Annotated in this window: 29 protein-coding genes and 1 pseudogene (1 of these 30 running past the window's edge); 11 read left to right on the top strand and 19 right to left on the bottom strand. The window is 43.6% G+C overall.

Going from position 1 to position 57,671, the window contains the following annotated elements; genetic code table 11:
* Positions 1–65 carry the 3' portion of a T9SS type A sorting domain-containing protein gene (locus C4S61_RS02315; RefSeq protein ID WP_160111194.1) on the top strand. 1,219 nt of this gene lie to the left of the window's left edge, so 65 of the gene's 1,284 nt are visible here — the last part of the coding sequence; its start codon lies off the left edge, out of view; its stop codon occupies positions 63–65.
* Between the two features lie 503 nt (positions 66–568).
* On the top strand, positions 569–7,105 hold the full coding sequence (locus C4S61_RS02310) for a beta strand repeat-containing protein (RefSeq protein ID WP_103923192.1): 6,537 nt from the start codon (positions 569–571) through the stop codon (positions 7,103–7,105).
* Between the two features lie 731 nt (positions 7,106–7,836).
* On the opposite strand, the gene C4S61_RS02305 is transcribed toward C4S61_RS02310, so the two are convergent.
* Together C4S61_RS02305 and C4S61_RS02295 are read right to left on the bottom strand one after the other, a co-directional pair.
* Positions 7,837–12,117: a hypothetical protein gene (locus C4S61_RS02305; protein ID WP_146064331.1), complete on the bottom strand. Its 4,281-nt coding sequence runs from the start codon at positions 12,115–12,117 to the stop codon at positions 7,837–7,839.
* Between the two features lie 1,132 nt (positions 12,118–13,249).
* Positions 13,250–14,284 carry an RluA family pseudouridine synthase gene (locus C4S61_RS02295; protein WP_103923189.1) on the bottom strand — a complete coding sequence of 345 codons (1,035 nt, stop codon included), beginning with the start codon at positions 14,282–14,284 and terminating at the stop codon, positions 13,250–13,252.
* 47 nt (positions 14,285–14,331) lie between these two features.
* Here C4S61_RS02295 and C4S61_RS02290 point away from each other — a divergent pair, with 47 nt between their 5' ends.
* Positions 14,332–15,249 (top strand): 1-aminocyclopropane-1-carboxylate deaminase/D-cysteine desulfhydrase, encoded by a 918-nt coding sequence (locus C4S61_RS02290; protein WP_103923188.1) that lies wholly within the window; start codon positions 14,332–14,334, stop codon positions 15,247–15,249.
* Here C4S61_RS02290 and C4S61_RS02285 read toward each other — a convergent pair.
* Genes C4S61_RS02285 through C4S61_RS02275 form a run of 3 tightly spaced genes read right to left on the bottom strand, consistent with a single transcriptional unit; the run spans position 15,239 to position 19,142 of the window.
* Entirely contained in the window at positions 15,239–15,874 is a 636-nt protein-coding gene (locus C4S61_RS02285; RefSeq protein WP_103923187.1) for an AlbA family DNA-binding domain-containing protein, read from the bottom strand. The genes C4S61_RS02290 and C4S61_RS02285 overlap by 11 nt on opposite strands.
* A gap of 23 nt (positions 15,875–15,897) precedes the next feature.
* The gene (gene uvrB, locus C4S61_RS02280; RefSeq protein ID WP_103923186.1) at positions 15,898–17,940 is read right to left on the bottom strand and encodes an excinuclease ABC subunit UvrB; all 2,043 of its coding nucleotides are present in this window, start codon (positions 17,938–17,940) and stop codon (positions 15,898–15,900) included.
* A 59-nt stretch (positions 17,941–17,999) separates the two neighbouring features.
* On the bottom strand, positions 18,000–19,142 hold the full coding sequence (locus tag C4S61_RS02275) for a lipoprotein N-acyltransferase Lnb domain-containing protein (RefSeq protein WP_235009768.1): 1,143 nt from the start codon (positions 19,140–19,142) through the stop codon (positions 18,000–18,002).
* Between the two features lie 88 nt (positions 19,143–19,230).
* Here C4S61_RS02275 and C4S61_RS02270 point away from each other — a divergent pair, with 88 nt between their 5' ends.
* From C4S61_RS02270 to C4S61_RS02260, 3 genes are all read left to right on the top strand, one after another.
* On the top strand, positions 19,231–21,549 hold the full coding sequence (locus C4S61_RS02270) for a T9SS type A sorting domain-containing protein (RefSeq protein WP_103923184.1): 2,319 nt from the start codon (positions 19,231–19,233) through the stop codon (positions 21,547–21,549).
* Positions 21,550–21,621: 72 nt separating this feature from the next.
* A complete protein-coding gene (locus C4S61_RS02265) occupies positions 21,622–22,935 on the top strand; it encodes a gluconate:H+ symporter (protein WP_103923183.1) in 1,314 nt (437 codons plus the stop codon).
* Between the two features lie 173 nt (positions 22,936–23,108).
* Positions 23,109–23,582: a RidA family protein gene (locus C4S61_RS02260; RefSeq protein WP_103923182.1), complete on the top strand. Its 474-nt coding sequence runs from the start codon at positions 23,109–23,111 to the stop codon at positions 23,580–23,582.
* Here the strand turns inward: C4S61_RS02260 and C4S61_RS02255 are convergent.
* From C4S61_RS02255 to C4S61_RS02220, 8 genes are all read right to left on the bottom strand, one after another.
* A complete protein-coding gene (locus tag C4S61_RS02255) occupies positions 23,579–24,970 on the bottom strand; it encodes an MltF family protein (RefSeq protein ID WP_103923440.1) in 1,392 nt (463 codons plus the stop codon). The two genes, C4S61_RS02260 and C4S61_RS02255, sit on opposite strands and share 4 nt — an antisense overlap.
* Positions 24,971–25,103: 133 nt before the next feature.
* Complete coding sequence (locus C4S61_RS02250) at positions 25,104–26,450, bottom strand: TolC family protein (RefSeq protein WP_103923181.1); 1,347 nt, start codon at positions 26,448–26,450, stop codon at positions 25,104–25,106.
* Positions 26,450–29,512, bottom strand: a complete 3,063-nt coding sequence (locus C4S61_RS02245) for an efflux RND transporter permease subunit (RefSeq protein WP_103923180.1) — start codon at positions 29,510–29,512, stop codon at positions 26,450–26,452. Before C4S61_RS02245 ends, C4S61_RS02250 begins: the two co-directional genes overlap by 1 nt.
* A gap of 2 nt (positions 29,513–29,514) precedes the next feature.
* On the bottom strand, positions 29,515–30,600 hold the full coding sequence (locus C4S61_RS02240; protein WP_103923179.1) for an efflux RND transporter periplasmic adaptor subunit: 1,086 nt from the start codon (positions 30,598–30,600) through the stop codon (positions 29,515–29,517).
* 19 nt (positions 30,601–30,619) lie between these two features.
* Entirely contained in the window at positions 30,620–31,402 is a 783-nt protein-coding gene (locus C4S61_RS02235) for an alpha/beta fold hydrolase (protein WP_103923178.1), read from the bottom strand.
* A gap of 415 nt (positions 31,403–31,817) precedes the next feature.
* Entirely contained in the window at positions 31,818–33,440 is a 1,623-nt protein-coding gene (locus C4S61_RS02230) for a RagB/SusD family nutrient uptake outer membrane protein (RefSeq protein WP_103923177.1), read from the bottom strand.
* A 117-nt stretch (positions 33,441–33,557) separates the two neighbouring features.
* On the bottom strand, positions 33,558–36,692 hold the full coding sequence (locus C4S61_RS02225) for a SusC/RagA family TonB-linked outer membrane protein (RefSeq protein ID WP_235009766.1): 3,135 nt from the start codon (positions 36,690–36,692) through the stop codon (positions 33,558–33,560).
* 20 nt (positions 36,693–36,712) lie between these two features.
* On the bottom strand, positions 36,713–37,948 hold the full coding sequence (locus C4S61_RS02220; protein ID WP_103923175.1) for a glycoside hydrolase family 88 protein: 1,236 nt from the start codon (positions 37,946–37,948) through the stop codon (positions 36,713–36,715).
* A gap of 446 nt (positions 37,949–38,394) precedes the next feature.
* Between C4S61_RS02220 and C4S61_RS21765 the strand changes: the two genes are divergently transcribed.
* Both C4S61_RS21765 and C4S61_RS02215 read left to right on the top strand, forming a co-directional pair.
* Positions 38,395–38,535, top strand: a complete 141-nt coding sequence (locus tag C4S61_RS21765; RefSeq protein ID WP_160111193.1) for a hypothetical protein — start codon at positions 38,395–38,397, stop codon at positions 38,533–38,535.
* A 32-nt stretch (positions 38,536–38,567) separates the two neighbouring features.
* Complete coding sequence (locus tag C4S61_RS02215; RefSeq protein ID WP_103923174.1) at positions 38,568–42,608, top strand: hybrid sensor histidine kinase/response regulator transcription factor; 4,041 nt, start codon at positions 38,568–38,570, stop codon at positions 42,606–42,608.
* 61 nt (positions 42,609–42,669) lie between these two features.
* On the opposite strand, the gene C4S61_RS02210 is transcribed toward C4S61_RS02215, so the two are convergent.
* Positions 42,670–45,921, bottom strand: a complete 3,252-nt coding sequence (locus C4S61_RS02210; protein ID WP_103923173.1) for a TonB-dependent receptor — start codon at positions 45,919–45,921, stop codon at positions 42,670–42,672.
* Positions 45,922–46,265: 344 nt separating this feature from the next.
* Here C4S61_RS02210 and C4S61_RS02205 point away from each other — a divergent pair, with 344 nt between their 5' ends.
* The gene (locus tag C4S61_RS02205) at positions 46,266–46,955 is read left to right on the top strand and encodes a lysoplasmalogenase (protein ID WP_103923172.1); all 690 of its coding nucleotides are present in this window, start codon (positions 46,266–46,268) and stop codon (positions 46,953–46,955) included.
* 213 nt (positions 46,956–47,168) lie between these two features.
* On the opposite strand, the gene aspS is transcribed toward C4S61_RS02205, so the two are convergent.
* Positions 47,169–48,923 carry an aspartate--tRNA ligase gene (aspS, locus tag C4S61_RS02200; protein ID WP_103923171.1) on the bottom strand — a complete coding sequence of 585 codons (1,755 nt, stop codon included), beginning with the start codon at positions 48,921–48,923 and terminating at the stop codon, positions 47,169–47,171.
* Between the two features lie 292 nt (positions 48,924–49,215).
* Between aspS and C4S61_RS02195 the strand changes: the two genes are divergently transcribed.
* A complete protein-coding gene (locus C4S61_RS02195; RefSeq protein WP_103923170.1) occupies positions 49,216–50,520 on the top strand; it encodes a peptidoglycan DD-metalloendopeptidase family protein in 1,305 nt (434 codons plus the stop codon).
* Between the two features lie 80 nt (positions 50,521–50,600).
* The gene (gene rluF, locus C4S61_RS02190) at positions 50,601–51,332 is read left to right on the top strand and encodes a 23S rRNA pseudouridine(2604) synthase RluF (RefSeq protein ID WP_103923439.1); all 732 of its coding nucleotides are present in this window, start codon (positions 50,601–50,603) and stop codon (positions 51,330–51,332) included.
* A gap of 170 nt (positions 51,333–51,502) precedes the next feature.
* On the opposite strand, the pseudogene C4S61_RS02185 reads toward rluF, so the two are convergent.
* From C4S61_RS02185 to C4S61_RS02170, 4 genes and pseudogenes are all read right to left on the bottom strand, one after another.
* Positions 51,503–51,730, bottom strand: a pseudogene (locus C4S61_RS02185) (glycoside hydrolase family 16 protein); the annotation flags it as partial.
* Between the two features lie 237 nt (positions 51,731–51,967).
* Positions 51,968–54,481, bottom strand: a complete 2,514-nt coding sequence (locus C4S61_RS02180) for an OmpA family protein (RefSeq protein ID WP_235009764.1) — start codon at positions 54,479–54,481, stop codon at positions 51,968–51,970.
* A 41-nt stretch (positions 54,482–54,522) separates the two neighbouring features.
* Positions 54,523–55,497, bottom strand: a complete 975-nt coding sequence (locus tag C4S61_RS02175; protein ID WP_103923437.1) for a PorP/SprF family type IX secretion system membrane protein — start codon at positions 55,495–55,497, stop codon at positions 54,523–54,525.
* A gap of 104 nt (positions 55,498–55,601) precedes the next feature.
* Positions 55,602–57,641, bottom strand: coding sequence for a T9SS type B sorting domain-containing protein (locus tag C4S61_RS02170; protein WP_160111192.1), 2,040 nt, complete (start codon positions 57,639–57,641; stop codon positions 55,602–55,604).
* Positions 57,642–57,671 lie beyond the last annotated feature (30 nt).

Here is a 57,671-nt window from a genome sequence, read left to right as displayed (position 1 = left end):
TCTATACGCTCGAAATCAGCTGGGATGATTCGGTAGAATATCATAAAATAATTCTGAAACGATAGCCAATTTTTAAGCAGAATAAAAGAAAACCCTAATTCCGCCTCAAGTTCTCAAACCTGGTCTAAAAAAGGATCAGGTTATTTTTTGAAAAAACCACACTAAAATTCAAAACCTTTTCTTTTCAGAAAACTCATTAAAGGAATATGACTTTTCGAATCTTTGTAAAATAAAATTTGTTTTTATACGCCGTAATATTAAATTTCAAGCCCATTTTGAGAGACATAAGAAATATTATTTTTTCCATCTACTCAAAATGCATTTGATATACAAAAAACAGCAAAACCTTAAAGGGTAATAATAAAAACAAAAATGAGTCTCAGTTCAGAATTAAAAATCGGATTGTAAAAAGTTCAAATCGCCCTTAAAATCCAAAGAATGCCAAATAACCGTAATTCCTTGAAGTTCAATCAAAAAAGGATAAATAATTTGAATTCTCAAGTTAACCATGTAAGTTTGAAATACATTTTTACTGGTTTGAAAAACAAAAAATCAGGAATGTGAGCCTATGATTAAAAATCTACTCCAAGGTTTATTTTTTGCGACACTGATCTTCTTCAGCGGTGAATCTATTGCCCAAACTCAGACGATTATTGATACTAAAAACGGAGGAGGAGAAACATTTACAGTTCCTCCTGGTGTAACCTCAATAACCGTGGAAGTATGGGGAGCTGGAGGAAGAGGGGGAACACGAAGAAAATCAGATAACAACGGTGAAACTGGAGGAGGAGGGGGAGGAGCTTATTCCCGTAAAGAAATTTCCGTCACTCCCGGTCAAGTAATTGAATATTATGTAGGATTTGGTTCCACCACTATAGACGCTGGAGAAGATACCTGGTTTTTAAGTAAAACTACGGTATTGGCAAAAGGTGGAAATTCCGTTCCAAATGGCGGCACTGACGGTGCGATAGGAGGTTCTGCTGCAGATGGAATTGGCGATTTTAAACGTAGCGGAGGTAATGGAGCAAATGTTACCGGAAGCGGAAATAATGCAGTTCCAGGAGGAGGTGGATCATCCGCGGGAATTAATGCTGATGGAAATAATGCATCCAACGAAGTCGGAGCAACAGCTCCATTGGGTGGTGGAAATGGTGGAAATGGAAAGACAGGTAACCAAGGAGACGGGGAAAATGGCTCGAATCCAGGAGGTGGAGGTGGCGGAGCAAAAAGATCGAGTTCTTCTGAAACAGATATAGCAGGTGGTACTGGAGGGAATGGTCAGATACGTATATCATACATAGCCCTTACCTCGGCTTCTGGAACTGACAATCAAGCTGTCTGTGAAGGTGATCCAATTGTAACAACCACCTATACAGTTCCATCCGGATCTTCAGTTTCGGTGCTAGATCTACCAGCTGGACTAACATCGAATTTTAATAGCACAACTAATACAATTACTATTTCTGGAATACCAACAGCAAGCGGTACTTATACTTTAAATGTAACTCCCGGGTTTTTATCAAGTTTCATCGTTGCTCCATTTATTCTGACTCGAACGGGGTCGGTGACGGTAATTCCAAATAATACAGTCAGTTCTGCTAATCCTGATCAATCGGTTTGTATTAATACCGCACTGTCAAATATTACCCATACCACAACAGGAGCAACCGGAATCGCAAATGACGGTATTTCTGGAGCAAATGGATTACCCCCTGGAGTGAGTGCTTCATGGAATTCAGGAGTGATTACCATTTCAGGATCACCAACATCAGCCGCAGCGAGCCCCTATAATTATTCAATACTTCTAACAGGGGGCTGTGGTGAAATCTATGCCACAGGAATTATAACTGTGAATCCGGATAACACGGTAACTCCTGTCGGGAATTCTGACCAAACTCAATGCATAGATCAAGCCTTAACGGACATTACTTTTAATACAACTGGAGCTACTGGAATACAAAATAATGCTGTGCAGGGAGCAAATGGTTTACCCCCAGGTGTCTCTGCTACTTGGAATGCCGGAGTAATCACAATTTCAGGAACTCCCACATCCTCAGGAACTTTTGCTTATGCGATTCCTTTAACTGGGGGCTGCGGAGCAATTAATGCTACAGGTACCATTACCGTCACCCCAAATAATACAGCAACGGTGGTGGGAAGTGAAGACCAAAGTCAATGCATTAATGAAGCCTTGGTAGATATAATATTTAATACCACAGGAGCTACAGGGATAAGCAATAATGGGATTTCTGGAGCAAATGGTTTACCTCCTGGAGTTTCAGCCTCTTGGGATGCAGGGGTAATTACTATTTCGGGTACCCCTACCTCGACGGCTGGAAGTCCGTACAATTATTCAATTGATCTATTAGGTGGATGCGGAAATATTACCGCCACAGGAACCATAACTGTTCAACCGGATAATACAATTATCCCAACGACTCCCGTCGATCAAACCTTATGTATCGGAACGCAATTATCCGAAATAGCTTTTACCACCACGGGAGCAACTGGAATTGATGGTGACGGAGTGTCTGGGGCCAATGGACTTCCTCCTGGAGTATCGGCTACATGGAATGGAAATATTTTGACAATTTCTGGATCACCATCCGAACACATAAACAGTCCATACAATTATTCTATCCCATTACTCGGAGGATGTAATGATTTGTATGCTGAGGGAACAATCATTGTAAACCCTGCCTCAGCTATCACTGTTGAGAATATGGCCGATCAGCGAATATGCGATGGAGAAACCTTCAGTGAAATTTCAATTACTGCAACAGGAACAGGGACTCTTTCCTATGCATGGTTCAGCAATGATAGTCCAAGCAAATCAGGAGCTACTCCAGTCGGATCAAGTTCACCAAATTATACTCCTCCTGCCAATGCTATCGGAACCACCTATTACTATGTTGAGGTAACCAGCGAATGCAGCCCTATTGCAACATCCAGATTTATGCGGGCTACAGTAGAGCCAATTACCAGTATTACGGATGATATCATCGTCGCAGACGATGTAGAGTGTTTTGGAGATGGATTTGATCCATTGACTGTGGTTGCTGAAGGTGCAGATCTGGCCTATCAGTGGTATGTCAATACCAATCAGCAAAATAGCGGGGGTACTTTAATTCCAAATGCAACTTCAGAAACATTTATCCCTCCTTCAACAGAGATAGGTAGCTTTTTATATTATTATGTAGTTGTTTCAGGATATTGTAGCTCGGACACTTCTGTTATCTCAGGATTATATCGTGTCAACCCTCCTAAAACGGTAATTGACGATAGTCCAGATACTGACAATTACAGTGTCTGCCAAGGTGATCCTTTTCCTGAGCAAACCGTTTTGGCTTCCGGGGAGGGGACAATCACTTATCAATGGTATAGCAATGATGTCCAGCAAAATACCGGAGGAACACTAATCAACGGTGCAACCGACCCAACATTCATCCCCCCAAGTGATGTTGTGGGGACAAAGTATTATTATGCCACTGGCCGAAGCAATTGTGGTACTGTCCCAACAGCAATCTCGGGAGCTTTTACCGTGACTCAACCATCGGTAGTTGTCAGTGAAGATTTAGACGCCCAGGAAATATGTGTGAATGACACGTTTGATCCAATCTCAATAATAGCAGGCGGAACAGGAACTATTGAATACCAATGGTATAGTAATACCAGTCCTGTGGCAGATACATTAGGGGCAGAAGTAATCGAACTTTCAGGTGAAATTTCAGATTCTTTTACTCCACCCACTACGTTGGGTACATTATACTATTTTGTTAAGGTTTCGAGTGAATGTGGCCCTAACGTTCTTTCATCCATTTCCGGAGCTTTTACTGTCAATCCTCTCCCCGTTCCAACCTTAATTTCCGACGTGGAGGCGGATCCGGTAATCTGCATTGGAACTTCAGTAACCTATACAACCGAAGCCGGGCAGTCCAACTATATTTGGAATATTCCAGATCAAGTCGAAGATTCAGATTTTACTATTTCAGCTGGAGGTCTTGGTACCTCAAGCAATACAGTTACTTTGACCTGGTTGACAGATGGAGCCAAAGATGTTACTGTTTTATATACGGACCCTAACGGATGTACGGCAAGTAGTCTTGCAAACAATTCAATTACAGTAGATCCTCTTCCAGTGCCTACGCTTACTTCAGATGTAGATGCAGATCCGATAATTTGTGTGGGTAATACAGTAACTTATACAACAACAGCGGGGCAAGATAATTATATCTGGGATATTCAAGGAGTTCAAGGAACGGATTATACTTTGACATTTTCTGGTTCATCTCTGGATGAGAGTAATAGTATTCAGGTTACTTGGTTAACAGATGGTTCAAAAAATGTATTGGTTTCATACACTGATCCATCTACAGGTTGCACTGCAGCGAGCCCTACCACCAATTCAATCACAGTCGATCCATTACCTGTTCCAACATTTACCATATCCCCTGGAACCGTGGTTTGTGAACAAAGTAGCGTTACCTATACCACCCAATCTGGGCAAACTAACTACGTTTGGAATCTACCTGGAACAGCAGGAACCGATTATACCATTATATCTGGAGGAACATCTAGTGAAAGCATTACCCTGAAATGGTTGACCTTAGGCTCAAAAACAGTTACTGTCAGCTACACTGATGCTAGTACGGGATGTATCGCATCTTCAGAAGCTTCTTCAACCACCGAAGTGGAACCCTTTGCTACGGTAGGGCCTTCCTCAGATCCGACGCCGAGTGTTTGTATTACTGATCCTTCATCTTTGAGTTTTGCACAATCCACCACAGGGGTTTCAAGTATTGGTACCCCAACGGGTCTACCGCCCGGAATCACAGCAACATTTAATCCCTCTACAGGAGTGATATCATTCGCTGGAACTGCAACAACCACGGGATTCTATAGCTACAGTATCCCATTAATCGGGAATTGCATTAATGGCTTAACTGCCACGGGGACCATAGATGTTACCCCAGAATATGAATTAACTTCGGTCAGTTCTATTTCTGCTACTATCACTGGAGGTACTGCAAGTATTACGATTAATGGCGATTTAGACAAACTTCCAAATGGCACATATGAGGTTACCTATATTCTGGATGATGGCATCAACACTCCTGTTGAACACACTTCTTCCTCTTTTAATGTAAATAATGGAAGAGGGACCTTTGCATCCATTCCACTCGATGATTTAGATGTAGATGCTTATCAATTGACAATCAAAGCAATCAGAAAGACTACAGGAGGATGTGTTACTACGCTAGACATAGACGATCCGATTAATACCACTTACTTTAGTGTCTGTGGCGCACCTTTTAAAGAAGATGGAACCTTCTTTGTACCCGCTGGAGTATATGAGGTTACCATTCAGGCAACAGGAGCGGGTCCTACTGGTGAAACCAAAGTAATTACCATATCGGTCAATCCAGGACAAGCCATTGGGATTTATGTAGGAGAAGGAGATGCAACGGGTACCGGACGTGATACTTGGGTGACTCGTGATTCCTCTCTCCCCGATCCAGAAACCTCAAGTTATGTCTATGCCAGCGGAGGTGGAGGAAATGGAGCTGATGGTCAAGTAAATATATCCTACTCATGCCCAGATGCAAGTGAGGTTGATTGCATGGAGGTAATCGACGATGGAGCAGTTAGTGGGACAACAATTATTCGCTTTATCTGTGATGACGTTTGGGAAATCCCTGAGGGATTGGTTGAATTTTCAATTTTCGCTGTTGGCGGCGGCGGCGGCGGCGGAATGGGTGATAGTGGCGGTGGCGGTGGTGGCGGTGGTCTCGACTCCACAACTGTAATTAGCAACAACCAATTTGGAATACCTGCAGGAAATTCTCTGGATATAAAAGTAGGTCAAGGTGGAAATGGATCATCCTCAGTAAATGTAAAAGGTGGTAATGGTGGAAATACTGAAGTTACCTCGACGACTATTCCTGATCAAAATGGAGATTTTAGTTTTACTCTCACTGCTCAGGGAGGAGGAGGAGGTGCTTCCTATAATGATAAAAATGGTGGTAATGGAGCTTCCGGTGGAGGTGGCGCTTTTGGAAGTGACAATATAGCGGGATCAGGAGGTACAGGAATAGCAGGACAAGGGAATAGTGGAGGTAATGGTGGAACAGCTCAAAAGCCAGGTGGAGGTGCTAGCGCTGGAGGTGGCGGAGGAGGTGCAGGTGAATCTGGCACAGTAGGAGATGGTGCTGGTGTGGGTAATTCCGAAGGTGGAGAAGGAGGGGATGGAGCTTCATTTGATTTAGCCGGGACTCCATATGGATACGGCGCCGGTGGTGGGGGAATCGGATATAACGATAACAGTACCACTGGTAACAACAATAAAATTGAAGGTCCTGGAGGAGAAGTAAATGATGTGGTTTTGGGAGGGAACGGAGGACCGAATTCCATTGGTAGTAAGGGTACCGATTATACCGGGTCAGGTGGAGGAGCAGGTAATTTAGGTGGGGGCCGAGGAGGCTCTGGAGTAGTCTACATCATTTATCAAAACGTCCGAATCCTAGGCGTTGAATACGACTATTTCAATGCTAACTATAATCTTCAAAATAGATCAGGCGAGCTAAATTGGGCTACGACAAAAGAATGGGAAAACTCCCACTTCGAGATAGAGCGGGCTGTCAATAATGTGAAATCCTGGACAAAAGTAGGTGAAGTCGAAGGCCAAGGCTATTCTGATACCACAGTCGAATATGAGTTTACCGATCTTGAGCTTCCTGCAGCAGGTGGAAATATCTTCTACAGGCTGAAGCAGGTGAATATGAGTGGGGAATACAACTACAGTGTGACTCGATCCATCCAAGTGGAACCTTTAGATGGGTCTACCAAATGGATTGCTTATCCCAATCCAAGTAACATGGGGTCGGCTGTTAACGTGGCACTTCTTGACGACTCAGGCTATACCGACGGCACCATCGAAATTAGGGTATCTGACGTCCGGGGTGTCTATCAATCGTTTTCAGTCTCTGATCCGGCCGACGTATCCAATGCTGTTAATTTCTACCTGGAAAAGGCAAGACCTGGAATGTATATTCTTCAAATCCTATGGGGGAATAAATCAGAACAACTCAAACTGGTCAGGAAGTAAAACTGACATCTACATCTTGAAAGGCTGTGGTATCATCCATGGCCTTTCATATTTTTTGCTCTTCCCAATTATAGTTCAACTTCAGTCTTGGACTCACAAAGGCGAAGTCTTCAGACTGCTTTTACATTGAAATTTTACCACAGAGAAACACGGAGAGAAAAGGTTTAGAACTTTTGGCCTCATTAGAACCATAATCTTAAATCCTATCTCAAACTTTTTTGAAAGCACAGAGAAAAGCCAAAGTTTTTTGATTTTGCTACTAAGTTCAAAAGACACTGGGTAAATCTGCGGGAATCTGTGACTTTTTCCGCCTTAATCAGCGGGAAAGAAATTTACCACAGAGAAAAATCTTTGAAATTCAGCGTGTTTTTCAGCCTTAATCAGCGGCAAATAATGTAAGATCTTTTGGATATTGGAAGCTGTGTGTTCCTATGTTTCTATGTTGTGAAAAAAAATACCATTGCGGTTACTTTACGCCTGAGGTAAAATTTCTTCTCGTTCCTCTGTAAACTTTGTGGTTAAAAAAGAAACCCTTCGAAATTTTTAAAACCTCAATGCTTAACCATAGAAAAGCTTCAGCATTTGCCCTCCGTAACCTTGAAAAAGACCATTTGAGCCAAAAGGCTTTTAAATTCCCTTTTTTAAGCCAGCTTTCTGAATCTCTTTTTTCTCCGTGCTCTCCGTGGTAAAAAAATCTTTGCCTCTACTGCTCCTCGACTGTGGAAAAAACCCTAATCCTCCTCTTCCCTACCCTTTGGCATTTTGGCCCGTCCAAAACCTAAAGTGCTTCTCAGCCCACTGAAGGTCGCTTTCCACCAGGCACTAAAGACAAACTTCCGCTTATCGCGCTCCTGATAGATCTTTCGGGAAACCACCCTATTTGAGAGGGCTCTGGGATTGTTGTTTTTCGCTAACAGGTTGGCGCCAACCGTGTAAATCCTAAGCTTTCCCTGTCCTTGCTCCAACGTAAGGGAATCCAAAAACTGGATTTTCAAATCTGAATAGGCAAACTTCATTTCACCGATTGCCTCATCATCGGTCAGGGTGAATTGCCAATTTCCATCGGTTACAGTACCATCCACCGCTTTGACAAATAAAGTCTTGGCTAAAAAATCATTCACCTCACCAAAGTAAAAACCTTCCATTCGAACGCTCACATCCATTGGGTACTTTTCCTCAAAATACATCACGGCATCCAAATTCACTTTCGAAGTATCCATGATATATGCCTCCAAACCAATCCTCAATTGATCCAGTGGATATTCCTGACTTTTGGTTCTCAGATAAAATGGGGCCATATCCATATTCAGCCTGTGGAATGAAACCATACCGGGCATCATCCCCTTTTCGGCAAATTCAAAATACCTCACTCTTCCGTCCCGAACTCGCAGCGAAATCAAATCCGCGTTGATCCCGGCATTTTCCAATAAATGCTGTGGCATAGGTCTGATGGCTGCACTGTCAAAAGGATGTCTTTTGTCCCTAAATAAATCAATCTCCGGACCCTCAACGGTCAGATCCATCGCTTTGATCGAATTGGATTCCAGGTAGCTGAGAGGATCAAGCTCCATTAGCCGAACGGCATCAATTCTAGCCGTGACTGCCTCTGTCTGGTAGGGCAACTTTCTCAACAATCCGTAAATTCCATCAACCGGTCTGTAATAAATGTCCTTTAAGACAAGATTTCGATCCATAAAGTCAACACTGCCAATATCCACTTGGTAGAGACTATCAGGAGTCAGGATGGAATACTTTCCAAGATGGAATCGGGAATCCACGGCCGCGAATTTTTTCAGATCCAAAGCTTGATTCTGATCCAGAAGATCAAGATTCAACCCTTCTACATCCAAGGAAATCTCCTGGAAATCCAAACGTGGAATCGGGCCAATCCCTTTTCTGTGGAAGGTCAAGTCACCATTCTCCAAATGAAAATCCCCGAGTAAAATGGACTGCACCAGGGCCGACGATGACTTTACTTTTACCGGCTTAAATTCCCGCTTTATTTTTACCGTATCCAAATACACATCCACTTTGGGATTGACCAGTCGAACTTCCTTCAGGTCAAAAACCCCGGATTCCTGAATCTCGGACAGTTGGTTATTTCTCAGGATCAACTGATCAATTTTGGCATCGATTACCGGATTCCCCGGGGTTCCAAATTGATCTTTGGGTGTCAGGTAAAAGTCAGAAAACGTGATCACCTCCTGAAGCGTGCTGATATTTACCTCAGAAAACCCTAGGGTGTGGACACTATCCGGAAAGGCAAACTTGAAATCATTCAAACTCAGATTGACCTCCTGATACAAATCGCCCACATTTCTGCTGGCTGTAATTGCCGAATCCAGTCGAAATTCCCGGATCATCAACTCAAACTCTGTCTGAATTGAATTCAGAATAGATTCATCTACTTGGTAATTTATCGAAACCGTGGAGTTTTTGCTCTGAATGGTGTCAATCACTATTTCATCCAAGGTCCTCTTTTTTGCATTTTTTGGTAGATTACCGGGCGACTTTACCGCAACTTTTCGATCGATCCCTATTTCTATATTTCCTTGGTCGATCTCAAGTTTGTCCAAATCGAGTTTATTGTCAAAGAAGAACTCCTCGATGTCCACACCCTGAAAACTTACCGATGGAAATTGCATTCCCAACTGAATTCTATCTGAAAATTCACTGTTGGGCGCCAACTCCAGATCTTTGATTACAATTGATTTGGTCCTTGAGTTGTATTGAAGTTTGTCGGTGGATACCTCGTATTTCCCACCTGCCAGACTGAATGAATAATTATTAAATACCAGGTCGATTTCATCCGAAAACATGGTTTTGCTTTCCTGGATGATGGCGTCCTGATCGAGTATGAAATTCTTGAGATTTAAGGAAAAATTATCTTCCTCAAATACCGATCGCTTGTTTTCAATCAAACTCTGATACTTGATCTGAGCCTTATCCAAGCTGAGTGAATCGATTTGAATGGACTTGAAATACCCCAAAAGCAGGTTTTTCACCTCATCAGTGGACTCCGGTGTGTCTTTGGATCTCGCTTTTTCCCTGTAGTTGGAAATCGTAAAAACAGGCCCGGGAAGGAATATTTGACGCACAAAAAGTCGCTCATCGTAGAAGGCAGACTTGATGTCAATCCCTTCTGCCCTGAAAATAGGCACCGAAAAATCAATGGCGGCGGTCTTCCCATAAGTATCCAGAGAAGCTTGAATCTGCGCCTGATTTTCAGGACGGATGGAAAAATTGGTGACTTCCAGCAATTGTCTTCTGGAATCCACGATCAGCTTATCGGCCAAAATAGTGTGCAAATTATCCCGGAGTTTGAGCCGGTACTGATCCAGTGAGAGGTAGATTTCCCCAATGCTCAATTTCTCAACCAATGGCAGTTGTGGAGCTGCGAATAGTTCCATTTCTTCCAGTCGAAAACTGAATTTTTCGAAGCCAATATCATTACTCCGCTCTCCCCGTTCATCTTTGAACTGAATCAGACCCTCCTGAACTTCAAAATTTCCAATCCTGACCTCTCCCAAGAATTCGGCAATGATTTCCTCCACCTGAACCTGTTTTCCCGGTGTTGTTGATTCAAGAAGTTCGGTAAATTCTACTTTGGGCTGGTAAATCAGAATTTGATCAGCGACAAGGATACCCTCATTTTGAAGTTTTTTAAGATCCACCTCTTCTATCGAAAACTCGGTAAGATCCACTCGCAGCAGTTTTTCGGGATTTGGATTGGCCAAAAGATCCGTTCTGGGCTGAATGCTCAGGTTGCGCACGATCAATTCATCCTTGAAAGATGAAACGCTGACTTCCTCACCAACTATAATATGGAGATCATCTCCAAGGTACACCCGACTACCTTTGATGTCCATTGCGGCATCCTTGCCATAAAAAAATTGATTTTCCCGCTTCTCAGCGTCCTCACCAAGATAAAATTGGATCATTTTGAAATCCAATTCATCCAGCTCGATCCGATTTTTCAGCGTATCATCTACTTCTGATTTTACAAATTTCCCCCGATTGATCGACAACTCTTTGATAGACACAGACTCAAGACTTCCCTTGATAAAATCATTCAAATCACCGGATGCAGCACTATCTGATTGTGCTTTGGAATTGCTCGCTACATTGAAGTCAGGATCATCCAAAATCAACTCGTCAATATCCAAAACCGAGGTCATAAATGCCTTGTTGAGATCAACATTCCCCACTCGCAACTCTTCCATTGCCACCTGATAATAGGCCTTACTGTCCTTCGACTTATCCGGAGTCAGAATGAACTTTTGAATATCGATAAATTTGTCAAGAGAGGAGATCAGCACCCGATTTGCGTTAATTATATGCACCCCGTCCGGCAGCGGAAACGTAACCTGGTCCAATTCAAACTCAAATCCCTCTGCGTTGAAGGGGGTTTCCCATTCCTTTTGAGTGGTAAAATCAATATTTCGTACCATCAAAGAGGTGTTTTCTGCACGCAATGCATCTTGACTGAGGAAGTTGAAAAAGAAGAAATTGGCGTGGTCTATTTCTACTTCTTCAATCATCAAGCCCGTAAGATTGATACTTTGAACAGTCTTTTTGATTTCTGCTTCGAGTGCCCTAATCGGAGAAATTTTTCCTGAAACTTCACCGGGATTACCCGCATTCCTTTGCCCGGGGAATTCGGAATTTTCGGGTAGATCCAGAATAATGTTTGGGTTATCGATGTAGATTCTACCTATGGTAAAATTCTTCTGGGAAAAGCTATACCAGAGTCCTGTAAAGGAAATTTGATCCAACTTGATGTCAAAAAGCGCCTGATCTTCCTTTCTGATTTCCGGATTGATAGGCCTCATCACAAACCCATCCATAAAAAAACCTCTTCTCAGTAAGGAAAAACTAAAGCGGTTGAAATCTATCTGGTATATATTCTCTGTGGCCTCATTGATTTTTCGCTGGGCAAATTTGGAAAGGAAAAGATTAGAACCGAAGTAGACGATAAATTCCAAAAAGAGAATGGAAAGTAAGCCTATCATTCCCCAACGAAGAACTTTTTTCCGCAGAGGATGGGCAAAATGTTTCTTCCTTTTCCCAGATTCCATAAAAGTGAAATACGCTAAAACTGTTGAAAAGATAGCACAAATAACGCCAAAAACACCAAAAGCAATGCGACGCACTGCTTTTGGATTAGCTGTAGGAGAAGGATTCGAACCTCCACGAGGCAGTTAGGCAATAGTCCGGTTGAATTATGCTTTGTCCAGTGCCGATCCCGATAGCTATCGGGACGGGATCCTCACCCCCGAGACAGGAGGGCTTGTCTGCCAATTTCAACATCCTACAAGATGTAATGACAATCATTGGATTTGATTCTGTCCGTTAACAGAATTGGACTCATTTCCCATATAATCAAAAAGCTCTTGCGAGCTCTTTGATATTAAGTGTAATAGGTTTGAGTCATTGAATACCCAAAATTAGAAATACCATTGGTTTATTAAAATTTTGGCAAGATTTATTTTAATTTTTTACATTATTTTTAATAAAAATCCATTTTACCAAATAATACGGAATTCAAACAGAATAAAATCACCAATTCATAATCAAATTGTTAATAGAATATGAATGAGAAAAATACTTTAATAAGCTTCGGTTCTGTGTTCTAATACAAAATATTATTTGTCCACTTAAAAAAAGGCAATAAAAAAACCATGAAATAAAATTCCATGGTTTTATTCAATTAACAATAAACCCAAAATAACCTGCTGTAGGAGAAGGATTCGAACCTCCACGGAGTAGTTAGGCAAATTTACGAGCTCGCTAAATGCTTTATCCTCCCGATAGCTATCGGGACTCCACCCCCGAGACAGGAGGGCTTGTCTGCCAATTTCAACATCCTACATTGTGTGAGGGATCTTTTATCCCTTTTGATGAATCAAAGATAGGACGGATTGATTCTATTTTGCAAATTATTCAAGATTTTATCAAAATATTTACAGTTTTTTTAATGAAATCGATTGATATTTGACGATTCATTAAAATGAACTCATTTATTTCTTTGATTTTTAACGATTCATTAACAATTCACTACTCTATTGCTATTATTTTATCAAAATCTATATTTCATTACATTTTCAATAACAATAAATAGTTTTTATTGAATTAATGATAACATTACTCGTATTGGACATAGTTATCCCATTTCTCAAGCACAGACCTGAAGTCTTCGGGTAACGGTGCTTCATAATAAATCCGCTCTTTGGTAACCGGATGTACAAATCCCAGACTCATTGCGTGTAGTGCTTGCCTAGGCATCAGCGAAAAACAGTTGTCAATAAAGGATTTATACTTGGCAAACTGTGTCCCTTTACGAATTTTATCTCCACCGTACATCGCATCATTGAAAAGCGGGTGACCGATGAATTTCATGTGGGCTCTGATCTGATGGGTACGGCCTGTCTCCAGATTGCATTGGATCAAGGTCACATAGCGGAGACGCTTCAAGACTTTCCAATGGGTCACTGCATGCTTGCCCTGACTTCCATCGGGGAAAACATCCATCACCTTGCGATCCTTGGCACTACGGCCTACATGCCCAACGATCGTCCCAGAATCCTCAGCCAGTTCACCCCATACCAATGCGACATAGGTCCGATCAATGGTATGATGAAAAAACTGCGCGGCAAGTGGGGTCATGGCATCTTCCGATTTGGCGATCACCAACAGACCGGAAGTATCCTTATCGATCCGATGTACCAAACCAGGCCTTCCCTCATTCCCTTTCATCTCCGGTAAATGTTGAAAGTGGTAAACTAAAGCATTGGCCAGTGTACCACTCCAGTTGCCGTGTGCGGGATGCACCACCATACCCGGAGGCTTATTCACAAGCAGGAGATGCTTGTCTTCGTAAATAATATCCAGTGGAATATCCTCCGGGATCACCTCCGTATCCCTGCGGGGTTTATCCATAAACACCTGAATATCGTCAAGCGGCTTGATCTTATAGTTGGATTTGACGGGCTTGCCATTCACCAATACCGTCTCATTATCAATTGCCTGTTGTACTTTATTACGGGTGACAAAGGCGATCTTCTCTGTCAAAAACTTATCTATCCGAACTAGAGACTGCCCTTTGTCCACTACGATGCGGTGGCGTTCATACAATTCTAACTCGTCTTCTTCTAACTCTTCGTCCGACTGTTGATTCATTTCGCAAAAATAGGATGATGTGCCTTAACTTTGCCAAAAGACTTCGAATGCTTCAACCCGAACCAGTCTCAATCCAAAAACTTACTCATGCACTTTTGGAAGAAAAAGGCGTTGAACTGGCTGTTTTAAGATTAGACCAAGTTCATCCTTTGGTTTCAGGAAACAAGTTTTTTAAGCTGAAATACAATTTAGAAGAAGCAAAGAGACTGAAAAAAAACACCATCCTGACATTTGGAGGGGCCTTTTCCAATCACATCTATGCCACGGCCTCAGCTGCTCATTTTGCTGGCTTTAGAAGTATCGGAATCATTAGGGGCGAATATGCGGACAGCGAAAACCCCACTTTGGCACATGCCCAAAAACTGGGAATGCAACTCTATTTTGTAGATCGGGAAAGCTACCGACAGCAGTCTTCCGCTGAGTTTTTGGAGGATTTAAAAGCTCAATTCGGAGACTTTTACCTGATTCCTGAGGGAGGGACGAATGATTTGGCCATTCAGGGCACCAAAGAAATACTAGGGGATCAAGCCCTTGATTTCACCCATTTCTGTGTTTCCATAGGAACGGGAGGAACCTTCGCAGGACTGGCTTCTGTCTTAAAAAGTCATCAAAAGCTCCTTGGATTCTCTTCCTTAAAAGGAGAATTTATTCATCAGGAAATCGGAAAACTCCTTGAATCAAATCAGATCGTCCCAAAAGGTTCTTTTGAAATTAAAACAACATATCATTTTGGAGGATATGGAAAATTTAAGTCGGAGTTGATTGATTTTGTATTCTGGTTTTATGGGGAATTTAATATCCCGCTTGACCCAATTTATACCGGGAAAATGGCCTTTGGAGCTTGGGATTTGATTGGAAAAGATCATTTCCCCACCAATTCCAAAATTCTTTTAATCCATACCGGTGGACTTCAGGGGAATGCGGGTTTTAAATCAAAAACAGGCATCATTTTACCTATTCTTTGAGCGTAAAAAAGTCCTCGGATTCTTGAGGATGGATTTTCAGGACATTTGCCGATACGAGTCTGACCAAAGTCTTGGAAGCTAAAAACCTGGGGACCTTTGCCAATCCGGCAAATTCTTTCAGGGTAATTTTACCGTTCTCTCCCAAGGCCTTCATCAAAATCTCCTCCTTCCAGCCGTAAGTGAAAATCGTGTCTTTTGGAATTCGACCTTTCTTCAATACCTCCCAAACTTCCCGACTTGCCTGTACACTGCGGTCCTGCACCCGGATATAGGCCTGCTTTCGGTTCTTTTCCTGTAAAAAATGAGGTCGATCCGTACTTTTGGGAATTCTGAAGACGGCTACGCCTTTCTTTTCGGAGAGTTTTATAGTAAAGATGTTGTAGTCCAATTTTGGCAAAACCAGCTCCCGGATAGCCTTCTCCATCACAAAAATCTCCTCCTCAATAAACCGCTGTCCGCTGACCGTACCGTCATCATCGACTCCGATCAGGAGATACCCTCCTTCTGTATTAGCCAAAGCAATCACTTCCCTGACAATCTTCTCGGGGAAAGCAGCTTTCTTCTTGAATTCGATGGTAAGCCCCTCGCCTCTTGCTGCAAGGGCCTTCACTTCTTGAAGGGTCATAAATTCGGATTATCAGGTGAAAACTAGTTTCCGAGTCCGCGGCTGAGTTCTGCCAGACGGGATTTCTGGGATTGCCACTCGTCTCTAAGTCGTGCCGCTTCCATAAAGTTCAGCTCTTTGGCTGCTTTCTCCATTTGCTTCTGCGTCTGCTGAATCAACTTTTCCAGCTTGTCTTTGCTGAGGTATTGTACTACCGGATCTGCTGCAATCTGGGCCTCACCGGGCATAGGTTCAGCATAGACTTTCGCGTTTTTCTTGGAATCAGCTACTTTGGTTTGTCCCATGATCTTGTCTCTTGATTTGATCACGGTGGTAGGCGTGATACCGTGCTCTTTATTGTATTCAATTTGGATTACACGTCGCCGCTTAGTTTCATCGATGGCCGACTGCATGGAGTCGGTGATTTTGTCCGCATACATGATCACACGGCCCTCAGAGTTTCTCGCCGCCCGACCAATGGTCTGGACGAGGGAGCGTTCGTTTCTGAGAAATCCCTCCTTATCCGCATCCAATATCGCGACGAGTGAAACCTCCGGCAAGTCTAGCCCTTCCCGAAGTAAGTTTACACCTACTAAAACGTCAAAGACACCGAGCCTCAGCTCTCGCAAAATTTCCACCCGATCCAATGTTTTCACTTCGGAATGAATGTAGCGTGACTTCACTCCTGCCCGATCGAGGAATTTATGCAGTTCCTCAGCCATTCGTTTGGTCAAAGTGGTGACCAAAACGCGTGCGTCGGTTTTGATCGTCTGATCGATTTCCTCAAGCAAATCATCGATCTGATTTTGACTGGGCCTCACTTCAATCGTCGGATCCAACAAGCCTGTAGGACGTATGACTTGCTCGACAACGACTCCTTCTGCCCGCCCAAGTTCGTAATCAGCCGGGGTCGCAGAGACATAGATCACTTGTCCCGTCATCTGCTCAAACTCCTCAAACTTCAAAGGACGATTGTCCAATGCCGAGGGCAATCTAAATCCATAATCCACCAAATTAACTTTTCTGGAACGATCTCCTCCCCACATCGCACGAATCTGAGGCACGGTGACGTGGCTTTCGTCAATCACCAAAAGGTAATCATCAGGAAAATAATCCAAGAGACAGAATGGCCGTGTCCCGGGTTGTCTTCTATCAAAATAACGGGAATAATTCTCCACGCCTGAGCAATAGCCCAACTCGCGGATCATTTCCAGGTCAAACTCTGTTCGCTCCTGGAGACGCTTGGCTTCAAGGAATTTTCCTTCTTTTTCGAAGAAATTTACCTGAGCCACCATGTCGTCCTGAATCTCCCGAATAGCTATGTCTATGGTGTCCCGACCCGTAACGAAGAGATTTGCGGGGAAAATGGAAATGATTTTTTCATCTGAAATTTTCTTTCCGGTAGCGGGTTCTACCCGCTGAATGGCCTCGATTTCATCTCCCCAAAAGAAGATTCGATAGGCAAAATCCCCGTAAGCCACATGGATGTCTACCGTATCACCTTTGACACGGAAAGTACCATGGGTCAAATCCTGCTGGGTCCTGCTGTAGAGAATGTCGACTAGTTTAAACAGCAACTGATTCCTTGGAATTCGGTCACCCTCCTGAAGTCGCACGACATTTTTACCAAACTCCTCCGGATTACCAATACCATAAATACAGGAAACAGATGCAACCACGATCACATCGCGTCTACCGGTCAAGAGCGAGGAGGTGGCACTTAATCGAAGTTTTTCGATTTCCTGATTGATGCTTAGGTCTTTTTCAATGTAAGTTCCCGAACTCGGGATAAATGCCTCCGGCTGATAGTAATCGTAGTAAGAAATGAAGTACTCGACTGCATTCTCAGGAAAAAACTGCTTGAACTCCCCATACAGCTGAGCGGCCAGGGTTTTATTATGGCTTAAAACCAGCGTAGGCCGCTGGGTTTCCTGGATCAGATTTGCGATGGTGAAAGTCTTCCCCGAACCGGTCACCCCAAGCAGTACCTGGGCAACATCACCATCATTTACCCCTTTCACCAATTCCTTGATGGCTTTGGGCTGATCGCCGGTAGGCTGAAAATCTGAGGTAAGTTTAAAATCCATAGCTTATTCTTCCATTGCCAACACCAAAAAGAGGGAAAAAGGTTTTCAGAATGTAGAAATCAGCCAGCTTTTAAACTTCGGTTTCCAATATTATAGTAGAGGTAATTCGTCCGAAGGATAATCACCAATAAAATCGGAATCAAACTGGGATGAAAGGATTGCCAACCCAAAATCCAAAAAACCACTGCTGCATCTGCCATAATCAATGCAAAAAGCAGGTACTTTTTTACCCAGGGCTGTAACTCTTTTTTCATCAATCCCCAAACTAACGCCAAGTGACCGGGAAAAACCCATAAAATATTCCAATTCCACTTTGTCGCAGAGTGATCCGTGAAAAACCACAGAAAGGTGACCACTAGTCCCAAAATCCCAAGGATGGAAAATAAGGCAACATCGAAGCCAAGGAACAGTTGCTTTTTCCTATGTCCAAAAAAAGTGATCCCGGTGAACAGGATCGCAATTCCCCAAAAAACAAAATATGGGTTGATCAAATCCATCTTAAACTCTTCGTCAGGGTATTCCAAAATCACCCGGGATTCCTTAACCAAAGGCCGGGTAGGGCCATCTCCTACTAGTGTGGCACTGGCAAACGCAGCTTCCATGTAATCCGGCAAAAACTGGGACTCTCGCGCTGTCGCTTCCCGATCGATTACCGAACCCAAGGCCAAGTCAATCCCCAAATCTGCCCAGGGCAAAGGGTAGACATATTCGTCGATCAGATTACGAAACGTCTTCTCCCCCATTTGGGATGAGTCATTCCATACCAACTGGTCTCCCATGGCAATCTCAAAAGCATCCCGGATTTTAGTCGCGCAATTATTAAAGAAGAAATCATAGCGGTAATATCTCCTCGCAGGGTCATACTGTGCCCAGAGATGCTGAATCAAAAAATCACGTTGCTCGGCATTCAAATCCAAAATCTGCTCTCGTACATCTCTTTTGAAATAATCGTACTCACTGATAAAGTCCGCATAAGTACTGACACTCAGCATATAATCCAGCTTGCCGGTGGCAAATTTCCCGTAAAAATTGGGAGTTCTAAAGTCAAAGGTCCCAAAGTTAAACACCAAATCCTGACCCTGAGATCCGATCTGCCTCATGCGGATGGCACTATGGCCAAAACTGCTGTAAAGTTCCTTTCCCGGGTCACAGGTTAGAAGACTAATTTCATAGACTTGAGCTTTTACAGGAGCTAACCCCATGAGAGTCAATAAAAAAACGAAAAGAATTATTTTACTTTTTGAAATCATTTTATTAACTTAAAATTCTTTTTTCAAAACCTTATTTTTTATGAATGCTAACTATTTCTCAGCCTTCATGGGTAATTTTTTCTCCTGCCGAATATACAGGATATTCCTGGCAGTTGTAGGAGTCTGCCTAATCATGGAGGCTTGCTTTTCACAGGAAATCAATGCTTATAAGACGATCGCCTCCGGTGATTTCCCTGATTTTTCAATCTGGAATGTTTGGGATGGAATCACTTGGAATCCTGCTACTTCCAAACCTGATCAGACCAACGATATCTACATCGATCAAACGCACACGCTGAGACTTACAGGTAATGAGGCGGTAAAAAGTGTGTTTATCAATGCTCAAAAGGAAGCGGGTCAAAAACTTAATTTGGATGGAAATAACCTTGATATTTATGGAACACTTCAGGCCTTCTCCGGAGCTGCTCCTGGAACACCGGATAATGCCTGGAACAGTCAAAATTGGATTGGTAATTCTGTAAATAGTACGTTGACATTTAAAGGAAATAGTCGCACCTTGATAGAAAAGAACAGCTGGAGTGCCCAAACCACCCAAAGCCGATTTTCAGTGATTTTCGAGCCTGACCCGGGCGAACAATTTGTTTTGGAAGCCCCTTTCAAGTCACTTTCTTTCACAGTTCGAACAGGCACAGTCCTTCAAAAAGTGGATGCTTCTGTGACTCCTAATGTTTGTTTTACACTTTCCTTTAATACTGAAACAACTGTTTACGGAGTTGGTCCCTTCGGAGAATTTGTCATCGAATCTGGTGGGACGTTCATTTCAGAATGCAATGCAAATATTTTAAACCGATCCACAAGCGGCACGATTAGCGCACTCAACTTCGACCTACAAAATGGTGGAGTACTGATTCTGGAAGGATCAACTCCTCGAATCGAAGCTTCCAACTTTCAACTTAATGGCCGGATAATCTATCGAGGTGGAACAGGGCCAAAATCCTTTCTGAGTAGCTCTTATGCAGATGCTGCTACACCAAGCTCCGTTCGTGATGTGGAACTTCAGGGAAATCAAAATCTATTGCTTCCTCCAGCTTTGTCTCTGTTTGGAAATCTGGAAAAAGCCGGCCTTGGAAATTTTAATGCTACAGGAACCACCTTGACTTTGCTGGGAGGTTCGGATCAAGAAATGCTCGGTTTCCCATTGGTAGTGAGCGATTTGGAGTTGAATAAATCGGGTGGAATTTTTTATCCAAATGATAACCTGACAATTCAACGGAATCTAACTCTAATCCAAGGAAATATGGATTTGGAAGGAAATGACCTCCTGATCAATACGGAACTTGCAGGTCAGCTTACTTATGCCGCAGGATCTTGGAAAAATGTGGGTCAGCTTACCTACTTCGGCATACCTACAAATCTGGACGGCAGTAATTCTACATTTCCATTTGAGGACACCCAAAACGGAGGAATTCGAAAAGTGCAACTTCTCGGCACTTCTGTAGGAGGAAACCTGTCCATTGATTTTACAGAATTCAAGGGTGCGGAATACAATTCCGGTTTTTTCGATTACGATGGCATAGAAATTTTGTACCGTCTTTTCAGCTATTTCCAGTTCTCAGATCTAACGTCAAGTGGAAATTCAGTTGAACTGAGAATCTCAGCCGCCAATCTGATTGTCGACGATGTAGATGACCTTCGGATTGTTGGAACAGGATATGCTGCCCCTGGAACCACTCTGCCGGGATTGGATCCGGTGGAACTTTGGGCAAGACGGGAACTGACTTTTGCTGATTTGTTGGGAGTAAATTTTACTGTTGGAAGCTTCCGCACTCTTTCGATTCTACCCGTAACATGGCTTGAGGTGAGCTCCAAATCAGGAAACGAGGGAAATCAAATCTCGTGGAAGGTAGCCATGGAAAAGGATAACCTTCTTTTTGAGGTATACCGAAACTCCGGCAATTTGAAAGATGGTTGGGAAAAAATTGGAGTGGTTAATTCGATCGGAGATACAGATTCACCCAGGGGCTATCACTTCCTGGATACCTCACGAAAAAGGTTTACCGACTACTTCTATAAAATCCTTCAAGTAGATTTCACCGGTAGGTCCACTTGGAGCGGAGTGACAAAAGTAGTATTCCCCAGCGAAAATCCGGGTAAAGAACAATTGATCTTGTTTCCCAATCCATATCACTCAGGAGATCTTGACCTCATCCTTCCCAAATCCATGGATGCTGCAAAGGGCAACCTGATGATTTTAGATGCACAGGGAAAAGTCATCGTGGGGCCGAGTCCACTCGATCAAAATATAGCTCGACACCTGTTGAACTTGCCTCCTGGGATTTACCTGATAAGGATTAGCTCCGATCAACAGGTCTACACGGAAAGATTAATCAGGAACTAGGAGAATTATATACTCTGAAAGGACAATTTAGGCTCTTTTTCCTATCTTCCCCCTTTAACACCAACCTAACCTATGACCTTTGTATTTGTACTGCTCAGCATCGCGATCTTGGTGCTCCTGATCGTATGGGCAAAACTCAACCCTTTCCTCGCTTTTCTGATTGCCTCCATTGCCGGCGGACTGATGCTCGGCCTTCCAGCCGACCAAGTGGCCAAGTCGGTTCAAAAAGGCATGGGAGCCATGCTTGGTGATCTTGTGATCGTCATTGTCACCGGAGCGATGCTCGGTAAGCTCGTCGCAGAAAGTGGCGCCGCACAGCGAATTGCAGGATTTCTGATGAAAATCTTTGGTGCAAAACACATGACTTGGGCCATGGCTTTTACCGGACTGATCGTAGGAATTCCGCTTTTCTACAATGTCGGCTTCGTCCTGCTGGTACCCTTGGCATTTACTGTTTCGTATCAATATAAACTTCCCGCGGTCTATGTGGGCATCCCCTTGCTTGCAGCGCTTTCAGTGACCCATGGCTTTTTGCCACCCCATCCATCTCCGGCAGCTTTGGTTTCCCAATTTGAAGCAAACATGGGCCTGACACTATTCTACGGGTTCTTGATTGCCATTCCCACGATCATCATTGCAGGGCCACTGTTCGCTCCTTTTCTTAAAAACATAAAATCTGAGCCACTGAAGACATTCCAAGCGGAACCAAAACCGGAAAATGAACTTCCTGGTATCGGTAACAGTGTTTTCACTGCTTTGCTTCCGGTAATCCTACTGATCGGGACCACAGCCCTTAGCCTGAATATTTCCAACGAAGATCCGATGAGCCCGATTGTCAATTTCATCGCTGATCCGGGAATTGTAATGTTGGTTTCTTTGATGTATGCGACTTATTCACTTGGGCTTCGCCGAAAAACCAACATGACCAAGCTGATGGACATTTATACAGTCGCAACAAAAGACGTCTCTATGATCCTCCTGATCGTAGCTGGTGCAGGGGCTTTAAAGCAAATTTTCACCGACACCGGAGTGAGCCTTACCATTGCCGAAAGTCTGAAAACCTGGGATATGCATCCCTTGATTTTGGCTTGGCTGATTACGGCGGTGATTCGGGTCTGTGTAGGTTCTGCCACTGTGGCGGGTCTGACCACAGCCGGAATTATAGCACCACTCGTGACTACGATGAATGTCGATCCCAATTTATTGGTCCTATCCATCGGTGCAGGAAGCTTGATGTTTTCACATTTCAATGACGGGGGCTTTTGGCTCTACAAGGAGTTTTTCAATGTAAGCATCAAAGACACCCTCAAATCGTGGTCACTGATGGAAACCGTTGTAGCAGTTGTGGGATTGTTCGGTGTCCTGATTTTGGATCTTTTTGTCTAATTTTAATGAGGCTCCGCAAAGTTGCAAATTGAGTAAAAATTGGTTCGATAGGTTGAGGATCCTTTATCCTAGTCGATAGACCATGGTCCATAGCTTTACTATTCAGGCCTCCAACCCAACTTCTATAGCTACGTGCAAGTTCAAGTAAAAATTTTAATTCTTAATCCAACGAAATGGAAACCCCTGAAATCAACTTCTCAAAACTCGGACTCACCCTACCACCTGCACCCAAGCCCCTTGGTGTGTATAAGCCCTGCCTGATCGACGGGAAGTACCTGTACCTCTCAGGGCATGGAACAGTAAAACCTGACGGTTCGCTGATCATTGGCAGAATAGGTGTGGATCTGGATATCGAGCAGGGCAAAATAGCCGCCAGGCAAGTCGGACTGGCTATGCTCGCTACCATTAAAGCAAACATTGGTTCGCTAAACAAAGTCAAGCGGGTCATCAAAGTATTGGGCATGGTGAATTGCACGGCAAGCTTTGAGCGGCATCCCTATGTCATTAACGGTGCCAGCGAACTTTTTGCGAGTGTGTGGGGAGAAGAAAATGGAATTGGCGTGCGTTCAGCCGTGGGGATGGGATCACTTCCTGATAATATCCCGGTTGAGATTGAAGCGATTTTTGAACTTCACGAAGAAAACTAAGGCTCTACCAAGTCTTTGTAGGATTCAAAAAGGTTGAGAATATCCCGAACATAATTGACAGCGATGTGGCCTTTTGCAAAGCCACTTTTGACCATAGGATCCCGATAGAATTCGGGGTCACTTTTTAAGTTGAGAAAGTAAGATACATCCTCCCAGCTTTGGGTATTTTTCCCGTATTTCAGCGTCAGCCTCCAGGCGTCCTCGACATGTCCCTGACCGATGTTGTATGAGGCCAGAATAAACCGAATTCGTTCATTTGTATCAGGCACCCGGGCTCTCCAGAATTTATCCAGGTAGAGCAGGTATTTCACTCCGCCTTGCAACGATTGGGATGGATCACTGGGATCAGTGACGCCAAATCGCGCCAAAGTCACCGGCATCAGCTGAAGCAATCCTTCTGCTCCGGCATAAGACAGAGCCGTGGTATCAAAACCGGATTCCTTGTAGACTAAAGCCGCCAAGAGTCTCCAATCCCAGCCTAATTCCCTGGAGCTTTCCTGAATCAGTTCGTCAAAAACAGAGATCCGGTTACCAGCCAAAGAAGAGAAGGGACTGTTGGTCCGGTAATAACTATTTCTGGGACTCAGGAAATACTTGGCGTATAATTCGGGGATAAATCGTTTCTTCTTTTCGGCTAACCAAGAATTGATTTCCTCCAGAAAAAGCGGAGCGTTTTTACGAACTGCCCAGGCCACGGTTCCGTTCTCGGATACCTTGAGGGAAGCATCCAAACCGGAATAGTAGGTTTGATTTGCTTTGGCAATGTTTCTGTCAGCGACTGTCCAGTTGATTTTCTGTTCAGCAATCTGATCGATCAGGTTTTCTTCATGCTCCACCGTTTCCTGAATAAAAAAATTAAGCTTTAGTGAATCTTTGATTGCCTTTAGCTGATCAGAGTACACCGTTCCTTTTCTGATAAAAATCGTATCGGAGCCGATTTCTTGCCAAGTCATGGGACTTCCGACGGGTTTTCTACCTACTACGACAGTACTCATTGTGCCCAGGTAATTGGTAAAAGCAGCTCTTTGCTTGCGATCCCTGGAATTTTCCAGATTCATCGCAATGACATCAACCTTGCCGGATTCCAGGTAATCAAACGCCTCATCGATATCTTCCAACACAATCAATTCCAATTGAACTCCGAGGCTTTTGCCCAAATCTCTCAAAAGCTCATATTCATAACCCATCCTCCTACCTCTGTAGATATAATAGGAGGTGGAATTATTATCCACAGCGGCGCGGAGAGTGCCACGAGCTTGAATGGCCGGCAGATCAAATATATAGGGCTCCTGTAACACCTGATCGATCCTATTTTCCAGAAACGTACATTGTACACCTGAAAAGAGCATCACTAAGGTAGAAAGAGCAGAAATAAAGGCTTTTTTCATTCCAAGGGGAAATCCCGGATGGTTCATTCCGCTACTTGGCAAAGCCTATGCCAAAATAAAAATGAAGCGATTGTTAAAAAAAGCAAATAAAAAACGGAGAAAAAATTCGCTCCGTTTCTGTTCAGTTTAGAATTCAGGGATTTATGGAAAAATCCTCATAACTGGTGTCGAAGAAGATTTTACCACTCAAGCGCATCAGCTCAATTTCCTGCTCTTTGATGTTGAAAATCGCCGTAATCAATCGGTTTTCAGCAGTTAGCAAATTTACCTGAGCATCCCTAAACTCCAGATAGGAAGCAATCCCCAACCGGAATCGCTCCAAGGCAATTTCGGAATTTTCCTTTGCCACTTCATAGTTGACTTCTTCAATTTTCAACAACTGGAGATTCTTGGAATAGACGTTATACGCTCTCTGAATGTCTGATTTCAGTTGGATTTCATATTGTTCCAAAGAATAGTCCTGTATTCGCTTATTGACTTTGGCACTTTGAATTCTCCGATTTAAGGTCAACCCACTGAAAAGGTTCAATGTGATGTTACCGCCGTAGTTCAAACCCTGCCGCTCATTTTGAAGGAGAAATCCCGCATCAGAATTAAAAACCTGATTGGTATAGGAGGAATTAAGATTCAGGCCTGGAAGTCGTGAGGTTTGGAGTTCTTTAATCTGAAGGTAGGCATCGTTATTCAATCTTTGGTTGACCAACAAAAGCTTGTTTTCAACAAAAGCATTCTCATTGAGTGTTTCCAATGATAGGGTTTCGCCAATCGTAATGGTCGTATCCTGTAGCAGAAACTCAGTTTCAGGATCAATCGCCAACAATTCATTCAGGTTTACTCTTGTATTCTGTATGATTTGCTCTTGGGTAATCAAAAGGCTTGAATCCGCATTATAATCCACTTGAGCGGTGAGAAAGTCTCTTTTACCTGCTCCTCCGAGTTCATATTGAGCTTGGGCAATATCCAATCTGGCTTTGCTCAATCTAAGCGTTTCTTTAAGGACTTGATAACGCTGTAGCTCCAGAATCAATAAATAATAGGCTGTAGAAATGCCTGCAACCGTATTTTCTACTATGACCTTGGAGTCCAACTCGCTGATTTCGGACAAAACCCCCAAGCGCTTCATCGTGACAACAGACTCGGGTCTAAACCCGTAGATTCCCACAAAGCTGTAGGTTTTGTTCCGTGACTTAGCATCATCTATCTGACGTGGATTTTCAGGATCATTAACGAAAGTTTGTGTTACATCCTCCGTAGCAAAAGAGCGTAAGTAATTACCATCAATCACAGGCATGAAAAAGGTCCCCGCACCGATTTTCTTATCCAGTTCCCTTAAAGCTACATTTTCAACCCCTATTTTTATCTGGAGGTTTTTTTCCAATCCTATCTGTATGGCTTTCTCAATATCCAAGGCTTCTTGGGCTTGAGCCCCAAGACTTAAAACACTTACGCTCAAAACGAGCAAAATCGCTAATTTCTTCATTAAATTCTGGCTAATCTTCCTTTTTTGGAGGTGAGGTAAGTATAAATGGCCGGGATGATAAACAAGGTCAAAATCGTAGCAAATGACAGCCCTCCAATCACAGCAGCTCCCATAGGCACCCGGCTTTCGGCTCCGGCACCCAATGCCAAAGCAATCGGCAAAATCCCCAGAATAGTGGACAAACTGGTCATCAAAATCGGTCGGAATCGGGCCACTGCTGCACCAAAGATGGCTTCATGTACATCCATTCCCTGAGCTTTTCGTTGATTGGCAAATTCCACGATCAAAATCCCATTCTTAGTCACCAGACCGATCAGCATGATAATACCGATCTGACTGAAAATATTCAGTGTAAAATCAAATGCCCAAAGCGTGGCCAATGCCCCGAAGATCGCAAGTGGTACGGTAAACATAATAGTCAGCGGATCCAAGAAACTCTCAAACTGAGCCGAAAGCACCAGATAAATCAAGATCAGCGCAAATACGAACGCAAATAACAAGCTGTTGGAGCTTTCGCGGAATTCTTTGGATGGACCGGAAACGTCTGTGGAAAAGGAATCGTCCAATACTTCGGCAGCAATCCGATCCATTTCGTCCAATCCGGCTCCAATGGTAAACCCTTCTGCCAAGTTGGCGGAGACAGTAGCACTCACAAATCGATTGAATCGGTAAAGTTGCGGTGGAGTACTTTTTTCTACCACCTTCACCAGGTTATCCAGTTGAACCAACTGATTATTTTCCCCACGAACATAAAGCATTCGAAGATTTACAGGCTCATTTCTATCCTCAAGTCTCATTTCTCCCAAGACCTGATATTGCTTACCATCTCGGATGAAATAAGCAAACCTTTGTCCTGAGTAAGAGAGCTGAAGTGTTCTTGCAATTTCCTGAACAGATACCCCAAGGTTTCTTGCTCTTTCCCGATCGATTTCTATTTCAAGTTCGGGCTTGGTAAACTTTAGGTTGATATCTGAGAAAATAAAGATTGGGCTTTTCCCCACTTCTTCCATAAATGGTGGAATTGCCTCTTTCAATTTTTCAATTGTTGGTGCCTGAATAACATATTGCACAGGTAGTCCTCCTCTTCTGTCACCGATTGAAACCGGTTGCTGCGCAAAACCTCTGACGGAAGTTTCATTTCTCAATTTGGTATTTATACTATTAAAAATTTCCTGCTGCGTTCTGGTTCGTTGATTTGCATCGGTGAGGAAAAGTCGGATAAAGGCTGAGTTGGTGTTTGCAGTACCAAATCCCGGGGAAGTCACACTGATCACTGCAAGGCGTTCAGTTTCGGGTATCTCTTCCATAAACTGATCCGTCAATTTATCCACTGCACTACTCATGTAGCCAAAAGTAGCTCCCTCTGGACCTGCCATATTGATTCGCAATTCGGAACGATCCTCAGTCGGAACTAGCTCGGTAGGAATCTGTAAAAACAACCAATAAATACTCAGTACTATAATTCCGATGACCGGAAATGCAATCCAGCGAATTTTCATGAACACGCCAAGAGCTGAGTCATAGCGGTCATTTAACCAAACAAAAAATGGCTCTGTGAAATTGTAAAAAGCGTTTTGCTTTTCGCGACGCTTGAGCAATTTGGCACTCAACATCGGAGTCATCGTCAATGCAACAAAGGAAGAAATAATCACAGCGCCTGCCACTACAATGCCGAACTCCCGGAAGAGTCTTCCGGTGGTTCCGGTTAGGAAAATTACGGGAAGAAATACCGCCGCCAAGGCAACGGTGGTTGCGATGACAGCAAAAAAGATTTCTTCAGATCCTTTTTCTGCCGCTTTAAGGGGATTTTCTCCCTTTTCAATTCTAGTGTAGATGTTCTCCAAAACTACAATAGCATCGTCGACCACCAATCCAATCGAGAGAACTATACCCAGCAGAGTCAAGACATTGATGGAAAAATCCATCAAATACATGATGAAAAACACCCCAACCAGGGAAATCGGGATGGTAAGCACAGGAATGAAAGTAGTTCGCCAATCTCTCAGGAACAGAAATATAATAGCAACTACTAGTATAAAGGCAGTAATGATGGTCTCCTCTACTTCGGCAATAGAACTTCGAATGTAAGATGTAGAGTCAAACCCAATCTCCACGCCAACATCAGCCGGCAAATCCTTTTTGATAAACTCCAATCTCCGGTAAAACTCATCGGCAATTTCGATGTTATTAGAGCCGGGGAGCGGGACAAGCACCACGGCTACCATAGGTACACCATCACGTTTCAAGACTGTCTTTTCATTTAATGCCGATAATTCAGCATTTCCAATATCCTGGAATCGAACGATATTGTTTTGATCTTCTTTAATAATCAGGCTATTGAATTCCTGAGGAGAGCTTAGTCTACTCTTGGTACGAACAGATAGTTCTATACTCTGCCCTTCGATTCTTCCCGAAGGAAGCTCAACGTTTTCGCTTTGTACTTTTTGAAGGACATCCAAGGGTGTAATGCCATAAGAGGCCATTTTGAGTGGATCCATTCGAAGGCGGATGGCATACTCTTTTTCACCCCAAATCTGGATTCTGCTGACACCGGGTATAGTTTGAAGTCTTTCTTTGAAAATATTCGAAGCAATATCCGAAAGCTCCAAAAGGCTTCGGTTTTCACTTTTCACATTGACTCCGACGATGGGCTGAGAATCTGCATCCGCTTTGGACACCACAGGAGGCTCTGCGTCGGGGGGAAGATTTCGCAGTGCGCCGGCTACTTTGTCCCGTACGTCATTGGCGGCAGCTTCCAAGTCCCCACCCACCTCAAATTCGACGGTGATGTTACTTCGACCATCTGCACTGACTGAGGTCAGGGATTTAATCCCCTGGATACCGTTGATTTGTTCCTCTAGGGGTTCAGTAATTTGAGCCTCGATGACATCGGCATTTGCTCCCACATAGGTAGTGCTGACATTGATCACAGGAGGATCCACGCTGGGATACTCACGAATACCTAACAACGAAATCCCTATTCCTCCAAAGAGTAGAATCACGAGGGACATCACGATGGCCAATACCGGCCGGTTGATACTGATTTGGGATAAGCTAGCCATGCTTAATTGATTTGAGTAGGTTGTAGCGGCATTCCTTGCCTTACTTGCATTACACCTGTAGTGAGTACCAGATCACCTTCGTTCAAGCCTGTGAGGACTTGCACTTGAGTATCTGTCCGTGTTCCAATTTCTACAATTCGTTCTTCAGCTTTGCCCCCTTCCCCAACTACAAAAACCTTATAGCCTGAAAGTTCGGGAATGACAGACTCTGCGGGAACCAACAGCGCATCTTCGGTGACTTCAAGGATAAAACGGATTTTCACAAACATCCCCGGCAGAAACCGTCTGTCTTTATTCGGACTTTGAGCGCGAAGTTTCAGAGTTCGGGTAGCCAGATCTACTTGAGGCTCAAAGGCGTAAACCTGACCCTCCACTTCCTCGGTGGAAGCCTCATTAGTAAAATAGACCGGCGAACCGATAGTTACCTGATTTGCATATCGCTCAGGAATTGAAAATTCAATTTTTATAGGATCAATATTTACCAAACTCACCAGTAAATCATTGGTACCAATCACCGATCCTTCGGATACCAGTCTTAGGCCCAAGATTCCATTAAAGGGAGCTCTGATGACTGTTTTTGATAGCTGGGCTTCTACAAGTTTAATATCGGACAATGCCGTATTGAATTGATTCAGCGCAATGTCGTACTCCTCCTGACTGATTGCTTCCCGAGCCAAAAGCTGCTTTTGACGATTTTCCTGAGTTTCAAACAGCTTTTGAGTGTACTGAAGCCGCTGATACTGTGCCTGAAGCTCATCATCATTCAGGTAAAAAAGAGGAGTGCCTTTGGTGACGTATTGGCCTTCCCTGAAGGCAATCCGGGTGACCAGACCGGAAATTTCGGATCTCAGATTAACTGATTCATTGGGAAGAATGGTTCCCGATACCTGGAGTTGATTTCGAAGTGTTTCCTTTTGAAGTTTGACTACGTTTACGGGCAGATCTTGATTTGAACCGGCAGGACCTCCACCTTGGCCTTCAGAATCAGGCTTATTTCCTCCCTGATTACTGAGTCTGGGGTAAAAAAAAGCAATGGCAATGATTACGATAATCCCGATGATCAGAGCAATTTTAGTTTGTTTTTTCATTTAAGGCAAATAGGTAAGATTACTGTTGGTTTTTGATGAAAGCCACCGACAAGTGATTGAATTGATCAGGCTTCTCCACGTTGACTACGTGTCCACAGCTCTCAAGCACTTTTAAAATGGAGTTTTTGTGTTCTTTTACTAAATTTTTGACCGGTTCAAGAAACATCACATCCTGATCTCCCATCACATACAGGGTAGGGATTCCAAGATCTTTTTCCTTAAAGAATTTCAATAATGGATTTATATCACTGGTCAACTTAAACCAGCGGATGAATTCTTTTTGACAAAGCTTTTGTGCCTCCCGTACAAAGAGGTTTCGTGATTCCTCATGCTGCTTGCGGGGCATAATTATAAAGGCGAATAAGCGATACAACCACATGTAGGGGATCACTCTTTTGAAAGCATTGCCCAAGAAAACAAGGATTCTACTCTGAGCATTAAGTCTCGTGATGGCGCCTGCCATGATCAGCGATTTGACCCGCTGGGGCTCTAACTCTGCAAGCTGTCTAGCCAATATTGTCCCCAGGGAAACTCCCATAAAGTGGGCAGGCGGAGTGTTGAGATAGTCCAACACTTCTATAATATCTCCTGTGACAGCTTCAAAAGTATATTCATCATTCCAAACAGCCTGGGGAAGGTCTGCGGATTTACCATGGCCCCTTAGGTCAATGAGTAAGAGGTTAAACTCTTTTTTGAAATCCTTCAGCTGCTTGTACCAAACCGCAGAAGATCCCCCTGCGCCATGGATGAAGACCACCCATTCGCTACTCTGCGGATGTACAAATTTCTTGTAATACAACATAAGAGTTTAGACTGCCAAAAAGGATAAAAGTTTACCGAACACTAAAAATACAGCATTAAATCGGGGGGAATTATAGAAAAGATACTGAAGGCAAATCTTTACTATCAAAGGAAAAAAAGGGGGATACTATTGTCACACGTTGACTCAATAGCTGTAATCTGGTTTAATTCCCTTTTTATTTAGGGTGAAAAATTGCCAAAGGCTGTATTTAGCCCTACTATTTTACTTTCCAACAAGTAAGGTCCCTTTCCATTGCATCTCTTGCCAACCAAACCTTTCTAGGCTTAGTTGGCTTGGACCAAGATGACTTAGGGATATACATCCTAAAATCGCTCCTCAAACCTGAAAAAATTCAAAAAAATAAGCCCCCACTCCTCATCCGATTTATCATCGTCAGGAGTGGAGACTTTAAAATTTACCAGTTTGGATTTTGATTCAAGCTTGGATTAAGACCAAGTTCATTGATAGGCAATGGCCACAAATAATCTTTGTCCGGATCAAATCTTCTGTTGGCCGCTCTCTGAAGAACTATATAGTTGTCTTGATTGATATCAGGTGTAACCGCAGAACCGAACTCATCACGGAAATAAAAATTTCCCAAAACATCTTTAGGCAGTTCAATCTCTGCTATTTTCCATCTGATCAGATCCCAATATCTGAAGCCTTCCATCGCCAATTCCACTCTTCTCTCCCTTCTGATTTCTTGCAAAAGATCAAGGTCATGCTGTGCGGCAAAAGCACGAGTGAGGGGTGTTACTCCTCCCCTAGTCCTCAATCTGTTGATGGTAATATCCAGTTCCTGATCTGAAATTGTGCCTTCTAGCTCAAACTTTGCCTCAGCATAGTTCAGCAGAACTTCTGCATACCTGATAAGGGTATAATCCATGAATGACCTGGAGTTTTGCCAATCTGTAACGTTGGCATACCTACGGTTGGCATAGCCTGTCCTTTGAAACGAAAGATTAGGCACATTGAAGGTCGGCAGTGTGCCGATGTAGGGGTCACCTTTTTTAAACAAGGTAGCGGACATTCTGAGGTCCCTATCGTTAAAATCTTCCAGTATGGTTGTGGGTTTTTTATACAGAGGAGACTTTTCTATGGGAAGTCCATCTTGCATCAAATAAGAATCGACCAGTGCTTTGGTGGGATTAGCCACCCCTGTTTCCAATAGCCGCTGCACATTGTGGAATAGGACACTTTCTGTAAGAGAAAGACCATACTGTTTCACCAGGATATTTTCTCTGTTTGCACGCCCTTCACCGGCATACTGAAACAAGTTGAAGTACGAATTGAAAAGATCATGCTCTCCCGAATCCATACATGCCTTTGCTGCTGCAAGCGCTATGTTCAAGTGACGATTAGCATCTCCTATTTTATGATACTTCGAAAATGTACCTTCAAACAAAGCCACTCTTGATTTAAACGCCATAGCGGTGGTATTAGCAATTCTACCGTATCCGGCTGCTCCAAGCATGGAGGGAGTTCTTAAATTAGCGATGGCAAAATCAAGATCCTCGTAAATCACATTTACTACATTTTCTCTTGAATCTGCCGGGGCAAAGAGTTTTTCATCTTTTTCGGCAAGGGTAGTGAGGATCAAAGGCACATCGCCATAGCGCTTAACCAGTTCAAAATAGGCCCATGCTCTGAAGAATCTTGCCTCAGCTAAATAATTGTCAACTATTGACTGATTCACACCTGTTTCAAGTGCGTTGGGCGCTTTTTCGATAATATTATTGGCTGCCCTGATCAGAAGATATGGCGTATTATAACTTTCGTCAGTTGCCGGAGCAAGTCTGGTTCCATCACTGATTGGGTTTGGTCCTATTGCAAATGCATCATCAGACCAAATATCCGAGGTGACAGGTAAGCCGGGCAAAAATGTGTACAAATAATTGGCGGCCATTTTGAGATCGTTTTCACTCCTCCAATAAGTTTGATCTGTGATCTCGGTTTCAGGTAGTCTTACCACGTCACAGGCATTAAACCCAATGGTGGAAACAAAGACCATGGATAGGATTTTATATTTTATTTTCATCTGTTTATAATTTGTTTTTGAAAGGTCAGATGGAATCTCGCATGGTTTATAATCATCCCAGTGTGTGACGATCTTCGTCATGCTCGATTTCATGATTTGATTCATTTAATAGTTTAATTAAAAGGTCAGATTTATACCTCCTGAAATGGTGCCAAAGAAGGGATAATCTGCTCTTACTCCGACATTGTTTTCAGGGTTAAAGACACCATTGAATGGTCCCATATTTGACTTGGTCCATATATCTTCCCCTGATACATATACTCTCGCACGACTGATTTTAGCTTTTTTCAACAGTTCGGTCGAAAACGAATAGCCAAGCTGAATATTTTTCAGTCTGATGTAACTGCCATCAAGAACCCAGCGGTCCGAAGGAAGGTAATTGTGGAAACCATTCAAAAATGGTCTTGGAAAAGCTGCATTGGGATTTTCAGAAGTATAAAAATCTCTGTGGTGTGCCATCGGCATAAACCAAGCCTGCATCATTGGAGCAAGCATATCTCTTTGCGGAAGGAAGCTTTTTTTACCCACACCTTGTAAAAACACGGCAAAATCAAGGTTCTTAAAATTGGCAGAAAGGTTAATACCAAACAGTAGTCTCTCCTGATTGGTACCCAGAAATACTAAATCACCCGGGTCTTCAGTTGTACCACGGCCAGGCGTGATTCTATCGTCGCCGTTTTGATTGACATATTTGAGATCTCCTACTCCTGTATTATTGTCTTGGAAAGGTGAATTCTGAACATCTTCGATCGTATTGAAATACCCCGGCGCTGTCTTATAACCCCATATTGTTCCGAGCGGATAACCTTCTACAATATTTTGAAAGCCTAGCCCGATGACATTTCTTCCGGCAAACTCCATCAACTTGTTTTGGTTATCAGAAAGGTTTAGTCCTACATTATAGTTGAAATTATTCCCGATTTTATTTCTATACTTTAATTCTAGTTCCCAACCCCAAGACTTCAGAACTCCTTCATTCACCCTTGGTGTACCGACACCAAAAGTACCAGGCAACTGCAGCGGGGTAAGCATATTTCTATTGTGCTTGATGTAGTAATCAAAGGTTGCTTGGAGCTTATTATCAAAAAAGCCTAGGTCAGTACCAAAGTTTGATGTTTCGATATTTTCCCATGACAGGGTACTGGATGGTACCACATTTTGCCAAAAGTAAGTAGCTCTTTGCTCCGGACCTCCCAAGATAAGATTTGATCCTCTGGACAGTAAGCCCAGGTAATCATACAGCCCAATTCCTAACGCACTGCCCAATTTACCCCAAGAAGCTCTCAACTTTAATTCCGAAAGAAAGCCTAAGTTATTTTGTAGGAACCCTTCTCTGTGAACATTCCAACCTATGGATGCAGAAGGGAACGTTTGCTTTCTCATTCCCGGAGCCAGCCTTGAACTTTCATCACTTCTTACCGTAGCTTCCAGAAGATATTTCCCATCATAACTGTAATTTAATCTTGCAAAAAAGGATTGATTGGCATAAGTATTAATGGTCTCATTGGTAATTCTGGAATTTTCATCACCTAGGTTTAGGGATGGGGTATCATTACTGATAAGGTTTCTTGCCTGAGAAAACTGTGAGGTAAACCTGTAGTCCTCATACTGATATCCCCCAAGTATTGTGACTATATTTTTGGAATTGATTTCAAGATTATAGTCAACCAAAAACTGGAAACTGGTATTCAGCAGCGATTGATTGGTTACCTCATACACATTGGGATTATTGAGGATAAATGCAGGAACATCTCCGCCTTTATTCCAAAGATTGACTGTTCGGGCAAAGCGGTTACTTGCTGTGACTCGGTATTGCTGCCCGTATATTGCCCTTACCTGAAGCCCTTTCACAAAATCCTTTGCCGTTGCAGTAAAAACACCATCAAAATCATCCCTCCCGGTATTTTCATAGCCTCCTTGAGTCAAGGTAGCATAGGTATTATTTCCGGATGTTCCGGCTCCGCCAAAAAGTCTTCCGTCAGGCATAAATATCGGGAATCTAGTCCTGGCTTGATATACCTGTGTCAGTAGCCCATACCCACTTACTTCTGCAGATGGCGCTTTTGTATTGTGACTGGAATAAGCAATTCTTGAATCCAGACGAATATGTTTGGTAAGCTGTGTCCCAAGATTAACTCTGACATTGTATCTGTCAAACTTGTCAGGGCCTACTTTGAATACTCCTGCCTTTTCATAATATCCTAATGAAACCAAGAAGCTTGTCTTTTCATTTCCACCCCTTGCACTGAAATTATGAGTTTGCATAGGGGAATTATTTCTCAATATCTGATTTCGGATACTCTGTTGGTTAAAGGTAATCCATCTGTTTGGGTTGGTAGGATCCTCCACGAATTCAATACCGTCACGAATGTTTTGAAGGGCTCCTTCATTGTATTCAGGTCCAAGACCTCGGTTGGCCCGAGCTAAGTTTGCAAATTCTGCTTCCTCCAATAAAGACATACGCTGAGGAACATTTAATGCCCATTGTGTCCCGATCAGATTGGAATATTCAAAAACAGTTTTACCGTCTTTTCCAGCTTTGGTTGTAACCAGAATGACTCCTCCAGATGCCTGTGCTCCATAGATAGCAGCCGCTGCCGCATCTTTAAGTACCGTTACCGATTCAATATCATTTGGGTTGATGGTCTGCAGGGTGAATAATGGAGCAGGGACCCCATCCACCATCAACAAAGGCTCGACGTTGCCATTGGCAGAGGTAGCTCCTCTGATTTGAATATTGATCCCCTCAGAACCAGGCTGGCCTGTACCTCGGGTCACGTTCAGACCGGGTGTAGTTCCTTGTAAGGCATTGGCTACACTGGCTACTGGCCTGTTTTCCAGCAATTCCTTTCCTACCGTGGAAACTGCACCGGTAAGATTGGCTTTTTGTTGTACTCCATAACCGACCACGACCACCTCTCCCAACTCCGACGTTTCTTCTTCGAGGCTGACCTCAATTTGAGTTTGGTTTCCGACAAGAATTTCTCTTTTATTGTAGCCAATAAAACTGAATATCAATGTGGAATTCTCAGAACTTACAGTTAGGGCAAAGCTACCGTCCATACCTGTAATCACACCATTGCTCGTACCTTTTTCAATCACATTGACACCGGGCATACCTTCAGCTGCTTTGCCATCACGGACAATCCCCTGTACCGTAATTCTTGTCTGAGCAATCAGATCACTTTGATAAAATACCCCCAGCAAAAGTAGGAGGCCTATCCGAGATAGAAATTTTAAGTACTGTTTCATCATTTTTGGTTTATTTATTGTTAATTGTTTAGGTTGTTTTTAGAATTTTTAAGTCTATAGATTGCTTCCAGGAAATAGTAGTCTGAATAAATTAGAGGAACATCGATCTCTTCATTGTGCGGAATACTCCCTGTACCATGTTTGATCAGGAAGGCATAGTTATCCCCCATTTTGGCAAGGTATTTTTCTGAACTAAGGCTCTTTAGAATCTCCTCTGCCTTCTCCTGGTAGTCTATCGTTGAAAAATGGTCAAGCTGGAGGAGCGCCGAAGCGACGATTGAGGCAGCAGATGCATCTTTTGGAACTTCCACGGAAGGGGATATACTCAAGTCCCAATGAGGGATTTTATCTTGGGGAAGGTGTGTGTGGTTGAGGTAATAGGAAGCTATATTTTCCGCAAACTCAAGATACTTTTTATCCTTAGTATAGTTATAAACCGTAGTAAAACCGTAAAGTCCCCATGCCTGACCTCTTGACCAACTGGAATCATCCGAGTACCCTTGAGCTGTCTCAAATGAGAGTGGGTTGCCTGAATTCACGTCAAAGTCAACAACATGATAGGAGCTATAATCATTTCTGAAAAAATTTTTCATGGTGGTATTAGCATGGGCAACCGCGACATCCGCATACTTTGGATCACCTGTCCATTCTGAAAGCCGGAAAAGCAATTCAAGAGTCATCATGTTGTCAATACTCACTGGAAATGACCATCCCCTCTGACTCTGCCAGCCTTTATCCGTATCCCAAGATTGAATAGCTTTGACAGTAGGATTAAATCGCTTTATCAGGGTATTTCCAGCATCCAAAAGAATCTCTAAATCTTCAGGCTTATTTTCCAGCCTGTAGGCATGCCCATAAGAATTATTGAAAATGTGTCCCAGATCGTGTGAACCGGGAAAAAACCTCATGTGTGCGATCTGGCCCTGGAAATACCTGGCATGAAATGCCCAATTATCGTCCCCTGTCAATTCATATAAATACCACAGGCTCCCCGGGAAAAATCCTGCGGTCCAGTCAAAGTCCTTATTTATCGGTCTGATGGTTCCGTTTTTCACAGACCTGGGGATTTCCAAATCCTCCTTGGCCCTACTGGTAAGCAGCATGTATTGACTTGCAGCATGCTCGACGACATCTTCTTTAGATACCTGAGCACGAACACTGAACTCAAACCAAGCCCCCGCTACAATAAGTATCAGTAGCGTCAAGGAAATGACTTTAAAGCTGGAACGTGAATTATTTTTTAGCTGGGATTCCATGCTCGAATATTACCCATAGTTCAAATCAGGTACCTTATCAGATTTGGCATTAAAAGTCCAAAATCGTCCAGCAAACCATTTGTCTAAAAAATGAGCTCCTAGGGCCAAAAAATCACTTTTAGCAAAAAGAAATATGTACTATTTTGGAATATCTGAGTACAATATTTGAATCAGTTGTTCCCGGAAAATCAAATTCTGCATCTCCAACACGGGTTAGGACCAAAAGCGGAGCCAGTTAGTGTAGCATAAATTTTGACAAGTGGCTGAAAAAGAGGGTTGTCTAGCTTCTCAAGAAAGCCAAATCCAACCGTAGTAGCGTCATCTGTATGGCACTGTGAAAAAGGCCAAAAAATCCAAATGAGCGGATTTTCCATTCCAACCGGGGAGTCCGAGACGCCTGTGAAGAGTTCAGAGATTTACTTCAGAAACACCCGATTATCCAGAACATGAGTAGAAAAGGAAACGGTCTGGATAATGCCGTGGCCGATGATGGCATTAATCCAAAATCAAAACCAAGCCTAAAATATCGGACGTTTTTAGCTTCACGGTTTGGTGCAGATTTTATAAACTCTATTTTAGAGGGATAGATTACAGACCCAGCAATAAATCACCCTGTATCATGAAACCCATCAGACCGAAACTTACGCTTCTTACTGCTTTTTTCGTGTACTTTCTTGGTGGTGTTTCACAGATCAGTTCTCTTCATGCGCAGGAAGATAAATTTACTTTTCAAACCATCGGTGTAGAACAAGGACTGAGCTCCAGCAATACCCTTTGTCTGCATGTGGACCACTTAAACAGAATTTGGGTAGGCACGATGGATGGGCTAAACCTGTATGATGGACAAAGAGTAAAAGTTTTTCAGCAATCGGAGCTCAATCCAAACTCTCTTTTAGGTCACCATGTAAAAGATATTCTTCAAAAAGAAAATACACTTTGGGTACTTACCACTACAGGAATCAGCTCTTTAGATCTCTATAATCTCAAATTCACCCAATACCCTCTAGAAGGTGTTAGGGCAATCACCGCATTTGAAGATAAAATTCTTGTTTCCACTGGAAATGGAATAAAGGAATTGGATGAGGAGGCACGAATAATAAAAAACAACACCTTATTCCCAAACGAATATCAAAACATATCCGCTTTCTATGAAAATGAACATACACTGTATGCATCCACTTTCAACCAGTGGATAGTGGTATTGGACAAGGCGACACGTAAAATAAAAAAACGTCACCTACCTCAAATAGGCATTGTCAACAGCCTGAATCAAAAAGACGGAAAAATTTGGGTCGCCAGTTACTCCGAAGGCCTGTTTGAATTGGATGAAGATTTAAATATCCTAAAGCATTTTCATGAAAATGGACAGGGGCCATTAAAATTGGTAAACAACAGCGTACGTTCGGTAACAATCGACTCTTCGGGCTTGGTTTGGATTGGGACATTTTTGGGCCTTCATATTTACAACCCTTCAGAGAACACTCTCATTCATCACTATCCTGAAAAAGACAATTTAAAAGGCCTATCACATCAATCTATTTGGGAAATTGTTGAAGACCATCAAAAATCTGTCTGGATAGCCACCTATTACGGAGGCGTCAACTATACAGATAAATCCCAAAGTCTATTCAAGTCCTACCTCGACAAAAGCACTGCAAATAGCGAGGTTGGAAAATTTGTTTTGGGAGAAATCTTGGAAGATGAAGATCAAAATCTATGGATAGCTACAGAAGGCAACGGACTGAAGTTTTATGACAAAAAGAAAGACCAATTAATCAACTACGACTGGTTCAATCATCCCGAATTCAATGGAAAAAACATCAAATCTCTTTGGCTGGAGAAGTCCGGAACCCTGTATATAGGCACACACGAGGGGGGATTATTCAAGCTGAACATTAAAGCCGCTCAGATAGAAAAAATCAACTACCCTACTTCCCCGAGAATAACCATCTTTGAAATAAAACCCTATGAGCAAAACCTTCTCTTGGCCACATCAGAAGGGGTTAAACTCTATTTGAAAGATTCCAATGAAATAGGTGATTTCTTTAAAGACTGGGGGACTGAGATCAAAATCCCAACCGCTACCTCCATTTTGGTGTCTTCTGACAATAATCTATGGATAGGCACCAAAAATGAGGGGGTTTTTATGGCTGATATCTATGAAAAAAAACTCTCGCATTTTTACAAGTACAATTCCAATATTCACAGCAATGATATTTTCAAAATATATCAGGATAGCAAAGACAGAATTTGGATTGCCACTTATGGAGGCGGAATAAGTGTGTATGACAGCTCAAAAGAATCTTTTAAATCTTTCACCCAAGCCAGCCATAATCTACCCAGTAATCTCATCCATGGAATACAGGAAACCAATTTTGATAATTTTTGGATCGGCACAAGCAAGGGATTACTGAGATTTGACTTTAATGAGGAGGCATTTTATAAATTTGACAGAAGTACAGGTTTTCCGCTATCAGACATTAACCAATCCTCACTCCTATTAACTTCACAGGGTCAGGTTTTTGTCGGAGGAGCGGATGGGCTAGTTTCGTTTGATGAAAAAGCAAGCCTAAAAAAAATCCCCCTGGAAAAACCCTACTTTTCTGAGATCTCCGTCAACAATAAACCCTTATTCCCGGTGCAGGGCGGAATTATTGAAAAGGACGTCTCCATAGTAGACCACATCACCTTAAAGCCCGAGCATACTTCTTTTGCCATAAGCTTTACTTCAGGAAATTATCTCCCGTCATACAAAAACAAATACAAATACAAGCTGAACGGATTTGATGAGGATTGGATTGAGCCTAATAGCCAGAATACAGCTTATTATACCAACCTCTCTCCCGGGACCTACACCTTCCTCGTGCGCTCAATTGATCCGCAGTATCAGGACAATTTCTTGGAAACATCGCTTGAGCTGAAAGTTGAGCCTCCATTTTTCAAAAGCAATCTAGCTTACTTCTTCTATGCGATTTTGGCAATAGGGCTTTTAGCCATCATCAATTACATCTATTTATACCGCACACGACTTTTGGACCAACTGGAATTGGAAAAAAAGTCCACTGCCCAGATGCTTAAAACCAACAACCAAAAGCTTGAATTCTTTACAGATGTTTCGCATGAATTCATCACACCCCTTTCCATCATTACAGGAACGCTTGAAGGCTTGATGCAACAAAATCGGCTTTCTGAATCCGTCATTAACAGAATCCAGATTGCGTATAAAAGTTCTGACAGATTAAAAAGACTGGCAAAAGAACTGCTGGACTTCAGAAAATTGGAAAATGGTCACCTGAAAATAAAAGCATACGAAGACAATTTCAGTGATTTTGTGAGGACCGTTTTCAAATCCTATGAAAAAATCGCTGAAGACAAGCAAATCAACTACACCCTCGACTTACCCGATCAAAGTGTCTTTTTGACTTTTGATCCTGAGCAGATGGAAAAAGTACTTTTCAATTTACTATCCAATTGCTTCAAGTATCTTCCGGAGAGAAATGCTGCCATCAAGTTGACGTTAATAGAGTCACAAGAGACTATTGTATTAAAAATTACCGATAACGGCATTGGAATTGCCGAACAGGATGCGAACAAAATTTTTGACCGCTTTTATCAGATAGAAAATATCCACAGAAACGAGGGAAAATACGGCACAGGTATAGGATTGGCACTTTCAAAGGGCATCATAGAAGCACACCACGGAGAGATTTGGGTGGAAAGCGAATTGAACAGAGGGTGTACATTTCACATTAAACTCAAAAAAGGAAAAAGTCAGTTTGATTCCAATGAGCTGTTGGGAGTCAACCCACATACTTTTGAAAATAGCACCTTTGCCTCAGCCTTGGATACCAAGCTGGAAAACAGTCCTCCCATACTTAAAAATGCTCCAAAAATCCTCATCGTAGATGACAGCGAAGATTTCAGGACTCACATCAGAAGTTTCCTTTATGAATATTTCCATATCATAGAAGCTTCCAATGGACAGGATGGATTTGAAAAGACCCTCCAGGAACAACCAGACCTAATCATAAGCGACGTGGTGATGCCAATCATGACCGGTACTCAAATGCTTGACAAAATCAAACGGAATCTGAGCACAGCGCATATACCTGTCATACTGCTGACCGCAAAAATCGAAACCGAAATGAAGATCGAAGGACTGGAACATGGTGCAGACGATTACATCGCCAAGCCTGTCAATCCAAAAATCCTTACGACAAAAATTTACAATATCCTCAACAACAGGAAGCTTGTCCGTCAGAACTTTAAAGAAAAAAAGAAATTAAAAATCAAACAGGCTTCATTGTCCAAAGAAGACCATGACTTTATCAGCAAAGCAAAAAATATCGTTGAGGAAAACATAAGAAATGAAGAGTTCAACGTAAATCTTATGGCCCAGGAATTGGGAATGAGCAGAACAAAATTTTACTCCAGATTGAAATCCACCACGAACAAAACCCCAAATGACTTTATTCTGGACATCAAATTGATCAAAGCTTCAAAACTCATCCTCAAAGAGCCTAATATGACTATTGCGGATATCGCCACTCAAACGGGATTCAATACCGCCCGGTATTTCAGTCAGTGCTTCAAAAACCATTTCGGAATCAGTCCCTCTCAATACTTACAGCAAGAAACAAAAGATAAAGTCCAAGATTAGTTTGAAAACACAAAAAAAGCGCTCCAAATTTGGAGCGCTTTTTTAATAATTTGATGAGTTATTAATTGAAAGTAAATCTCAATCCAAATTGAACTCTGTAAACATCACCGATTCCACCTGTTGGCTGGTATGTATCAGATATTAAATCAGGGCCAACATTTCTTAATCTAAATACTGGAGCACCGGAAGCGTCTGTACCTCTTGGTATTAAAATTCGGGTATCAGTGAAAGTTTTGCCTGTTCCCCAATCAGTGTTCAACAAGTTACCTACGTTCAAGATATCCACTCGGAATTCCAAGAAACTATTCTTGTTGGTAGTGAACAATGTCTGAGAAGCGCTGAAGTCTGCTCTGAAAACCATTGGCATGATAACGGCACCTCTTTCTGCTATTCTACCCCTGTTTGCGCTCAGATATTTGTCTTGCGCTATGTAGGCTTCGAAGGCCGCTACTTGGTCCGCTACGGTAAAGGTTGATCCAGAAGAACTATATTCCTCAAAATTCATTTCGCTACGATTTGCAGGAATATAGATTAAGTCATTAGAGAACCCACCGTCACCATTGTAATCACCACCGTAAACATAGCTACCAGTTCCGATCGTTCTACCTTCCCAGAATAACGAGAAGGAAGTGTTTCCAAATGAGAAAATATCCTTGGTATAATTCAAAACAGCTACAGCTCTATGACCTAGGAAGTTTCCTGAAAAACCCAGACCAGGATTGTTTGGATCACCTGAGTGCTGGTTATTGTTCCAAGAACCGAATGCAATGGAACCTGGATCAATAGTATTTCTTGCTTCACCATAGCTATAGAAAGCCTTAGCATAGAAGCCTTTGGAAAGTGCTTTCTCCAAAGAGAATGATGCTACCCATGAATTACCAATTGCTTGATTTGATAAGGTTACAGCGTTGTCAATATTTGAATTGATTCTGTTTCCTTGAGTCCATCTAGGTCTAGGATCTGGGCCTGCATAGGCTGTATTCGGTTGAGAAAGGTTAGCATTATAATACGAAACACCATTCACGTCCTTATTGTAGATGAATTCGGCAGTAGCAGTGATACCGAATGGCAATTGCTTATCCACAGCGATGTTTGTTCTCCATACTTGAGGAAACTTAAAGTCCGGTTCAGTTAATGCCAATTCATACCTTGAAGCAGGGGCTCCTGTAACAGTAGAAGGTTTGTAAGCATCAGGATCCGGATTAAATGGACGCTCAGTGGTATTATCAAGTCGATCAAAACCGGTCAGTACTCCATTGTTCCCGATTTGGTTAGAAATCCAAACATAAGCTGGAGGGCCGGTAAAAATACCTGTACCGCCACGGACTTGGAGCGTTTTATTATTGTACACGTCCCAGTTAAATCCAGCTCTTGGAGACCAAAGAATGTTTGGATCAGGCAACTTTTCAGTTTGGAATTTAACTGCTTCACCTGCAGGATTTCTGAAAGTCAAATTTTCTGCTTCCGAATTTCTAAAGCCAGTTTCCCCAAAGAACGGAACATCTGCACGTAGTCCAAGCGTAAGATTCAAGTTGTTCCTAACGGCAATTTCGTCTTGAATATAAGCGCCTGCATAGGTTACTTTCAACGGCTGTACAGGCTTTTCCTGACCAGGAATATTACTGTATCTAACTTGAAATCTTCTCAATTCTACTTCAGAAGGAACCGAATTTCCATTTGCTAAGAAATTGTTGGCGTCTGTGTAAAAATCTTCAAGGGAGTTATACACATAAGCAGACTGCGATCCAGGGAAGAACACGTTCTCTGACTCATAGCTTTGAAATGTAATCCCGCCGGTATACGTGTGTTTTCCTTTGAATAACTGAAGGTTGTTCTGAAGTTGAAAAGTACCATATCTCAATTCGTTGCTTGGAGTAAATGGCTCAAATCCAAAAGAAGTATAAGTCGAGCCATCTTTTAGAATATCTACCAAAGGAAAGAAATCCCCTCTAGAAGCTCTACTTTCGTCCTGATAGGTATAGCCCACAATCAAATTGTTGGTCATACTTGAACTGATTCGCGTATTCAATTCGCCGATGATAGATCTTATATTCTCAAGAATCTGATAGTTTGTATTTTGGAAGTTAAGCGCATTCACACTGCTTCTTCTTCCTCCAAATCCAAGTGAAGATGAGTTGGACGCAAGCACGTCAGTGAAAGAGTCCAAATGGTTGTATCTGACACTTAGTTTGTTTTTGTCATTGATGTTGTAATCCAACTTGATCAAAAACTTGGTAGCTTCAGTGCTGTGATCGTATCCCTGGAAAGGCCCAGTCTCGTAACCAAAGTTTGTTCTTAGGAAATTACTTAGTTCAGTAAGATCAGAAGCTAGTACACGGGTTGTATTTCCGCCAATAGGTTCACTGCCTGAATTGGCACGGAAGTTTGTACCAGGCTCAGTGGTTTTTTCATCTTCAAAGGACGCAAAGAAAAACAATTTGTCTTTAATGATTGGGCCACCAACCCGGAAACCAACTTGACGGTATTTGAATTCTCCAGGATCGAAAGTATTGTCACCAGCTTGGGTACCTACATTGTCCTGATTTCGGAAAAAGTAATATGCAGATCCCTCTACATTATTTGTACCGCTTCGGGTTACTGTGTTAACACCTGCTCCGGTAAAATTTCCCTGTCTGACGTCATAAGGAGCAATATTCACAGAAATCTGATCGATTGCATCCAAAGAAATTGGTGCCACACCGGTCCGGTCTCCTGGCTGAGAACCAAGTCCAAAAGAGTTGTTGAAGTAAGAACCATCTACGGTGATGTTGTTCAATCTACCATCCTGTCCGGCGAATGAGTTGCCAGAAGCTTGAGGGGTTAATCTTGTAAAATCTCCAATTCTTCTGGAAATAGTCGGCAGGGAAGAAATCTGCTGATTGCTGACAGCCGTGTTTGCACCGGTACGATCCGAGCTAAACGTTGAGTTTCGATCAGCAGTGACTAATATTTCTGATAATTCAGAATCACTATCTGACATCGAAAAGTTTACAGTAGCGCCAGAACCTAGGCTAAGGATAATTCCTTCTTCTGTTCTGGTATTGTAACCGATAAATGAAGCTACAATCGTATAAGGTCCACCTACTCGCATCCCTGGGATGGAATATCTTCCTTCAATGTTGGTAACTGCACCATATCTGGTACCTGATGGCGTATGTGTTGCCACAATGTTTGCACCCGGCAATGCCGCACCAGTTTCATCCACCACGGTTCCATTCACACTGGAGGTGGTCACGCCTTGTGACAATGCATAACCTGTGCTCAGCACAAGCAGCATCATTGCCAACAAGTTTTTCAGTAAATTTTGCCTCATAATTTTTTGTTTTGGTAAAAGTTGGTTTTGATTTTTACGCGTTACAAAGGTAAGCCGACAACCAAGGATGTAGAGGTAGTTATCGTTAAATTTTGACGCCCAAATTTCACAATAATTAACATAACCTTAACATGTTATCTCAAACAATTTTTCATTTTTTTCAAAAAAGTCAGGCAAATTTTAACAACCTTATTAAGATTGAACAAAAAAATCAGGAAAATTGAATGAAAATTAAACCGGTTTTAAGAATGGCTTTTGTCGATTTATCAGAACAGATCAACTTGTTAAAGTTTCTGCGCGATCTTTTCATTTATATTTAGCCCTTAACCCAAAATATTATTCCATTGAGAGATAAGAATATCATCTGGCTTTATTTGTTTTTGCTCGCCTCTCTGGTCGACATCGCTTTCTTGATTGAAAGTAATTCTGAAATGAGATTTTATTCGAAACCCCTGATTCTTTTGGGTTTGATAATTTATTTCTATCAGATTACCAAGCCAATAGCTTCCACTCTTTTGACAAAATCCATTCTATCGGCCTTGATTTTTTCTTGGATTGGCGATATTCTATTGCTTTGGCCTCAGCTGTTTGTCTATGGGCTTGGTGCTTTTTTCATGGCCCAAATCTGCTACATCATTGGCTTCAAACTCGCTCAGCGAGGTCCAAACAGATTGGATCAGGTGAATTTTATCAAACTATTCTTCTTCAATCTGCCCATTTACCTAACAGCAGCTTTTACGTTCTACCTGATCAACCCAAACCTAGGCAGTATGAAAATTCCGGTGATTCTCTACCTCATCGTAATTGTGAGCATGGTCGCTACGGCAAGGGATCGCTTCAAAAAGTGTAATCCCGCTTCTTTCTGGCAAGTATTTATTGGTGGGCTCTTCTTCTTCATTTCTGATGGCACGATAGCCATCAGCAGATTTTTTATGGACTTCCCGGAATCCGGGATTATCATCATGGGAACCTATGTCATTGCACAACTTCTCATTGTAATGGGTATTCGATCTTTTCTAATTGATCATAGATAGAAAATTGTCCACGGACGACGGTCAACAGTCCACGGTAGGTACAAATGAACTTCAATCCTCATTTGAACTGGGTTCTGTTAAGAAATCGGGAATGAAGAATTTTAATAAAGACTTTGGCCTCATTCTATATTCTGCAGCGTTCAAATCAAAACAGAAGGATTTTTCCTCAAATTACCGCTACTGTGGACTATCGACTGTGGTCAGTTGACCAAATCATTTCTTCAAACTGACTCTAATCGAAAGCTCTTCCAACTGTTCGTCGGCAATGGTACTCGGAGAATCGATCATCACGTCCCTTCCTGAGTTGTTTTTGGGGAATGCTATGTAATCCCTGATCGAGTCCGACCCTCCAAAAATGGCGCAAAGCCGGTCAAATCCAAAAGCAATCCCTCCGTGTGGCGGTGCTCCGTATTCGAAGGCTTCCATCAGGAATCCAAACTGCTTTTGAGCTTCTTCGTCAGAAAATCCCAGGTGCTTAAACATCAATTGCTGAGTAGGGCGGTCGTGAATACGAATCGAGCCACCTCCTATTTCCACACCATTGATCACCAAGTCGTAGGCATTGGCTCTGACAGCTCCAGGATCGGTTTCTAACAAAGGAATGTCCTCACGCTTGGGTGAAGTAAACGGATGGTGCATTGCATGGAATCTCTGGGAATCTTCATCCCACTCCAAAAGTGGGAAATCAACCACCCAAAGTGGCTTAAATACTGTTCGGTCACGAAGTCCAAGATCCTCTCCCATTTTCAGTCTCAGTTCAGAGAGCTGCTTTCGGACAGTTTTGGTTTCTCCACTCAACACCAAAATCAAGTCGCCTGGAACCGCATTGAATGCGTCTGCCCAAGCTTTCAGCTCCTCAGTCGAATAAAATTTATCTACACTGGATTTGAGTGAACCGTCGGAATTATATCGGAGGTAAACCATTCCTTTTGCTCCAATTTGTGGACGCTTCACCCATTCGGTCAATTCGTCGATTTGCTTACGGGTGTATTCAGCCGCCCCTTTGGCACAAATGCCGACCACCAGTTCGGCATTGTCAAAAATCGCAAAGCCTTTTCCTTTGGCAAGGTCATTTAATTCGACAAATTTCATGTCAAATCGGAGATCTGGCTTATCGTTGCCGTAACCTTTCATCGCTTCCGCAAAGGTCATGTGCTCGACATAGCCCAGTTCAATTCCTTTGACAGAGGAGAAAAGATGCTTTACCAGTCCCTCAAAAGTTTTAAGAATATCCTCTTGGGTGACAAAAGCCATCTCGCAGTCGATCTGCGTAAATTCCGGCTGACGATCTGCACGAAGATCCTCGTCCCGGAAGCATTTCACGATCTGAAAATATCGGTCAAACCCACTGACCATCAGCAATTGTTTGAAGGTCTGCGGGGATTGAGGCAATGCATAAAATTCACCCGGATTCACCCGGCTTGGCACCACAAAGTCGCGCGCACCCTCAGGAGTAGACTTAATCAATACTGGAGTTTCGACTTCTATAAAATTTTGTGCATCCATGTATTTTCGGGTTTCTTGCATCATTCGGTGACGCAATTGAAGTTTTTCCCGGATTACATTTCTGCGAAGATCGAGGTAGCGGTATTTCATCCGCAGTTCTTCTCCACCGTCGGTTTCGTCTTCTATTATAAAAGGAGGAACTTTAGCGGCATTCAGAACCTCCAGTTGACTTACCTTGATTTCAATCGAGCCGGTTGGGATTTTATCGTTTTTGGAGGTTCGCTCGATGACTTTCCCACTTGCAGACACAACAAACTCACGACCTAAATCCGCTGCTTTTTCAAATAAAATTTTCTCAGTGGATCCTTCCTCAAAAATCAACTGAGTCACACCGTAGCGATCCCGTAGATCCACCCAAATTAAGCCTCCTTTATTACGGACTCGCTGCACCCAGCCCGCGAGAGTGACTTCCTGATTGACATGGTCGAGGCGCAATTCGCCACACGTATGAGTTCTCAACATTTCGATTCCTTGATTTTTGGGAGATCAAAGATAAATAATTGATGCAGAGATCAGCATTCCTTTTTTGAAGATTCGCAACAAAAGGTAGAATTTGATTCTAAAATGTCGTGTTTTCTTCGAAAAAATTTAAAAAGTTATAAACAGACTTTTTTACTTTTCTTTTACTTTTTGCAACATTGCGGCATGAAAATTGGCGTTTTATACGGAAACGGGGCCTTCCCGTTTGGATTAAAGTCTTGAAATTCTTTCTTTAGTCCATAATTCTTTTCACCCCTTTATAAATCAGCGATTAATGAACAACAAAAGGATTGGTATAGCGGCTCTTATTCTTACGCTGGGAGTCGGCGCTATGGTCCAATTCGGCAACCTCAACTCAAGCCCGATAAAGGAAGAAGTCATCGTTGCCGTAGACAGTACCGGAATCGAACAGGAAAAACAGGTCTTTCTTTACGGAATCAATGTCACGGGCCTGAGTATAGTGGAAGGAACAGTCAGTAAAAACCAAACTTTAGGTTCAATCCTGACGCCCTTCAATGTTCCCTATCAAATTATCGACGAAATCGCCAAAAAGTCCAAAGAAGTTTTCGATGTCCGCTGGATTTCAGCCAATAAAAAATTCACGATCCTCCAGTCCGCTGACTCACCCCAGGCACAATTTTTCATCTACGAACCCAATCCTGCTGAGTATGTCGTCTTCAATCTCGATTCCATGGAGATTTATAAAGCGGAAAAGCCAGCGATCGTAAGGAAGCGTGAAATCGGAGGTGTAATTGAGACCTCGCTTTATGTAGACATGGTCAAGCAGGGGATTTCTCCTGAGATCATTGATCAGTTTGCCGACTTATATGGTTGGTCCGTGGATTTTCAACGCTTACAAAAAGGAGACCTTTTTAAAGTTGTCTTTGAAGAAAAAATCATCGATGACCAGGTGGTCAGCGTTTCAGAGGTACAATTGGCTTATTTCGAACACATGGGTCAGCCTTTTCACGCGATACCTTTCGAGCAAAATGGTCAGGTTTCATTTTTTGATCAGCACGGAAACAGCTTCAAAAAAGCATTTCTCAGAGACCCACTCAAATACACAAGGATCAGTTCAAAATACAATCTAAAACGTTTCCATCCCGTTCAGAAAAGATACAAACCCCATCTTGGAACAGACTACGCGGCTAAAACCGGAACTGAAATCCGAACGGTCGGTGACGGCACCGTGGTAGAGGCCAGATACAGTGCTGCAAATGGGAATTATGTGAAAATCAAACATAACGGTACCTACACTACCCAATACCTTCACATGTCCAAAATCGGAAAAGGCATTAAAGCCGGGACTCGGGTAAGTCAGGGACAAGTGATTGGCTATGTAGGAAGCACGGGATTGGCTACAGGTCCTCATTTGTGTTTTAGATTTTGGAAAAACGGAAAACAGGAAGACTGGCTGAAAGAAAAAATTCCACCTTCTGAGCCTGTATTGGAAGCAAACATATCCTCCTTCAATGCTAAAAGAGATGAATCCCTCCGATTGCTGGCTGAAATCAGTACAACAGGAGAAAAGAAGTTGGTAGCTGAAATGCCAAACCAAACTCAGACAGCTGAACAATAGAATTTTTCAGTTTATTCGATTAAAGTATCCCAATGGTGGATTTGATCGGTTACATTTCGATCAAATCCACTTTTGCGTTTATGCTCCAGGAAAAATCCATACGAATCAATAAGTACCTCAGCGAAGTCGGATTTTGCTCACGTAGAGCCGCGGATAAGTTTCTGGAAGAAAACAGAATCACCATCAATGGAAGACTTCCAGAATTAGGAACCAAAGTTTTTCCTCAGGATGAAGTTCGTGTGGATGGAGAATTGGTGGGAAAACCTAAAACTATCCACACCTACATCGCTTTCTACAAACCTGTCGGCATAGTATCGACGACAGATGTCATAGGTGAAAAGAACAACATCATCGATTTCATTGGGCATCCGGAGCGCATATTTCCAATCGGTAGATTGGATAAGGACAGCGAAGGGTTAATTCTATTGACTAGCGAAGGGGATCTCGTCAACAAGATTCTCCGGTCCAAAAACAACCATGAGAAGGAATACATTGTGGCGGTAGACCGACCCATAGACGCGAATTTTGTTCGAAAAATGTCGAGTGGAATCCCAATTCTCGGGACTGTAACGGATCTTTGCAAAGTCGAATTGATCAGCCGATTTAAATTCCGGATCATTCTTACGCAAGGACTCAACCGGCAGATTCGCCGAATGTGTGAGTTTCTGGGCTACACGGTCAAGCAGCTTAAGCGTATCCGGATTATGAACATTCATCTAGATATCCCTGTGGGAAAATGGCGGGATTTGAGTGAAAAGGAATTGGGAGAACTCAACGCCCTAATTGCGGATAGCTCTAAAACTTTTGATTAGGCAGAGAAGGCGCTTAATTTCCAACTTTTATTTCTCAAAACTCTTTCAGTAAAAGAATAATTCTGAAAGTGAGGGGATTTTCTGTTGACCACTATGCTTCCCCTGTCTTCGGTCTACGGTCTTCCAGCCAAATCAATGGGAATTAGTTAATATTCGGAAAAGAAAGTTTTTCATTTCTCTTTCTGATAGACCCGCACATAATCCACCAAGTATTCCCCTGGGAAAATACTGGCACTTGGATCGCCTCCATTACCCCCTATTGCCAGATTTAATAGCAAATAATGGGGCTGGCGAAACGGGTTAAATCCATCCGGATTGAGTGTTTCAGACAAATCAACCTCATTCAGCAACTGATCGTCAAGGTACAATTTGATCGCCCTCTCGGTCCACTCCATTTTGACGAATCTACTTTTCCTGGTTCGTTAAACTCATCCTGCCAAACCAGAATATAGCCGAATTTTTTCGGATCAAAGTTTCCTTGGGCTAAGCAAATGCTGCATAGCAGCGTCAATAGGCCCAGTAAATTATATTTCATTTTTTTGAAGTTTATCAACCTAATTATGATTTAGGGCTTTATCAAACAAAAAAACCCCCAGAAATCTGGAGGTCTTTAGATTAAACTTATCAATCACTTACTACATGGTATCGACTTTTTTCTGTCTGCCGGTGTAGCCATAGGAGGACTTGCCCACTCGGAGTTCTGTCCTGCGGTTCAGCTGGTGCATCGCCGGGGTGCAGGTCACCTCATCACAGTTGTGGATCGGCTTGGTCTTGCCAAACCACTGCGACTCCAGTCTGTTGTCTTCCACTCCCCGGTTCTTCAGGTAGTCTTTCACCGTCTGCGCTCTGCGCTCGGACAGCTTCTGGTTGTAGGCCTCGTCTCCACGCTGATCGGTATGACCCTCGATGTACAGCATCAGGTTCGGCATCCGCTTCAGCATGATCGCCGTACGCTCCAGCTCGCTCTTGTGCACCGATCTGAGCATCGACTTGTCAAAGTCAAAGTAGATCGTCGGTATGTCGTTGATCTCTTCCTGGATCTTCTCGAAGATATCCTCCGGCTCGCAGAAGTCCATATCCTTCAATTCCTGTGGGATATCATACTCCTTGGTCGGGTCCGGGAAGGCTTCCAGCACCAACTCCGATCTTCTGTTCAGCTGGTGGTTATCTTCCGCACACGGTTTGCCGTTGCCGCAGTCGTTGACCAGCTGGCTCTCCCCAAACCACTCCAACCTTACCCGGTCAGAGTCAATTCCTTTTGCTCCCAAATATTCGGTCACCGCCTTTGCCCGGTTGTTGGACAGTACGATGTTGTACTCGTCACTCGCTCGGGAGTCCGTATGCGAGGCTACCAGCAGATCCAGGAAGCTGTACTTCTGCATCAGATCGGCCAGCTTGTCCAGGGCCGGCATCGCATCCTTTCGGATCATAAACTTGTCCAGGTCGTAGTACACAATATCCACATGGACCGGCAACTGATACGGAATCGGTACCAGCTTGTATTCTCTTTTTACCGTATCCCCGGCAAAGCCTTTGGTGGTAATGCTCTCGTCTGTCAATGGGAAGTATCCCGGCTTGGTGATCGTAATCCCAAAGTCACTCTCCGGCTCCAGTTGGGCCGTCAGCTCTCCTTTGCCGTTCCGGGCAGTAGGCACCATGATCCCCTGGGTCTTATCCCGGAAGGTGGCCAGGTAGCTCTCGGTGATGATCTCCCCGTTGCAGTCCAGTACCCTGGCCAGGAACTGCTTGTACATCTCCTTGGCCATGTAAATGTCATCCAGACCCATGCCCCCTTCCCGGTTCGAAGACAGGTAGACTGTCCGGTCCTTGTCTTCCCGATACCCAAAATCATCGGCAAGCGAGTTGATCGGAGTCCCCATGTTCCGGGTGCCGCTGAATGCTGTCGGTGTATAGCTTGCTTCAAAAATATCCATCCCTCCCAGGCCATTGTGACCCGTGGATGAAAAGTAAAACTTGTTATCCTTTCTGAAAGGATGGGTCTCGTCACCCGCTGTGTTCACCTCCGGACCAAGGTTCACCGGTGTACTGAACACCATGTTCTCATCATATTCTGAGTAGTATAGGTCGTAGCCGCCCTGTCCTCCCCATGCCGGATCTTGATTGTCCGAACTGAAGTAAAGCCGCTTTGCCTGCTCGTCCACATAGGGATGCATCACCGCATACCCGAGTGAATCGTTGTACGGGAAAGCCGTAAACCCTTCCAGGTTTCCGTCAGGATCCACTTTGCTGTAATAGATCTCCGGCTGGACCATGATGTTCCGGTTCTTCTTCACCTTGGTGATCGATCGGGTCACCGAATAAAACAACAGATTCTGCGATGCTGCATAACTCGGATCCGATAGGTACATCGTATTGGGCACATTCGACACCACACGGGTAATGTCCCCTGCCTTGTCCTGTCGGTACACCGAAAAATAGCCCCGGTCCGTAAAGTCACTCTTCTCCGCACTGAATATCTTGTTGCGCCCGTCTATTCGTATACTCGGCATCGGAGTAGGATAGCTCCCCCCTCTGTCCGAGACAAAATACTTGTTGCCCGCCCCGTCCTCGATCATCGAAAAGTCCGATTCGGTACTGTTCAGCTCTTCCATCCCTGCCAGCTTCAACTTACGTGCGCTCGGGGGGATCGATCCCGGAGAAACTCCCAGACTGTCTGCCGTCAGACCTTTCGCCTGGGCAAGGCTCTGGGCCTCTTCAAAATTGCCCGTCAGAATCCCCGTCTGCAGCAACCGGACATAATCTTCTCCCGTCGCTTCCTCATACCCCACTACGGTCTTCCACCAGGTGTACGCCTGGTTGTAGTCCCGAATCTTGTCCTGGGCCAGCGCCGTCTTCCGGGCTGTCTCTATGTTGGGCTTTTTGGCATACGCTTCCTTGTACATATCCAGCGCATGCTGGTAATTCATCAGCTCCATCTGCTGGTCCGCATAGCGAACCTTCGTCTTCTGGGCCGCTACTTCTCCCAAAGAACCCAAAAATATGCCGGCCGTAACCCCGAGTATCGTCAATGTCTTTTTCATGTGATTTCTGTTGATTTTTATTGGCCACATAGCCTGTCCCGATTTTTCTTCGGGAGAATCTCGCATACCAAAAGCCGTATCCAAAAGAACCTTTCCTTTTATACCCATGATATCGGGTCTGTCTTGCTCATGTTGACTCGATTTCATAATCAGAACCATCTTTGGTTTTTCATAACTGCTGTCCGAGGTATCATGTAGAACCCTACCGACAACTCGTGCGAATTGTGTCTGTAATCATTCAGTACGTTCAGGTTCTTGTCATACGCATACCCTATTCTCAACCGGTCCGTGGCGAATACCTCAATAATGGCCGCCACCGCGTTGCGGTTCGATAAATTCTCGTCCAGCGCATCCGCCCAGATGTTGACGTTGGATCGGTAAGATGCCCCAAGCCACAGCCGCTCGAAAAACAGGAACATCCCGTTAATATCGTAGTTGGTAGGAGCTCCCTTCACCTGCTTGATCAGAAAGCTCGGCTTGAAGCCCACGTTGTCCGAAAGGGTCACCATCGCGCCCGCTGTCAGGTAGTAGTGAAAGTCGTGATACGCCAGGGCCATGTCTTCTTTCTCCAGAGCCTTCTTACCGATCATATTGTACACACTAAAGCCCGCATAGAACTTCCTGCTGTTGAAAAACAAACCCGAATTCAGGTTCGGTGTGAACATGTTCACTCTGCCCTGAGGAATCTGTCCGTCGCCCTGATCGTTGGGATCAAACATCGCTCCGTCTATCATGTACTCAGACACGCCTACACTCGCGCCCATCCCCAGAAAACTCTCTCTGCCCACCTGAATCCGGTAAGCATAAGTCAACAGACCGGAGGTCGTCCGGGCAGGACCCAGGTTGTCACTCATCAACGATACCCCGAAACCCATCGTCCCTTCGTTGGCACTCAGGTCCGCTGTCACCGTGAAGGTCTCCGGGGCTCCCGGAAAATCCATCCACTGACTTCGGTACGTAGACTGGATGTAGGGCTCGCCCTTGTACCCCGCATACCCCGGATTGATGTGCAATCCGTTGAAGATATACTGGCTAAACTGTGGGAGCTGCTGCCCAAAAGTCCCTCCGGTGGCCAGCATGGCCACCAGAAAGGTCATTCCTATGATTTTAAAAGTCGTTTTCATGTGCTTGTGTTTTGCTTTTCCAACAGCCACCTGGAATCTCGCAGCCTTGCTGATCACCTCTGGGCCTAACATTTTGATCATGCTCGATTTCATGGCTCTTATCGTTATTCTTTGATTACCTGAATCCATCCCTTGAACTCTGTGGTATCACCCTGTGCGCTCGTCACACGAAGCACGTAGAAGTAAGTACCCGCTACCTGACCGGGTGCATCCCAGTCGTTGCCGTAGTTCGCACGCTCAAGGACGTGGTCTCCGTACCGGTTGAAGATCGTGATGCTGTTGCTCGCATACTTGCCAAGCCCCTGTATCTCGAATACATCGTTTCTGCCGTCTCCGTTCGGCGTGATCACATTCGGAATCCTGAACGGCTCGATCTCCGTCTCGTCGGAATCCTCGTTGTCATCAGGGGTCAGCTCGTCCTGATCCGAACCTACTATCGCTGTGTTTACCACTCTGCCCGCTGCACCTGCCTTCACTCGAATCTGGATCGTCACCGACTCGCCCGCTCCGAGGAACGGTATGGCAAAACTTACATTGTTGCCGCTCACGGTCGCAGTCACCGTCGATCCGCTCGTGTTCGAAGTCACCGTGTAGCTCTGGTAGGTCACTCCCGCAGGAATGTTATCCGTTACCACCACGTTGGTCGCATCGGTCTCCCCGACGTTGCTCACCACCAGCTCATAGTCAAACAGATCGCCTTCGAACACTTCCTCCTGCAGCGCTTCCTTGGTTATCCGCAGATCCGCCTGGTCATTCAGTATCCTGAAGAATACCAGCGCATCGTCGTTGTTGGATGGATTCACCACTTCTCTGAGTACATATCTCAGTGTGTAGTCTCTGATTTCATTCACCTGAGGAATCAGGCTCAACTCTCCGTTGTCGTTGATCAACAAACCGATGATGCCGTCCAATTCCGTGAATTCAAAGTCCACATCTGCCGGATCAGGACGCTCGCCCTTCAGCAAGTCATTGTCCAGAATATTGCCGATCAGACCGCCGTAGCTCAGGAAGTAGGACCCGAAGTCGTCGTCATTGGCGATGATCTCATTCGCTCCAACGCCTACCGATACCTCATCCTCATCCCCAATCTCTTCTTCCGATGGCGTCTGTGCCGTAACCGTAGCCACGTTCAATACTCCTTCCTTGTCCAGGTCTTCCTGAGTCACCGTGTATTCGGTCTCGAAGCTCACTGATTCGCCTGCCTCAAGAACGTCTACCGTTTCCTCAAATCCTGTCAATGGATCTGTTACTGTAACATTGGTCAAGCTTGCATCGCCTGTGTTGGTCACCGTAAGAGTATAGGTGATTACTTCACCAATTCCGCTTATCGTTGATTTGTCCGCCGTCTTCTCAATTTCTATCGTGCAGCGGTTGATTGTCAAGGTTACCGGTGTTCGTTCCGCACTCTCACAGCCTGCCGCTTCGTTCACCGCAGCTGCATAGTAAGTAATGCTGCCTTCTTCCGATAAGCTAGGATCTTCAACTACCGATCCTCCGCTTGGTGCATCGTACCATACCACCTCAAATCCTTCTCCTGCACTCGCCGTAGCTGTAAGAACCACCTCTTCCAAAGAACAGGCCACCTGATCTCCTCCGCTTTGCGGTGCTGTCGGCGTAACCGGCTGTGGATTCACTGTAACCGGGGTGCCTGTGCTGATGCAACCAGCTCCCGATTGTACTGTCACCGTATAGGTTCCCGGCGCTACTCCTGCAAATACATTTGAAGGTTGGTAAGTCTGTCCGTCTATCGAGTAAGTCACCCCTTCAATCGGTGTTACCGTGATTGTGCCTGTTGCTACTTCGCATGTCGGCTGGGTCACTTCAGCAATCGGGGCTACCGGGGTTTCCGGCTGTGGGTTCACCGTTACCGATGTTCCCGCACTCACACATCCTGCCTCAGACTGAACTGTCACGTTGTATGTTCCTGGCTCAACCTCTGTGAAGATGTTTGATTCCTGATAGTCTATTCCGTTGATGGAGTAAGTCACACCGTCAATCGCTGTTACCGTGATCGTTCCTGTTTCAATATCACAGGTCGGTTGGGTCACAGTCGCTTCCGGTGCCAATGGCGTTACCGGCTGTGGGTTCACCGTTGCAGGAGTTCCCTCGCTGATGCACTCACCTTCAACAAATTTTGCTGTCACAATGTAATCACCAGGTGTCAGTCCACTGAA

The organism is Algoriphagus boritolerans DSM 17298 = JCM 18970, from assembly GCF_900108085.1.
Classification (GTDB): Bacteria; Bacteroidota; Bacteroidia; order Cytophagales; family Cyclobacteriaceae; genus Algoriphagus; species Algoriphagus boritolerans.
This window is presented reverse-complemented; position numbering and strand designations above follow the sequence as displayed.

What these genes read in the sequence shown, in the direction of transcription:
- C4S61_RS02215 (WP_103923174.1), top strand. Translation starts at nt 38,568, where the DNA reads ATGAAACCCATCAGACCGAAACTTACGCTTCTTACTGCTTTTTTCGTG.
- C4S61_RS02240 (WP_103923179.1), bottom strand. Translation starts at nt 30,600, where the DNA reads ATGAAAAAACAAACTAAAATTGCTCTGATCATCGGGATTATCGTAATC.
- uvrB (WP_103923186.1), bottom strand. Translation starts at nt 17,940, where the DNA reads ATGGATTTTAAACTTACCTCAGATTTTCAGCCTACCGGCGATCAGCCC.
- C4S61_RS02265 (WP_103923183.1), top strand. Translation starts at nt 21,622, where the DNA reads ATGACCTTTGTATTTGTACTGCTCAGCATCGCGATCTTGGTGCTCCTG.
- C4S61_RS02270 (WP_103923184.1), top strand. Translation starts at nt 19,231, where the DNA reads ATGAATGCTAACTATTTCTCAGCCTTCATGGGTAATTTTTTCTCCTGC.
- C4S61_RS02290 (WP_103923188.1), top strand. Translation starts at nt 14,332, where the DNA reads ATGCTTCAACCCGAACCAGTCTCAATCCAAAAACTTACTCATGCACTT.
- C4S61_RS02255 (WP_103923440.1), bottom strand. Translation starts at nt 24,970, where the DNA reads ATGAAAAAAGCCTTTATTTCTGCTCTTTCTACCTTAGTGATGCTCTTT.
- C4S61_RS02230 (WP_103923177.1), bottom strand. Translation starts at nt 33,440, where the DNA reads ATGAAAATAAAATATAAAATCCTATCCATGGTCTTTGTTTCCACCATT.
- C4S61_RS02275 (WP_235009768.1), bottom strand. Translation starts at nt 19,142, where the DNA reads ATGGGGTTAGCTCCTGTAAAAGCTCAAGTCTATGAAATTAGTCTTCTA.
- C4S61_RS21765 (WP_160111193.1), top strand. Translation starts at nt 38,395, where the DNA reads ATGAGTAGAAAAGGAAACGGTCTGGATAATGCCGTGGCCGATGATGGC.
- C4S61_RS02260 (WP_103923182.1), top strand. Translation starts at nt 23,109, where the DNA reads ATGGAAACCCCTGAAATCAACTTCTCAAAACTCGGACTCACCCTACCA.
- aspS (WP_103923171.1), bottom strand. Translation starts at nt 48,923, where the DNA reads ATGTTGAGAACTCATACGTGTGGCGAATTGCGCCTCGACCATGTCAAT.
- C4S61_RS02305 (WP_146064331.1), bottom strand. Translation starts at nt 12,117, where the DNA reads ATGATAGGCTTACTTTCCATTCTCTTTTTGGAATTTATCGTCTACTTC.
- C4S61_RS02235 (WP_103923178.1), bottom strand. Translation starts at nt 31,402, where the DNA reads ATGTTGTATTACAAGAAATTTGTACATCCGCAGAGTAGCGAATGGGTG.
- rluF (WP_103923439.1), top strand. Translation starts at nt 50,601, where the DNA reads ATGCTCCAGGAAAAATCCATACGAATCAATAAGTACCTCAGCGAAGTC.
- C4S61_RS02245 (WP_103923180.1), bottom strand. Translation starts at nt 29,512, where the DNA reads ATGGCTAGCTTATCCCAAATCAGTATCAACCGGCCGGTATTGGCCATC.
- C4S61_RS02225 (WP_235009766.1), bottom strand. Translation starts at nt 36,692, where the DNA reads ATGAAACAGTACTTAAAATTTCTATCTCGGATAGGCCTCCTACTTTTG.
- C4S61_RS02295 (WP_103923189.1), bottom strand. Translation starts at nt 14,284, where the DNA reads ATGAATCAACAGTCGGACGAAGAGTTAGAAGAAGACGAGTTAGAATTG.
- C4S61_RS02180 (WP_235009764.1), bottom strand. Translation starts at nt 54,481, where the DNA reads ATGGGTATAAAAGGAAAGGTTCTTTTGGATACGGCTTTTGGTATGCGA.
- C4S61_RS02175 (WP_103923437.1), bottom strand. Translation starts at nt 55,497, where the DNA reads ATGAAAACGACTTTTAAAATCATAGGAATGACCTTTCTGGTGGCCATG.
- C4S61_RS02210 (WP_103923173.1), bottom strand. Translation starts at nt 45,921, where the DNA reads ATGAGGCAAAATTTACTGAAAAACTTGTTGGCAATGATGCTGCTTGTG.
- C4S61_RS02310 (WP_103923192.1), top strand. Translation starts at nt 569, where the DNA reads ATGATTAAAAATCTACTCCAAGGTTTATTTTTTGCGACACTGATCTTC.
- C4S61_RS02195 (WP_103923170.1), top strand. Translation starts at nt 49,216, where the DNA reads ATGAACAACAAAAGGATTGGTATAGCGGCTCTTATTCTTACGCTGGGA.
- C4S61_RS02250 (WP_103923181.1), bottom strand. Translation starts at nt 26,450, where the DNA reads ATGAAGAAATTAGCGATTTTGCTCGTTTTGAGCGTAAGTGTTTTAAGT.
- C4S61_RS02220 (WP_103923175.1), bottom strand. Translation starts at nt 37,948, where the DNA reads ATGGAATCCCAGCTAAAAAATAATTCACGTTCCAGCTTTAAAGTCATT.
- C4S61_RS02285 (WP_103923187.1), bottom strand. Translation starts at nt 15,874, where the DNA reads ATGACCCTTCAAGAAGTGAAGGCCCTTGCAGCAAGAGGCGAGGGGCTT.